At 67.4% G+C, this 55382-nt stretch carries 58 protein-coding genes and 2 tRNA genes (1 of these 60 cut by a window edge); 42 read left to right on the top strand and 18 right to left on the bottom strand.

All coding sequences use genetic code 11. From position 1 onward, the window contains the following. Positions 1–217, bottom strand: partial view of a thermonuclease family protein gene (locus ABID41_RS15685; RefSeq protein ID WP_354298009.1) — the beginning only. The gene continues 476 nt to the left of window position 1, outside the view; only the first 217 of its 693 coding nucleotides appear in the window; the start codon lies at positions 215–217; its stop codon lies off the left edge, out of view. A gap of 234 nt (positions 218–451) precedes the next feature. Next, complete coding sequence (locus ABID41_RS15680) at positions 452–1024, bottom strand: DUF2239 family protein (protein WP_354298008.1); 573 nt, start codon at positions 1022–1024, stop codon at positions 452–454. A gap of 208 nt (positions 1025–1232) precedes the next feature. Here ABID41_RS15680 and ABID41_RS15675 point away from each other — a divergent pair, with 208 nt between their 5' ends. After that, positions 1233–3080: a M1 family metallopeptidase gene (locus tag ABID41_RS15675; RefSeq protein ID WP_354298007.1), complete on the top strand. Its 1848-nt coding sequence runs from the start codon at positions 1233–1235 to the stop codon at positions 3078–3080. Positions 3081–3091: 11 nt separating this feature from the next. Then, positions 3092–3532, top strand: a complete 441-nt coding sequence (locus tag ABID41_RS15670; protein ID WP_331932694.1) for an FKBP-type peptidyl-prolyl cis-trans isomerase — start codon at positions 3092–3094, stop codon at positions 3530–3532. A gap of 44 nt (positions 3533–3576) precedes the next feature. On the opposite strand, the gene ABID41_RS15665 is transcribed toward ABID41_RS15670, so the two are convergent. Continuing rightward, complete coding sequence (locus tag ABID41_RS15665; RefSeq protein ID WP_354298006.1) at positions 3577–4047, bottom strand: Lrp/AsnC family transcriptional regulator; 471 nt, start codon at positions 4045–4047, stop codon at positions 3577–3579. A gap of 114 nt (positions 4048–4161) precedes the next feature. Between ABID41_RS15665 and ABID41_RS15660 the strand changes: the two genes are divergently transcribed. The 7 genes from ABID41_RS15660 to ABID41_RS15630 all read left to right on the top strand — a co-directional run bounded on the left by ABID41_RS15660 (position 4162) and on the right by ABID41_RS15630 (position 12074). Continuing rightward, positions 4162–5358, top strand: coding sequence for an amino acid aminotransferase (locus ABID41_RS15660; protein ID WP_354298005.1), 1197 nt, complete (start codon positions 4162–4164; stop codon positions 5356–5358). A 2-nt stretch (positions 5359–5360) separates the two neighbouring features. Then, positions 5361–6434, top strand: a complete 1074-nt coding sequence (hppD, locus tag ABID41_RS15655) for a 4-hydroxyphenylpyruvate dioxygenase (RefSeq protein ID WP_354298004.1) — start codon at positions 5361–5363, stop codon at positions 6432–6434. Positions 6435–6567: 133 nt separating this feature from the next. After that, on the top strand, positions 6568–7863 hold the full coding sequence (hmgA, locus tag ABID41_RS15650) for a homogentisate 1,2-dioxygenase (RefSeq protein WP_354298079.1): 1296 nt from the start codon (positions 6568–6570) through the stop codon (positions 7861–7863). Beyond that, positions 7860–9155 (top strand): fumarylacetoacetase, encoded by a 1296-nt coding sequence (gene fahA, locus ABID41_RS15645; protein WP_354298003.1) that lies wholly within the window; start codon positions 7860–7862, stop codon positions 9153–9155. The genes hmgA and fahA overlap by 4 nt, the downstream gene beginning before the upstream one ends. Further along, on the top strand, positions 9152–9529 hold the full coding sequence (locus ABID41_RS15640) for a Rieske (2Fe-2S) protein (protein ID WP_354298002.1): 378 nt from the start codon (positions 9152–9154) through the stop codon (positions 9527–9529). The genes fahA and ABID41_RS15640 overlap by 4 nt, the downstream gene beginning before the upstream one ends. Positions 9530–9604: 75 nt before the next feature. Beyond that, the gene (locus ABID41_RS15635) at positions 9605–10876 is read left to right on the top strand and encodes an O-acetylhomoserine aminocarboxypropyltransferase (RefSeq protein WP_354298001.1); all 1272 of its coding nucleotides are present in this window, start codon (positions 9605–9607) and stop codon (positions 10874–10876) included. A 127-nt stretch (positions 10877–11003) separates the two neighbouring features. After that, positions 11004–12074 (top strand): AAA family ATPase, encoded by a 1071-nt coding sequence (locus tag ABID41_RS15630; protein ID WP_331932701.1) that lies wholly within the window; start codon positions 11004–11006, stop codon positions 12072–12074. A 60-nt stretch (positions 12075–12134) separates the two neighbouring features. Here the strand turns inward: ABID41_RS15630 and minE are convergent, their stop codons facing one another. Genes minE through minC form a run of 3 tightly spaced genes read right to left on the bottom strand, consistent with a single transcriptional unit; the run spans position 12135 to position 14027 of the window. Beyond that, positions 12135–12404 (bottom strand): cell division topological specificity factor MinE, encoded by a 270-nt coding sequence (gene minE, locus ABID41_RS15625; protein WP_331932702.1) that lies wholly within the window; start codon positions 12402–12404, stop codon positions 12135–12137. Further along, complete coding sequence (gene minD / locus ABID41_RS15620; protein WP_331932703.1) at positions 12401–13222, bottom strand: septum site-determining protein MinD; 822 nt, start codon at positions 13220–13222, stop codon at positions 12401–12403. The genes minE and minD overlap by 4 nt, the downstream gene beginning before the upstream one ends. 43 nt (positions 13223–13265) lie before the next feature. Then, positions 13266–14027 (bottom strand): septum site-determining protein MinC, encoded by a 762-nt coding sequence (gene minC / locus ABID41_RS15615; protein ID WP_331932704.1) that lies wholly within the window; start codon positions 14025–14027, stop codon positions 13266–13268. Positions 14028–14344: 317 nt separating this feature from the next. Between minC and ABID41_RS15610 the strand changes: the two genes are divergently transcribed. The 6 genes from ABID41_RS15610 to moaA all read left to right on the top strand — a co-directional run bounded on the left by ABID41_RS15610 (position 14345) and on the right by moaA (position 18735). Further along, the gene (locus ABID41_RS15610; protein WP_331932705.1) at positions 14345–14521 is read left to right on the top strand and encodes a hypothetical protein; all 177 of its coding nucleotides are present in this window, start codon (positions 14345–14347) and stop codon (positions 14519–14521) included. A 329-nt stretch (positions 14522–14850) separates the two neighbouring features. Then, positions 14851–15582 (top strand): TetR/AcrR family transcriptional regulator, encoded by a 732-nt coding sequence (locus ABID41_RS15605; RefSeq protein ID WP_354298000.1) that lies wholly within the window; start codon positions 14851–14853, stop codon positions 15580–15582. Positions 15583–15646: 64 nt separating this feature from the next. Then, positions 15647–15931, top strand: coding sequence for a MoaD/ThiS family protein (locus tag ABID41_RS15600; RefSeq protein ID WP_354297999.1), 285 nt, complete (start codon positions 15647–15649; stop codon positions 15929–15931). A gap of 48 nt (positions 15932–15979) precedes the next feature. After that, positions 15980–16519 (top strand): molybdenum cofactor biosynthesis protein B, encoded by a 540-nt coding sequence (moaB, locus tag ABID41_RS15595; protein ID WP_331932708.1) that lies wholly within the window; start codon positions 15980–15982, stop codon positions 16517–16519. Next, the gene (locus tag ABID41_RS15590; RefSeq protein WP_354297998.1) at positions 16516–17694 is read left to right on the top strand and encodes a molybdopterin molybdotransferase MoeA; all 1179 of its coding nucleotides are present in this window, start codon (positions 16516–16518) and stop codon (positions 17692–17694) included. Before moaB ends, ABID41_RS15590 begins: the two co-directional genes overlap by 4 nt. Before the next feature lie 63 nt (positions 17695–17757). Continuing rightward, positions 17758–18735 (top strand): GTP 3',8-cyclase MoaA, encoded by a 978-nt coding sequence (gene moaA, locus ABID41_RS15585; RefSeq protein WP_354297997.1) that lies wholly within the window; start codon positions 17758–17760, stop codon positions 18733–18735. Positions 18736–18783: 48 nt separating this feature from the next. Here the strand turns inward: moaA and ftrB (ABID41_RS15580) are convergent, their stop codons facing one another. Next, positions 18784–19560 carry a transcriptional activator FtrB gene (gene ftrB / locus ABID41_RS15580; protein ID WP_331930678.1) on the bottom strand — a complete coding sequence of 259 codons (777 nt, stop codon included), beginning with the start codon at positions 19558–19560 and terminating at the stop codon, positions 18784–18786. 257 nt (positions 19561–19817) lie between these two features. Between ftrB (ABID41_RS15580) and ABID41_RS15575 the strand changes: the two genes are divergently transcribed. From ABID41_RS15575 to ABID41_RS15515, 13 genes are all read left to right on the top strand, one after another. After that, positions 19818–21179 (top strand): MFS transporter, encoded by a 1362-nt coding sequence (locus tag ABID41_RS15575; RefSeq protein WP_354297996.1) that lies wholly within the window; start codon positions 19818–19820, stop codon positions 21177–21179. 11 nt (positions 21180–21190) lie between these two features. Continuing rightward, entirely contained in the window at positions 21191–22603 is a 1413-nt protein-coding gene (locus tag ABID41_RS15570; RefSeq protein WP_331930675.1) for a NarK family nitrate/nitrite MFS transporter, read from the top strand. Beyond that, complete coding sequence (locus tag ABID41_RS15565; RefSeq protein ID WP_354297995.1) at positions 22600–26331, top strand: nitrate reductase subunit alpha; 3732 nt, start codon at positions 22600–22602, stop codon at positions 26329–26331. The genes ABID41_RS15570 and ABID41_RS15565 overlap by 4 nt, the downstream gene beginning before the upstream one ends. Continuing rightward, positions 26328–27851 carry a nitrate reductase subunit beta gene (narH, locus tag ABID41_RS15560; RefSeq protein WP_331930671.1) on the top strand — a complete coding sequence of 508 codons (1524 nt, stop codon included), beginning with the start codon at positions 26328–26330 and terminating at the stop codon, positions 27849–27851. The genes ABID41_RS15565 and narH overlap by 4 nt, the downstream gene beginning before the upstream one ends. 2 nt (positions 27852–27853) lie before the next feature. Then, positions 27854–28552, top strand: a complete 699-nt coding sequence (gene narJ / locus ABID41_RS15555; RefSeq protein ID WP_331930669.1) for a nitrate reductase molybdenum cofactor assembly chaperone — start codon at positions 27854–27856, stop codon at positions 28550–28552. A gap of 11 nt (positions 28553–28563) precedes the next feature. Beyond that, a complete protein-coding gene (gene narI, locus ABID41_RS15550; RefSeq protein ID WP_331930667.1) occupies positions 28564–29325 on the top strand; it encodes a respiratory nitrate reductase subunit gamma in 762 nt (253 codons plus the stop codon). Further along, on the top strand, positions 29322–30440 hold the full coding sequence (locus ABID41_RS15545; protein WP_354297994.1) for a peptidylprolyl isomerase: 1119 nt from the start codon (positions 29322–29324) through the stop codon (positions 30438–30440). The genes narI and ABID41_RS15545 overlap by 4 nt, the downstream gene beginning before the upstream one ends. Positions 30441–30474: 34 nt before the next feature. Then, positions 30475–31131, top strand: a complete 657-nt coding sequence (locus ABID41_RS15540; RefSeq protein WP_354297993.1) for a hemerythrin domain-containing protein — start codon at positions 30475–30477, stop codon at positions 31129–31131. Further along, the gene (gene mobA, locus ABID41_RS15535; RefSeq protein ID WP_354297992.1) at positions 31128–31748 is read left to right on the top strand and encodes a molybdenum cofactor guanylyltransferase; all 621 of its coding nucleotides are present in this window, start codon (positions 31128–31130) and stop codon (positions 31746–31748) included. The genes ABID41_RS15540 and mobA overlap by 4 nt, the downstream gene beginning before the upstream one ends. Then, a complete protein-coding gene (locus ABID41_RS15530) occupies positions 31745–33148 on the top strand; it encodes an FAD-binding oxidoreductase (RefSeq protein ID WP_354297991.1) in 1404 nt (467 codons plus the stop codon). Before mobA ends, ABID41_RS15530 begins: the two co-directional genes overlap by 4 nt. Next, a complete protein-coding gene (locus tag ABID41_RS15525; protein WP_354297990.1) occupies positions 33141–33554 on the top strand; it encodes a hypothetical protein in 414 nt (137 codons plus the stop codon). The genes ABID41_RS15530 and ABID41_RS15525 overlap by 8 nt, the downstream gene beginning before the upstream one ends. 103 nt (positions 33555–33657) lie before the next feature. Then, the gene (locus tag ABID41_RS15520; protein ID WP_354297989.1) at positions 33658–34026 is read left to right on the top strand and encodes a hypothetical protein; all 369 of its coding nucleotides are present in this window, start codon (positions 33658–33660) and stop codon (positions 34024–34026) included. A gap of 127 nt (positions 34027–34153) precedes the next feature. Further along, complete coding sequence (locus ABID41_RS15515) at positions 34154–35338, top strand: alginate export family protein (RefSeq protein WP_354297988.1); 1185 nt, start codon at positions 34154–34156, stop codon at positions 35336–35338. 106 nt (positions 35339–35444) lie between these two features. On the opposite strand, the gene ABID41_RS15510 is transcribed toward ABID41_RS15515, so the two are convergent. After that, entirely contained in the window at positions 35445–37694 is a 2250-nt protein-coding gene (locus ABID41_RS15510) for an adenosylcobalamin-dependent ribonucleoside-diphosphate reductase (protein ID WP_354297987.1), read from the bottom strand. A gap of 119 nt (positions 37695–37813) precedes the next feature. Between ABID41_RS15510 and ABID41_RS15505 the strand changes: the two genes are divergently transcribed. Further along, positions 37814–38344, top strand: coding sequence for a hemerythrin domain-containing protein (locus ABID41_RS15505; RefSeq protein WP_331930649.1), 531 nt, complete (start codon positions 37814–37816; stop codon positions 38342–38344). A 109-nt stretch (positions 38345–38453) separates the two neighbouring features. Continuing rightward, positions 38454–39632 (top strand): NnrS family protein, encoded by a 1179-nt coding sequence (locus tag ABID41_RS15500; protein ID WP_354297986.1) that lies wholly within the window; start codon positions 38454–38456, stop codon positions 39630–39632. 6 nt (positions 39633–39638) lie between these two features. Here the strand turns inward: ABID41_RS15500 and ABID41_RS15495 are convergent, their stop codons facing one another. The 9 genes from ABID41_RS15495 to ABID41_RS15455 form a co-directional block, all read right to left on the bottom strand. Further along, positions 39639–40328, bottom strand: a complete 690-nt coding sequence (locus ABID41_RS15495) for a DUF4336 domain-containing protein (RefSeq protein WP_354297985.1) — start codon at positions 40326–40328, stop codon at positions 39639–39641. 71 nt (positions 40329–40399) lie between these two features. After that, entirely contained in the window at positions 40400–41521 is a 1122-nt protein-coding gene (locus tag ABID41_RS15490) for an NAD(P)/FAD-dependent oxidoreductase (RefSeq protein ID WP_354297984.1), read from the bottom strand. Further along, on the bottom strand, positions 41518–42420 hold the full coding sequence (gene ubiV, locus ABID41_RS15485) for a ubiquinone anaerobic biosynthesis protein UbiV (RefSeq protein ID WP_354297983.1): 903 nt from the start codon (positions 42418–42420) through the stop codon (positions 41518–41520). Before ubiV ends, ABID41_RS15490 begins: the two co-directional genes overlap by 4 nt. Next, a complete protein-coding gene (ubiU, locus tag ABID41_RS15480; RefSeq protein WP_331927750.1) occupies positions 42417–43409 on the bottom strand; it encodes a ubiquinone anaerobic biosynthesis protein UbiU in 993 nt (330 codons plus the stop codon). Before ubiU ends, ubiV begins: the two co-directional genes overlap by 4 nt. After that, positions 43409–43933, bottom strand: a complete 525-nt coding sequence (gene ubiT / locus ABID41_RS15475) for a ubiquinone anaerobic biosynthesis accessory factor UbiT (RefSeq protein ID WP_354297982.1) — start codon at positions 43931–43933, stop codon at positions 43409–43411. The genes ubiU and ubiT overlap by 1 nt, the downstream gene beginning before the upstream one ends. Positions 43934–44011: 78 nt before the next feature. Beyond that, positions 44012–44527 carry a 6-pyruvoyl trahydropterin synthase family protein gene (locus tag ABID41_RS15470; RefSeq protein WP_354297981.1) on the bottom strand — a complete coding sequence of 172 codons (516 nt, stop codon included), beginning with the start codon at positions 44525–44527 and terminating at the stop codon, positions 44012–44014. Continuing rightward, positions 44524–45315, bottom strand: a complete 792-nt coding sequence (gene ftrB / locus ABID41_RS15465; protein ID WP_331927756.1) for a transcriptional activator FtrB — start codon at positions 45313–45315, stop codon at positions 44524–44526. Before ftrB (ABID41_RS15465) ends, ABID41_RS15470 begins: the two co-directional genes overlap by 4 nt. A 150-nt stretch (positions 45316–45465) precedes the next feature. Beyond that, positions 45466–46812: a sensor histidine kinase gene (locus ABID41_RS15460; RefSeq protein ID WP_354297980.1), complete on the bottom strand. Its 1347-nt coding sequence runs from the start codon at positions 46810–46812 to the stop codon at positions 45466–45468. A gap of 14 nt (positions 46813–46826) precedes the next feature. Further along, on the bottom strand, positions 46827–47090 hold the full coding sequence (locus ABID41_RS15455) for a DUF2249 domain-containing protein (protein WP_354297979.1): 264 nt from the start codon (positions 47088–47090) through the stop codon (positions 46827–46829). A gap of 203 nt (positions 47091–47293) precedes the next feature. Here ABID41_RS15455 and ABID41_RS15450 point away from each other — a divergent pair, with 203 nt between their 5' ends. Further along, complete coding sequence (locus ABID41_RS15450; RefSeq protein ID WP_331927762.1) at positions 47294–47671, top strand: hypothetical protein; 378 nt, start codon at positions 47294–47296, stop codon at positions 47669–47671. A 98-nt stretch (positions 47672–47769) separates the two neighbouring features. Here the strand turns inward: ABID41_RS15450 and ABID41_RS15445 are convergent. Continuing rightward, a tRNA-Thr gene (locus ABID41_RS15445) sits at positions 47770–47844 on the bottom strand. Between the two features lie 320 nt (positions 47845–48164). Between ABID41_RS15445 and murA the strand changes: the two genes are divergently transcribed. The 11 genes from murA (at position 48165) to ABID41_RS15390 (ending at position 55266) form a co-directional block, all read left to right on the top strand. Further along, entirely contained in the window at positions 48165–49454 is a 1290-nt protein-coding gene (gene murA / locus ABID41_RS15440; protein WP_354297978.1) for a UDP-N-acetylglucosamine 1-carboxyvinyltransferase, read from the top strand. Positions 49455–49456: 2 nt separating this feature from the next. Beyond that, a complete protein-coding gene (locus tag ABID41_RS15435; protein ID WP_354297977.1) occupies positions 49457–49882 on the top strand; it encodes a DUF2948 family protein in 426 nt (141 codons plus the stop codon). Positions 49883–49922: 40 nt separating this feature from the next. Then, the gene (hisD, locus tag ABID41_RS15430; RefSeq protein ID WP_354297976.1) at positions 49923–51206 is read left to right on the top strand and encodes a histidinol dehydrogenase; all 1284 of its coding nucleotides are present in this window, start codon (positions 49923–49925) and stop codon (positions 51204–51206) included. A gap of 103 nt (positions 51207–51309) precedes the next feature. After that, positions 51310–51954, top strand: coding sequence for an SH3 domain-containing protein (locus tag ABID41_RS15425; RefSeq protein WP_354297975.1), 645 nt, complete (start codon positions 51310–51312; stop codon positions 51952–51954). 109 nt (positions 51955–52063) lie between these two features. Continuing rightward, positions 52064–52543, top strand: coding sequence for a UPF0262 family protein (locus ABID41_RS15420; protein ID WP_331928586.1), 480 nt, complete (start codon positions 52064–52066; stop codon positions 52541–52543). A gap of 3 nt (positions 52544–52546) precedes the next feature. Further along, positions 52547–53008, top strand: a complete 462-nt coding sequence (locus ABID41_RS15415; RefSeq protein ID WP_331928584.1) for an arsenate-mycothiol transferase ArsC — start codon at positions 52547–52549, stop codon at positions 53006–53008. Between the two features lie 106 nt (positions 53009–53114). Further along, positions 53115–53333, top strand: coding sequence for a translation initiation factor IF-1 (infA, locus tag ABID41_RS15410; protein ID WP_111458197.1), 219 nt, complete (start codon positions 53115–53117; stop codon positions 53331–53333). 7 nt (positions 53334–53340) lie between these two features. Next, positions 53341–53931 (top strand): Maf family protein, encoded by a 591-nt coding sequence (locus tag ABID41_RS15405; RefSeq protein ID WP_354297974.1) that lies wholly within the window; start codon positions 53341–53343, stop codon positions 53929–53931. Beyond that, entirely contained in the window at positions 53928–54965 is a 1038-nt protein-coding gene (locus tag ABID41_RS15400) for a ribonuclease E/G (protein ID WP_354297973.1), read from the top strand. The genes ABID41_RS15405 and ABID41_RS15400 overlap by 4 nt, the downstream gene beginning before the upstream one ends. Then, on the top strand, positions 54962–55126 hold the full coding sequence (yacG, locus tag ABID41_RS15395) for a DNA gyrase inhibitor YacG (protein ID WP_354297972.1): 165 nt from the start codon (positions 54962–54964) through the stop codon (positions 55124–55126). Before ABID41_RS15400 ends, yacG begins: the two co-directional genes overlap by 4 nt. Before the next feature lie 64 nt (positions 55127–55190). Beyond that, positions 55191–55266, top strand: a tRNA-Phe gene (locus ABID41_RS15390). The last annotated feature ends 116 nt before the right edge of the window (positions 55267–55382 follow it).

Below are 55382 nucleotides of genomic sequence, written 5' to 3'. Positions count from 1 at the left end.
AGCACGCGGCCATCACGGCGACGACCGCGATGGGAAACATCCACGGCGCCTCTCGCGAATGTCTTTTGGCCGGCCGGCCAACCTTTCGAGGTCTTGCGAGAAGGAAGATAGCGGCCGCCCAAGCCAGGATCGTTGAGATCCAGTCGAGCGATCGACCGAGGCGAATCGCCAAGGAGCCGACGACGCCGAGCATCACCACCATGAGCAAGAATTGCACGACCCGATCCTGACCGAGCGCGCGAATGCGTGCGAAATAGCGACGTCTCATCAGAGGACAATGAGCCGATGCTTACGAAACCAGCGTTAATGCACGGCGCGGCGCAATCTCCGACCAGACTGATCCAAGCCTTCCCGTGGAAGATCAGGGAAGCCGATCTCTGCGGCGCTGGCGTTCTGGGCTGGAGCTTTGCAAGCGACGCGCGGGCCAAGTCATAGGTCGGATGGCTGTGCCTTAATCGTCGGCTGCACCTGCGGGCCTGGAGTGCGAGAGCGCGCGAAGCTGCTCGATGCTTCCCATCAGGTAGGCGCAGATGTCCTCGGGCCAGCCGCCGATTATCTGCCTGAGGGCGTCCAGGTCGCCAGAAAACAGCGCCCTGTTCGCCTCTTCGTAGCCGGCGTGATCACCTGCCAGCGCCAGCATGACGCGATACAGGCGATCGCGAACGGTCTCGATCTGGTTCGGCGCGGCGCGGCGCGCCTGATCGACCAGGCGTCGCAATGCGGCGGACGCGCCGCCCTGCTGCCTGGCAAGCCATTCCCAGTGGCTTGGGAGCAGCGTGACTTCACGAGCCGTGACGCCCAGCTTTGGTCGCCCCCGCGGCGCGGGAGATGAGCGGTGCGGCTCGGCAAGGGCGTCTCTCCCTTGCCGCAGATCAAGGTCGACGAGCTTGCCTGTGGCGTCGTCGAAGATCAGCAGGTGCGAGGCGCCAGCCAGGTAGTTCGCGGCCGCGGCGGCGGTTACTTCCGCAAGTGCGCCGTGGGCGATCTGTCGGGCGCCGGCGAATGCGGTGAAGCTGTTCTCCATGGAGCGTCTAATACACCAGATCTGACGGCTGATCGGCCATGTGTTGAATTGGAATGCCGAGGTCTGCGACGAAATCGACGTCACAAAGGCAAGACATGCCTCAAAGTGACGCTAGGATGCGTCTATGCCGCGTCCGGTGACGCGCGCCCACATTCGAGAACCTTGACGTATGCGCATGTCATTTCGGTCCGTCGTCCTGGCGACGGCCTTGTCGATTACGCCTTTCACCAGTGTAGCGATCGCGGCCCCCGGCGAAGTGGCGCCCATCCTCACGACCCCGGAAGCTCGGGACGTGAAGACCTACGCGCAACCGCAGGTCGCCCGCGTCACGCATGTGGACCTGGATCTCGCCGTCGATTTCGCCACCAAGACGATGCAGGGCGTTGCAGTGATGGATGTTCTGGCGGCCAAAGACGCCAAGGCGATCGTGCTCGACACACTCGACCTCAACATTATCAAGGTCACGGACGGCGAGGGGAAGGATCTCCCCTGGCGCCTGGGTTCGAACAACGAAGAACTCGGTGCGCCGCTGACAGTCGAGCTGAGGGGCGCGAACCGGATCATCGTCCATTATCGGACCGCGCCGGGAGCGCGTGCGCTGCAATGGCTCGAACCCTCGCTGACTGACGGCAAGCGCAAGCCGTATCTCTTCAGCCAAGGGCAGGACATCAACAACCGTAGCTGGATCCCCACCCAGGACAGTCCTGGCATTCGTCAGACCTGGGCGGCGCGTATCGTCGTGCCGAGCGATCTCGTGGCGGTGATGAGCGGCGAGAAGCTTACGCCGGAAGGGGAGCCTACTGCAGACGGTCGCAAGGCCTATCGGTTTCGGATGGATCACTCCGTTCCGCCGTACCTCATCGCGCTTGCGGTGGGTGACCTGGAGTTCAGGGCGCTCGGCCCGCGCACGGGCGTCTATACCGAGCCTTCCATGATGGATCGCGCCGCCAGCGAACTCGTGGACACCGAGAAGATGGTGACGACTGCAGAGGCTCTCTACGGCCCCTATCGGTGGGGCCGATATGACGTGCTGGTTCTCCCGCCGTCCTTTCCGTTTGGCGGAATGGAAAATCCGACCCTTACCTTCCTGACGCCGACTTTCATCACGGGCGATCGCGCCAATGTCGGCCTTGTCGCTCACGAACTGGCGCATAGCTGGTCGGGCAATCTCGTGACCAACGCGACTTGGCCGGATAGCTGGCTGAACGAAGGCTTCACCACCTATTTCGAGAACCGCATCATGGAGGCCCTCTATGGGCCGGCGCGTTCAAAGATGGAGGCGGACCTCGACTGGGACGGCATGCAGGCCGATATCAAGGCCGCCGGCGGTCCGAAGGCCGAACGGACGAAGCTGCATGGCGACGTCGGCGGGCAACTGGCCTACTTCAAGGGCGCGACCTTCCTGAGGACCATCGAGACGACGGTGGGGCGTGAGCGTTGGGACGCCTATCTGCGCTCCTATTTCGATCGCCATGCCTTCCAGCCCCAGACGACCGCCGGGTTCTTGGCGGACCTGCGAGCCAACCTGATCAAGGGCGACAAGGCGCTGGAGGCCCAACTCCAGCTCGACCGTTGGGCCTATGGCGCTGGCCTTCCTGAAAATGCGGTGCATCTGAAGTCGGAGGCTCTGGCGCGGGTCGACGAGCAGATTCAGAGCTTCGTGGGCGGGGCGCCGGCGAGTTCGGTGACGGCGAGCGCCTGGACCACCCACGAATGGCTGCGGTTCCTCAACGGCCTGCCGCGGCAGCTATCGAAGGCCCAGCTCGACGATCTCGATGCGACTTTCGGGCTTTCCGTGTCGACCAACAGCTATGTTCGGTCCGCCTGGCTGGAGCTTGCGATCGCCAACAGGTACGAGCCGGCGATCGCGTCGCTGGACGAGTTCCTGTCGAGCGTTGGCCGTGGGCTGTTCATCCGGCCGCTCTACGCCGGGCTGATGAAGGACCGGTCCTGGGGGCAACCGATCGCGCGGCGCATCTTCGAGAAGGCCAAGTCGACGTACCACCCAACCGTCGCTGCGGGGCTGCAGCGCATGATCAACGCCCCGGCCGCTTGAGGGGACCGCCCATGCGAATTCTTGTCGGTGTTCTCGGCGCCTTGGCCTTGGCCGGTCCGTGCCTGGCTCAGGACGCCAACGCGCAATTCCTTGCACAGAACGCTCGCGCGCCCGGGGTCAATACGATCCCGGGCATACAGTACAAGGTGCTGAAATCCGGGCCGTCGGACGGCGCCCATCCACAGAGATCCTCGACGATCAGGGTTCGCTACGAGGGCAAGTTCCTCGATGGCCGGATATTCGATTCATCCAAGAACGATCCGGAGGGCGCTGTCAGCTTTCCGCTGGAGAGGCTGATCCCGGGCTGGGTGACTGCGCTTCAACTGATGCGGCCCGGCGACGAGTGGATCGTCTATCTGCCGCCGGAATATGCCTATGGCGAAGCTGGCAAGGATGCGATCCCGCCCAACTCGATCCTCGAGTTCAGGATCGAGTTGTTGAGCGTGAACTAGCGCGCACAAGGGCGCGGCCCAGCGAGGTTCGATCCGAGCTGGACCTAAACCGGCATGGCCGTCGTGTACTTCACCTGGTTCAGGGCGAAGTGAGACGCGGCGTTGGCGACATTCGGATGGTTCAGGAGCGTGCCCATCAGGAAGCGCTCATAGCCAGTGACGTCGGCCACGACAACGCGCATCAGGTAGTCCCATTCGCCGGACATCGAATGGCATTCCATGATCTCCGGCCGACCGCGAAGGAAGGCCTCGAACTCCTGCCGCTGGGCTGTGGCGTGGGACTTCATGCGAAGCTGGCACATTACGTTGACCCCGCGCCCGACCTTCTCCGCATCGACCAGTCGGACGTTCTCCCTCAGCACCCCGGCCGCTTCCAGCGCCTTGATGCGCCGCCAGCAGGATGCGGGGGAGGCGCCTACCCTTTCCGCAAGGGCGGCGTGACTCTGAGAGGCGTCGTGCTGAAGCGCCCGCAGCAGCTTGCGATCGATTTCATCGAGGTGAAGGTCGTCTTTCATGAACTGGCGTCTTAGTGAAACGTTTCGCCATATGATCTGCAAATGCTCGCGTGATTGAAAGCCATTCATCGCGCCTGACGCGTAACTTTCTTCGTCTGGAAGAAGGAGGCGCACATGTCCGACGTCATAGCTCCCGCTCGCTCGCTGTTTGCGGGGCTGAAACCTCAGGCGCCGGATCCGTTGCTCTCGCTGATTGCGCTCTACAAGAACGATCCCAGGCCTCAGAAGATCGATCTCGGCGTCGGTGTCTATCGCAATGACGCCGGCGATACGCCGGTGTTCGCAGCTATCAAAGGCGCTGAGCGCGTTCTGCTCGAAACCCAGCCGACCAAGGCCTATCTGGGCCCCGAGGGCGACCTCGGCTTCCTTGAACTGATGACACCGGTGGTGTTCGGCGAGGGGAAGGGGGACGGCCTCATCGCCCTCCAGACTCCCGGCGGCACGGGGGCTTTGCGGCTCGCGGCCGAACTCGTCAACGCCAGCACGCCTGGCGCGCGCATCTGGATGGGCACGCCCTCCTGGCCGATCCATGCGCCGATCTTCCGAACGGCCGGCCTCGCGGTGGAGACGTTCGGCTATTTCGACGTGGCGACCCAGCGGGTCTGCTTCGATGAAATGATGGCGGCGCTTTCGGCCGTCGGGGCCGATGACGTCGTGCTGCTTCACGGCGCCTGCCACAACCCGACGGGCGCGGACCTCTCCATCCAGCAATGGCGCGAAGTCGCCGCGCTTCTCGCTGCCCGCGGCGCGGTTCCGCTCGTGGACCTGGCCTATCAGGGGCTGGGCGATGGCCTCGACGCCGACGCTGCGGGCCTCCGCACGGTGATGGATGCCTGCGACCGGGTGCTCGTGGCCTATTCCTGCGACAAGAACTTCGGGCTCTATCGTGAGCGCACCGGCGCGTTGTTCGTCCGCGCCCGTGGCGAAGAAGAGATTGTCCGCTCCAACATCCTCCAACTTGCCCGCTGCGCCTGGTCCATGCCGCCGGATCACGGCGCCGCTGCGGTCCGGGTGATCCTCGAGGACGCGGCGCTGTCGGCCCAGTGGCGCACTGAACTGGACACCATGCGCGAGCGTATCAACCAGGTGCGTCACGCCCTGGCCGACGCCGACCCTCGTCTGGAGCCGCTGCGGGACCAGCGCGGCCTCTTCTCGCTGTTGCCGCTTGCTCCGAGCCAGGTCGAGGCCATGCGCCGCGACCACGCGATCTACATGGCCGGTTCCGGCCGCATCAATCTCGCCGGCCTGACAACGGCGACTGTCGAACCATTCGTGCAGGCGCTTGCCGCCTGCCTGCAGGGAGACGCCTGACCATGACCGTGACCCCGGAAAACCCCATCGGCCTCGACGGTTTCGAATTCGTCGAGTTCACCAGCCCTGATCCGGCGGGCATGAAGGGGCTGATCGAACAGCTCGGCTTCACCGCCTACGCCAAGCACCCGACCAAGGACATCGTCCGCTACAAACAGGGCCGCACCAACCTGCTGGTCAATCAGGACAACTCTGGCCAGGCGGCCGACTTCCGCCGGGCGCACGGTCCGTCCGCCAATGGCATGGCCTTCCGCGTCGCGGACGCCAAGGCGGCCTACGAACTGGCGATCTCGCGGGGGGCTCAAGCCGCCGACGCGATGCAAAGCGCTTTCCCGGACGCCTATGTCCTCGAAGGCATCGGCGGCAGCCTGCTCTACCTGGTCGATCGCTACGGCGACAAAGGCACGATCTACGACGCCTGGGATCAGATTCCCGGCGCGGCCGAGGCCGAGGCCGCCAACAATATGGGTCTGGATCTCCTCGACCACCTGACCCACAACGTCCGCCGTGGCGAGATGCGGACCTGGTCGACCTTCTACAATCAGATCTTCGGTTTCGAGGAGCAGAAGTACTTCGACATCAAGGGCCAGGCGACCGGCCTGTTCAGCCAGGCGATGATCGCGCCCGACAAGGCCATCCGTATCCCGCTGAACGAGAGCCAGGACGACAAGTCCCAGATCGAAGAGTTCATCCGCGAGTACAACGGCGAGGGCATCCAGCATCTGGCCCTGACCACGGACAACATCTACGACACGGTCGAGCGCCTGCGCGCCCGGGGCGTGAAGCTCCAGGACACCATCGAGACCTATTACGAGCTGGTCGACAAGCGCGTCCCCGGCCACGGCGAGGATCTGGAAAGGCTGAAGAAGAACCGTATCCTCATCGACGGCAATGTCGGTGAAGAGGGGCTGCTGCTGCAGATCTTCACGGAGAACCTGTTCGGTCCGATCTTCTTCGAGATCATCCAGCGCAAGGGCAACGAGGGCTTCGGCAACGGCAACTTCCAGGCCCTCTTCGAGTCTATCGAACTCGACCAGATCCGCCGCGGCGTCATCAAGGTGGATGCGGCGGAGTAGAGGCCCGCGCCTCGGTCGGCCTTGTGGCTGACAGCTCCCCTGGCGGGGGAGCATCCTATGACTTTGGATCCTCCCCCTTCGGGGGGAGGGCGCGCAGGATGCGTGACGGAAGGGGACGGCCGTGGAGAAGACCATGCCGCTGAACTACATGTCTGGCTTCGGAAGCAGCTTCGAGACGGAAGCGGTTTCCGGCGCTTTGCCGACCGGCCAGAACTCGCCCCAACGGGCGCCTTTCGGCCTTTTCGCCGAGCAGCTTTCCGGCTCGGCCTTCACCGCGCCGCGTCACGAGAACCGGCGCTCGTGGCTCTATCGGCTGCGGCCGACCGCGAGCCATTCGCCGTTCCGACCCTACGCCGGCGCCAGCCTCGTCCGTTCTGGTCCCTTCAACGAGGTTCCGCCCACGCCTAACCGTCTGCGCTGGGACCCGCTGCCGATCCCGACGGAGGCCATCGACTTCATCGACGGTCTCGTCACCTACGCCGGCAATGGCAATGTGTCGACGCAGGCAGGGATCGCCATCCACCTCTATGCGGCGACCCGGTCGATGGAAAACCGCGTCTTCCTCGACGCCGACGGCGAACTGCTGATCATGCCGCAGGAAGGGGCGCTGCTGATCGCCTCCGAGCTTGGTCGCCTGGACGTTCGCCCCGGCGAAATCGCCGTCGTTCCGCGGGGCGTCCGCTTCTGCGTCGAGCTGATCGACATGGCCGCGCGCGGCTATGTCTGCGAGAACTATGGCGCGCCGTTCCGCCTGCCGGAACTCGGCCCGATCGGCGCTAACGGCTTGGCCAATGCTCGCGATTTTCAGTTCCCGGTCGCCTGGTTCGAGGATCGTGACGAGCCCACCGAGGTGGTGCAAAAATTCTGCGGCGGCCTCTGGACGACCACTCTCGACCACAGCCCGCTGGACGTCGTCGCCTGGCACGGCACGCTCGCGCCCTACAAGTACGACCTGGCGCGGTTCAATACGATCAACACTGTGTCCTACGACCATCCGGATCCGTCGATCTTCACCGTCCTCACCTCGCCGTCGGAGACCGCCGGCACCGCCAACTGCGACTTCGTGATCTTCCCGCCGCGCTGGATGGTGGCCGAACACACCTTCCGCCCGCCGTGGTTCCATCGCAACGTGATGAGCGAGTTCATGGGCCTCGTTCACGGGGCCTATGATGCGAAGGCCGGCGGGTTCGCGCCTGGCGGCGCTTCGCTGCACAACTGCATGAGCGGCCACGGTCCCGACCGGGAGAGCTATGAAAACGCGGTGGCCGTCGAGCTGGCGCCCCACAAGATCGACAACACCATGGCCTTCATGTTCGAGAGTCGCTGGGCGATCTTCCCGACGCGTTTCGCCACTGAAACTCCGCTGGCCCAGCTCGACTACGACGACTGCTGGTCCGGCTTCGCCAAGGCGCAAGTCCCAACCCGATGATCGATGAAACCCACGATTACGCCCGCACGTCCTGGGTCGAGTGCGCCAACGGCCACGGTGAGTTTCCGATCCAGAACCTGCCGTTCGGTGTCTTCTCGCCTGGCCAGGAACGCCCGCGCGGCGGTGTGGCCATCGGCGATCAGATCCTCGATCTCGCGAAGGCCGCCGCATCGGCGCTTTTGGCAGGCGAAGCCAAGATCGCCGCGGAGGCCGCCGCAGCCGCGACGTTGAACAGCTTCTTGGCGCTGCCCGCGGCGGCGCGTCGGGCGCTGCGGCGCCGGCTGTCCGACCTGCTGGCGGCCGGTGCTGCGGAAGCGGGTGAGGTCAAGACCTGGCTGTATTCGGCGCGGGACTGCACGATGCATCTTCCTGCCTCGATCGGCGACTACACGGACTTCTACGCGGGCATCCACCATGCCCTGAATGTCGGCAAACAGTTCCGGCCGGATAATCCGCTGCTGCCGAACTACAAGCACGTGCCGATCGGCTATCACGGCCGAGCCTCTTCGATCCGCGTCTCCGGCGCCGAAGTCCGCCGTCCGAACGGCCAGCGGAAGGCGCCGGACGCCGAGGCGCCGACCTTTGGTCCGTCGCAGCGCGTCGACCTCGAACTCGAGCTCGGCATCTGGGTGGGGCAGGGGAACGAGCTTGGCCAGCCGATCCCGATCGGCGAGGCGAGCGACCACATCGCCGGGCTTTGCTTGCTGAACGACTGGTCGGCCCGTGACCTGCAGGCCTGGGAATACCAGCCCCTAGGTCCGTTTCTGGCCAAGAATTTCCTGACCACCATCTCGCCCTGGATCGTGACGACTGAGGCTCTGGCCCCGTTCCGGATCGCCCAGGCTGCGCGTCCCGAGGGTGATCCGCGGCCCATGGACTACCTCTGGGACGAGACGGACCAGGCCTCCGGGGGCTTTGCGCTGGAGCTGGAGGTTTTCCTCTCGACGCGACAGATGCGTGAGCAAGGCCTCCCGGCAGTCCGCATCTCCCAGAGCGCGGCCTCGCATCTTTATTGGACTGCGGCCCAGATGGTCGCCCACCACACGGCCGGTGGTTGCGATCTGCGCCCCGGGGACCTGTTCGGCACCGGCACGATCTCCACGCCCGACGACAGGGGAGTGGGCAGCCTGCTCGAACTGACCCGCGGCGGCGCCCAGCCCATCACCTTGCCGACCGGCGAGACCCGCACCTTCCTCCAGGATGGGGATGAGCTCTCCCTGGCCGGCCACGCCCGCGCCGAGGGTCGTGTATCGATCGGCTTCGGGCCCTGCAGCGGAATCGTCCGGGGTTGAGCGACGAGGCGTCTCAGCTTCCCGCCCGGCTCTTTTCCACGCCCGCCGGCGTTCGGCTCGGTCCGCTGGAGCTGATCGCCGACGGGGCGGCGCGCAACTTCGTGTTGCAGATCGGTGAGGGGCGATTTCACGGCTTTGCGGTTCGCCAGGGCGGCCGGGTGCACGGCTACGTGGATCGTTGTCCCCACGCCGGACTGCCGCTAGCCCAGCGGCTCGACGACTATCTGACGCCGAGCGGCGATCTCATCGCCTGCTCCTGGCACGGCGCGCTGTTCGATATCGAAAGCGGCGCCTGCGTGGGCGGCCCGTGCGCCGGGCAGGCGCTTCGTCCCTGGCCGCTAACGGTCGAGGATAGGGTCATCAAGACCGCCTGACCGGTTTCGTAGTTCTCCTGTCTGGACCGGGCGTGAGTGCTCGGGCTAGGTCGTCAGGACAAGACGGAGAACATCATGAGCCACTTCGAGACCCGCGCCGTTCATGCGGGCGCTACGCCTGATCCGACGACCAAGGCGAGGGTCACGCCGATCTACCAGACCACCGCCTTTGTCTTCAATGACGCAGACCACGCTTCTGCGTTGTTCAATCTGGAAGCGCCCGGCAACATCTACAGCCGCCTGGGCAATCCGACTAACAGCGTCCTCGAAGCCCGTGTGGCCGACCTTGAAGGCGGCGTCGCGGCTCTCGCCGTCGGCAGCGGTCATGCCGCTCAGTTCCTCGCCTTTCATTCGCTGATGGAGCCCGGCTGCAACATCGTGGCTTCCCGTAAGCTCTATGGAGGGTCGATCAACCAGCTCGGCCAGTCCTTCAAGCGCATGGGCTGGGAAACGATCTTCATCGACAGCGACGATCCGGCCGCCTTCGCCGCGGCGATCAACGACAAGACGCGGGCGGTTTTCGTTGAGTCCATCGCCAATCCGGGCGGAGTGATCACCGATATCGCCGGGATTGCCGAGGCGGCTCATGCGGGCGGCGTGCCGCTGATCGTCGACAACACCCTGGCCACGCCCTACCTCTGCCGGCCGTTCGAGCACGGTGCGGACATCGTCGTGCATTCCCTGACGAAGTTCCTGGGCGGTCATGGCAATTCGATGGGCGGCGCTATCGTCGACGCCGGCCGGTTCGACTGGGCGGCCAGCGACAAGTTCGGCTATCTGTCGCGCCCCAATCCCAGCTACCACGGCAAGGTGTTCACCGAGGCCTTCGGCCCGGCGGCCTTCATCGTTGCTTGCCGGGCCCTGGGCCTGCGCGACCTTGGGCCGGCGCTCTCGCCCTTCAACGCCTTCATGATCCTTACAGGCATCGAGACGTTGCCGCTCCGGATGCAGCGTCACGCCGACAACGCCTTGGCGGTCGCCAAGTGGCTGGCCGCCAACCCGAAGGTCGCCTGGGTGTCCCACGCGGGTTTGCCGACCAGCCCCTATCATGAGCTTGCAAAGCGCTACACGCCGCGCGGTGCGGGCTCGGTGTTCACCTTCGGCCTGAAGGGCGGCTACGAGGCCGGCGTGAAGCTGGTGGAAGGCGTGAAGCTCTTCTCGCACCTGGCCAATCTGGGCGACACCCGCAGCCTGATCATCCACCCGGCCTCCACGACCCATCGCCAGCTCGAAGAGGCTGCTCAGATCGCGGCTGGCGCCGGCCCGGACGTGATCCGGCTGTCGGTCGGCATTGAGAACGCCGACGACATCATCGCCGATCTCGAACAGGCCTTCGCGGCGATCTAGGCCTTCGGAAGGAGAAGAGGGGCGTTGAGGCCCCTCTTCATAGCTCGGTGACGGGAGGGGCCTGTTGCTCAGAGTCCGCGAGTTCTCCGCGATCGGGTATCGATCATTGCGCAGAATCTCCTGCCCAGTGTCCGACTTGGACGTCTTCGTCGGCGCCAACGGGGTCGGCAAGACCAACCTCTATCGGGCGCTGGAGCTGATCCGCGCCGGGGCCACCAACACGCTCGGCCGGGAACTGGCGCAGGAAGGCATGGCCTCGGCCTTTTGGGCTGGCCAGCGACGCTCAGGGCCGGCGCGGATCGTGCTTGAGGTTTCGCTGGGCGAAGCGGTCGGCCGCGGGGCCTACCGCTATCACGTTGAGGTCGGCTTCCCGCCTCGCGAGGCCGCGCCAGCCTTCGAGCTGGAGCCGCAGGTCAAGGAGGAATGGCTCTCGTATGACGCCGGCGACCGGCAGGTGCGCTTGGTGGATCGCCGCGGCCCCTCTGTGATGGCTCGCGGGGAGGATGGCCGGCCCGGCGAGGTCGATATCGATCTGCTGGCCTCGGAGACTGTGCTGGGGCGGCTTGAGGAGCCAGGGCGCTATCCCGGCCTGGATCGTGTCCGCCGGACGCTTCTGGAGTGGCGTTTCTATCATGACCTGCGCACGGACGCCGGCTCTCCGCTGCGCCAGCCCTGTCCGGCCGTCGCGACGCCGACCTTGGCTTCGGACGGATCGAACTTGGCCGCAGTCTTTGCGACTCTGGCCCATATCCGTGGCGACACGCGCGATCTCGACCTGGCGGTGGCCGAAGCTTTCCCCGGCGGGCGGTTGGTGGTCCCAAGTCCTGGGCGCGTGGCTAGCTTCGGAATGACCTTCGCCGAATTTCCCCAGCGGGTCTTCGAGCCGGAGGAACTGTCGGACGGCACCCTGCGCTTCCTTGGCCTCGCGGGGGCGCTTCTGGCCTATCGCCTGCCGCCGTTCATCGCGCTCAACGAGCCGGAGGCGAGCCTGCACCCCGACCTGATGCGGCCCCTGGCGCGGTTGGTGGCGGCCGCGGCGTCGCGGTCGCAGATCTGGCTGGTCACCCACTCGCAGGCGCTTGCAGACGCCATTTCGGAGATGGGGGCGGGCGAGGTGCGGACGGTCCGGAAGGACAAGGGGGCGACGTTGGTGGAGGGCCTCAGTCTGCTTGGCCGCTTCGTCGACGAAGAGAATTAGGCCGCCACAGGAAGGCGCCGATCGGCAGGTTTTCTGCCGATCGGCGCATCAAGCCGCCAATCAGTCCTTGGCCAGAGCGGCCTCGGGCATCTCGATATCGATTTCGAGGGTGGAGATCTCATCTCCTCGGTCGAGCTTCACGATCACCCGATCCTGGTCGATCGGGATGTGCTTGGCGATGACTGCGAGGATTTCCTTCTGCAGCACAGCCGCCAGGTCCGTGCCGTTGCTGCTGGTCAGCGAGCGCTCGTGCGCCAGCAGAACCTGCAGCCGGTCCCGGGCGACGGGCGCCGAGCGCCGGTTTCCTTTGAGGAAATTCAGGAAGCTCATGCCACCGCGGCCTTTCTCCCGAAGAGGCGGCTCATGAAGCCCTGCTTCTCCTTTGGGATGCTCACGGCGATCGTGTCGCCCATCAGCCGCCGGGCCGCTTCGGCATAGGCGCGCGAGGCGGGCGAGGCCGGGTTATGCAGCGTCACCGGGCAGCCGAGGTTCGAGGCGGTAAGTACGTCGGGGCTTTCGGATACGACCCCGAGCAGCGGGATCGCCAAGATCTCCAGCACATCGTCGATGTTCATCATCTCACCGCGCGCGGCGCGGCCGGCGTCGAACCGGGTCAGGAGGAGTTGCTTCTCGACCCGCTCGCCGGCCTCGGCCCGCTGGGTCTTGGAATCCAGCATGCCGATGATCCGGTCGGAGTCGCGAACCGAGGAGACCTCGGGGTTGGTCACGACTACCGCCACGTCCGCGAACCGCATGGCCAGGGTCGCGCCCTTCTCAATGCCGGCGGGGCTGTCGCAGATGATCCAGTCGAAGCTCTCGCGCAGTTCCTCGATCACCCGACCGACGCCTTCTTCGGTCAGGGCGTCCTTGTCGCGGGTCTGGGAGGCAGGCAGCAGGGAAAGGTTTTCGAGCCGCTTGTCGCGGATCAGGGCGGTCGAGAGCTTGGCGTCGCCCTGCACGACGTTGACCAGGTCGAAAACCACCCGGCGCTCGGCGCCCATCACCAGGTCGAGGTTGCGCAGGCCGACGTCGAAATCGATGACCACGACCTTGTTCCCCGCCTGGGCGAGCGCCGCTCCGAGCGATGCGGAGGAGGTGGTCTTGCCGACCCCTCCCTTGCCTGACGTGACGACGACGACCTTGGACATCCCAGTAACCATTCCTTCCCCTCGCCAGGCGGCGAGCAATAATTCAGACCAGCGCGGCCAGACGCAGGGCGCCGCGATCACTGCGGATCTGGACGGCCTTGCCGTGGAGATCCGGACCCCAGTGCTCGGCGGTGCGATAGAGTTGGTCGACACCGACCATCTCGGCTTCCATGCGGCGGCAGAAAATCCGCGCGTTCTCGCCGAAGCGCAGGCCGGCGATCGCGCGCCCGCGCAACGGGCCGTAGACGTGGATCGAGCCGCCGGCGATGACCTCGGCGCCCGAAGCGACAGCGCCGATGATCGTCACGTCGCCCTCGTCGAAGATAATGGATTGGCCCGACCGGACCGGCCGGTCGATCAGCAGAGAGGGGGCGAGGGCGCGCGCCGGGGCCGCCGGCGGCTCGTCACCCCAAGGTTCGAGATCGCTGTCCCGCGCTTTTTCCCTCGCCTGAAGCTTGGTGGGAAGCTCTTCCCAACGGGTGCCCGAGAGCAGGGCCGGGCGCACGCCTTCGGCGCCGATCAGGCGCAGGCCACGCGCCGTCAGGCCCTCGAGGGCGACCGGCACGCCTTCCTGCCCCACGCCGGCGACCACCGGCTCCAGGTCCACGACCACCGGCCGGCCGGCGAAGAAGCCAGGCGCGCTGGACATCTGCTCGTCGAGAGCGGCGAACCATTCGGCGAAGGGCGGCTCGGGCGAGAGCACCAGAGCCATGAGACTGCGGCCGCGCACCCGGATCTTCGGTAACGAAAGCGTCTCGCCTGCTACGCCGTCCGCCTCACGCCGCTGAGAAAGATTAGCGGTCATGAGCACCCCCGACCGAATTGCTGTGAAGAGCGGAGGCCCGCCGGGCGCTCCACGAAGCTCCTGGCTCGGAGATTCGTGAGGCGATCTTACGGCAAATGGGCTGAGTCTTGCCGCAAAAACGCCGTTATGCGGTTAAGCTTGTCTGCAAATTCAACAAGCTTGAGTGTAGTTTACCCATTCTGCGTGTGCGGAGCATGACGCAACCATCAGGCGTCCGGCCTGCAAGCTGTCGCCTGTCATTCCTCAAGTCGGGATTTGACGGCATTCAAGGGTGATCGCCGCCGCCGGGCCTAGGCTTCCCGATGAAGGAGACAGCCATGTGGCCCGACGTGACGCTTATTCTTCGTGAGTTCGCTCGGCGACCGACGATCGACCGGCCGAACCTGATCGACCCCGGCGTGGAGTTCGCCAGAGCCTTTGCCCTGGCGCGACGTGCGCCGGAGCCGCGTGCGCGCAGAGCGCCGTCCGACGGCGTCGCCGCTCGCTATCGCTGACCTTCCTATCGAATTACGGTTCGCGGGCGCGGCCGGGTTACCCATGGATGGCCGGACGGCCAGGCATGACGAACTGGCGCGCCCACGCTCGCACCGCTTGATGAACGTCAAGTCGTGGCTTGGCCGGCGCCCGGCTGATCGAATGATCGGCGTCATGGCGGGAGGCTCAGGGGGACCATAGCCTCTTCTCATCCTTCTGGCGCCCGAACCTCCCCGGTGAGTCGCCAGGCGGAAGACGGCCGGCAAGCCCTGTCGGCCAGGGGCGTTGGAGCCCGTGCCTCCAACGCCCCCCATCATCACAGGGCCGCCGCAGGCGGCGGGAAAGCGCGATGCAGAACTCAGCACGCCTCATGGAGACGCCGCAGGAGCTGCCGGTCTCCCACCTCGAAACCTTGAACTGGAGCGCTTCCCACGCCCAGGAGCGACGCAAGCGCCTGAGGACGCGGGCGCGGCTGCTGGCGGCCTGCGCGAGAATCCTGGCTGCCAAGGGCTATGTGGGGCTGCGCGTGGCCGAGATCGCCACCGAGGCGCAGATGTCGCCGGGGGCCTTCTATGTGTACTTCATCGACCGCGAGGAAGCGGCGCGGGAGGTCCTCTGCGGCCTGATCCGCCGTCTCTACTTCTTCGATCCGCCGACGGCGCCCCGCGCCGGGGTCCAAAGCTTCGTCACCATGATCCGCTGGCATCTGGAGGCGCTGCAGAACGATGCGCCGCTGGTGCGCGCGCTCTGCGAAGGGGTGTTGTTCGACGAGGTGCTGAGCAACCTCCACGCCAGCGCGATGGGTATCTGGCGCGCCCGGCTGGGCGCCGCGCTGGTGGGCGGGGCGGAGGTCGATACGGCGATAGAGGCGGAGCCTGCGCCCGACGTGCTCGACTTCATCATCGAGGGCATGGCGCAGCGCGCCGGCGCGCCGTTGCTGACAAGCGCCGGCCTCTCGCGCATGGCCACCGAAGTAGCTCGCGCATGGCTCGCGACCCAGCCGAACCTTATGGACGGCGCGCGCGGCGCCAGGACGCAGGGCGTCCCGGTGCTCCGCGCCGTGGAGACCCGCCCGGCTTGATATCTGACAAGGGCGGGGGGCGTCGCCGGTCCTAAGAAGGATCATCAGGCAGGCGACGATGAACATGGCGCTCAGCAACGATGGGCTTGAAGACCGGGCCGAGGTCCGCGTCCTCTTCTGGGGGCGGCTGGCCGAGATCTTCGGCCGCGAACGTCGTCTCTCCCTGCCGGCCGAGGGATGTCCCCTTGGCGAGATACGTCGCCGCCTGGCCGCGTCCGGAGGTGAGCCTGACCCCGAACTGATGCGCGCCGACGTGCGCGGATCGGTCGATCAGGTGATCTGCCCCGACAGCGCCTGGGTGCGCGGCGGAAGCGAGGTCGCGTTCCTGCCTGTGTTCTCCGGGGGCTGAGCGGGCGGGCGACGTGATTGTGTCCTTCAGACAGGAGATGCGGGCCTCATGAAGTCCGGGATCGACGAGACGCTGCCTTTCTACCCCCTGAACATCGCCGTGCTGACGATTTCGGACACGCGCACCATGGCCACCGACACCTCCGGCCGGGCGCTCGAAGAACGGCTGGTCGAGGCCGGGCACCAGCTCTTCGAGCGGGTCATCGTCACCGATGAGATCGAGGCGATTCGCGGCAAGGTCCTGAGCTGGGCGGCCAATCCGGCGGTGGACGTCATCATCACCACCGGCGGCACCGGCTTTTCGCCCCGAGACGTGACGCCCGAAGCGGTGCGGCCGCTGCTGGACCGGGAGATGGATGGCTTTTCGGTGGTGTTCCATCAGGCCAGCCTCGGAACGGTCGGCGTCTCGACGCTTCAGTCGCGGGCGCTCGCGGGCCAGATCGGCGAGCGGTTCATCTTCTGCGTGCCGGGATCGACGGGCGCCTGCCGCGACGCCTGGGACCTGGTGCTGGCGCAGGAGCTCGACAGCCGCTTCCGGCCCTGTTCGCTGGTCGGGCAGATCCCCCGCTATCGGGGCGTATGCGCATGATCGCGTTCGACGAGGCGCTGCAGGCCGCTCTCGATCTGGGCCGGCCGCTCGGATCTGAGAGCGTGACCCTGGACGAGGCGTTCGACCGGGTCCTCGCCGCACCGGCCAAGGCGCAGCAAGGTTCGCCACTGACCGACGTGTCGGCGATGGACGGGTACGCGGTTCGTGACGCCGACCTTGGCGCGCACGAGGTGACGCTGCGCCTGGCGGGAGAATCGCGCGCCGGCCAAACCGCCGTTGATCGGCTGGAGCCAGGTTCGTGCCTGCGCATCTTCACTGGCGCGCCGGTTCCCGAAGGCGCCGACCGGGTGGTGATCCAGGAAGAGGTGGCGCGCCAGGGCGACGCCGTGGTCTTCCGGGGCCTCGATGGCGGCAAGACGCATATCCGCAAGGCTGGCTCGGACTTCCAGGCCGGGGACATTCTGGTGGACGCAGGCAGCGTGCTGGATGCGCCGCGCCTCGTCGCGCTGGCCGCGGCGGACCTTGGCGAGGTCGAGGTCTATCGCAGGCCCCGTGTCCGGCTGATCGCCACGGGTGACGAGATCCGCGAGCCGGGCGCCGGCGGGCGAGGCGTGCCCGACAGCGTCTCGTTCGGGGTCGCCGCGCTCGTAAGGGCCTGGGGCGGCGAGGTCGTCGGGCGCGAGCGGCATGGCGATGACTTGCCGACGCTGGAGCGCGCGGCCGCCGCGGCGCTGGACGATGCTGACGTGGTGGTGGTCACCGGCGGCGCCTCGGTGGGCGAGCGGGACCTCGCCCGGGCCATGTTCGCCCCCAGCGGCTTGTCGCTGCTGGTCGACAAGGTGGCGATGAAGCCCGGCAAGCCGGTCTGGATCGGTCGTTGCGGCGACCGCATCGTCGTCGGCCTGCCGGGAAATCCAACCTCGGCCATGGTGACCGCAAGGCTGCTGCTGGCGCCGCTGGTGGCGGGCATGGCCGGGCGGGACGCGCAAGGCGCGAACCAGTGGCGGACCGAGCCGTTGGCCGCCGACCTGCCATGTTGCGGCGATCGCGAGACCTTCGTCCGCGCCGCGCGCCTGGAGAAGGGAATCAATCCGCTGGTGGATCAGGATGCCGCCGCCCAGGCGCCGCTGGCCCACTGCGACGTCCTGCTGCGCCGCCTGCCAGGCGCCGCGGCCAAGGCCGCAGGCGAGCCAGTTCTCGCCCTCACATTCTAGCTACCGCCGATGCGCCACTATCCGACAACCGCACATCCAGGCTCGAATACGGAGAGCCGTCCGATGGACCGCCTGGTCGACGGCTTCGGTCGACGCTTCAACTACCTTCGGCTTTCGGTGACCGAGGTCTGCAACTTCCGTTGCACCTATTGCCTGCCGGACGGCTATCGGAAGTCCGGACCGGCGCAGTTCCTGAACGTCGAGGAAATCGGCTTCCTGACCGAGGCCTTCGCGAGGCTGGGCGTCCACAAGGTGCGGCTGACCGGCGGGGAACCGACGGTCCGGCGCGATATCGGCCAGATCATCGCGAAGGCGGCGCAGACCGCCGGGATCGACAAGGTCGCGATGACCACCAACGGCTGGAACCTGGCGCGGCGCATCGGCGATTGGCATGCCGCCGGTCTCACCCACCTGAACGTCAGCATCGATTCCCTGGACGGCGAGGCGTTCCATCGGATCACCGGTCACGACCGGCTGCGCAGCGTGGTCGAGGGTGTCGACCGTGCGCTTGGCCTTGGAATGGCCTCGGTCAAGGTGAACGCCGTCCTTCTGAAGGAGACCGCTGAGAGCGGGCTTGGCGGGTTCGCTGACTTCGTGCGCGAGCGTCCGGTGGCGGTTCGGTTCATCGAGCTGATGCGCACCAACGACAACGCCGACTATTTCGCCGCCCATCATGCCTCCGGCCAGGTCTTGCGTGACTGGCTGGAGCGCGAGGGATGGACGCCGCGTGCGCGCGGGGCGGACGACGGGCCGGCGGTCGAGTACGTCCATCCCGACTACGCCGGGCGCCTGGGACTCATCGCCCCGTATGCGGCCGGGTTCTGCGACGGCTGCAATCGGCTTCGGGTGACCTCGCGCGGCCTGCTGCGCCTTTGCCTGTTCGGCGAGGGCGGCGTCGACCTGCGCGAGCTGCTGACGGAGGGAAGGGGCGAGGAGCTGCAAGAGCGAATCGTGGCGTCGCTCATCGGCAAGCGGGCAGGGCACGCTCTGGCCGACGGCCTGTCGGGCGACACCCGGAACCTCGCCCAGCTCGGGGGCTAGGGAGCGCGTCGGGCGAAAGCGCGGGTGGTTTCGCCAGGAAAACGCGCCTTAGGCGTGGGCGCCCATGTGGCCCATCGAGGGCCAAAGCTCGCGCTCGGCCTTGCCGATCGCCCGCTCGCCTTGCGGCATGTGGTTGTCGATGAGGGGGGAGGGCTTGGCGAGGCGACGGATCACCGTCGGGCGCGACACAGTCACCGCCGGGCCGTTCACGATCACACCGTAGTCGGCAAGCGCTCCGAAGGCCCGCGAGAGGTTCTCCGGGGTCATGCCCAGCAAGGCCGCGAGCACGCGCTTTTCATGCGGCAGGGTGAAGGTTTCGTGTCCGCCCTGGCGGGCCTGCTGGGACAGCAGGTAGTTGGCCAGCCGCTCGGCGCCGCCACGGAGCTTCTGATTCTTGATGGCGCGAACGAGGCCGCGATAGCAGCCCGAAAGCTCGTCGGCGACGGCGCAGGCGAACTGCGCGTCGGTGCGCATGGCCCGCCGGAGCGCTTCGCCCGACAGCATCAGGATATCGGACGGCTCGATGGTTTCGGCGCTCATCAGCGCCTCGGCGTCGAGGACGACAGCCGCCAGGATGAAGGTCGACACCGGCCGAAGCACGGCCAGGGTGGTCTCCTTGTCGTTCCAGGTGCCGCCCAGCTCGACGATGCCGTCCAGCAGGACATAGAGGAAGTCGACCTTGTCGCCCTCGGTCAGCAGCGTCGCGCCAGCTCGAAACTTTTGCAGGAACGCCCCGAACGTGGCGATGGCGAAGGTCTCGTCGCTGACTTCGCTGAACAGCGGAAGCGCGCGCACACGTTCCAGATCGGCGGGTCTCAGTGGCATCGGAAATCTCCCAGCAGCTCAGTCAACCTTCCTGCTGAGCGTGGGCGCGCGCGTTGACAAAGATCAAGAATACGGTCGCGCTTTCGTCGCACTTCACCTGACAACGCAAGAGATTGGCCCGGAAGGGCAACCGATGGGCGTCTGGCCCACCCCGCCAATGCCTGGATTTCACTTGATGCAGGTCAAGTGGTCTTCAGGGCAGTCCAGCTAGCGTTCACCGGCGGCCACAAGCGGACCGCTTAGCTGATGGGGCCGACGTGGGCCGTTCTGCGACACAGGATATTCCAGGCGCCGGAAGGGCGCTCTGGGTAAGCACCTTCGGCTTCACCGCATGCTTTGCGGTGTGGACGATTTTCTCGATCATCGGGGTTCAGATCGGCCAGGACCTGGGACTCAGCGAGGCGCAGTTCGGACTGCTCGTCGGAACGCCCATCCTCGTCGGCTCGCTTACCCGGGTGTTTCTCGGCGTGTGGACCGACCAGTACGGCGGGCGGGTCGTCAACCTGGGGGTCATGCTGTCCGCCGCCGTGGCGACCTGGCTGCTCTCGTACGCGCAGACCTTTCCCCAGTTCCTGCTGGCCGGGATGGGGGTGGGTCTGGCCGGCGGTTCGTTCGCGGTCGGCGTGGCCTATGTCTCCAAGTTCTTCTCGAAAGAACGCCAGGGCACCGCGCTCGGCATCTTCGGGGCGGGCAATATCGGGGCTGCAGTCACCAAGTTCGCCGCTCCGTTCGTGATGCTAGCCTTCGGCTGGGAAGCCGTCGCCCGGTACTGGGCCCTGGCCCTGGCCGGCATCGCCATCGTCTCGTTCCTCGTCACGGTCGACGACCCCGAGCTGGTGCGCCGTCGCGCCACCGGGGAAAAGGCCGAGGCCACGTTCCTCCAGCTCTCGCCCCTGAAGAAGCTGCAGGTCTGGCGGTTCGCGCTCTACTACTTCTTCGTCTTCGGCGCCTTCGTCGCCCTGGCCCTGTGGCTGCCGCGCTATCTGGTCGGCGTCTATGGGCTCGACATCAAGACCGCCGGCATGGTCGCTGCGGCCTACTCGATCCCTGCCTCGCTGTTCCGCATCGTCGGCGGCTGGCTGTCGGACCGCATCGGCGCGCGGAAGGTGATGTACCTGACCTTCGGCGTCAGCCTCGTCTGCACGTTCCTGCTTTCCTATCCCCCGACCACCTACGTCATCGACGGGGTGCATGGCCCCATCCAGTTCCGTCTCGCCACCAACCTGACCACCTTCATGGTGATCGCCTTCGTCCTCGGCTTCTTCATGAGCCTGGGGAAGGCGGCGGTCTTCAAGCACATCCCGGTCTACTACCCCGACTATATCGGTTCGGTGGGCGGGCTGGTCGGGATGATCGGCGGCATTGGCGGCTTCATCCTGCCTATCGCCTTCGGTGTCCTGAACGACGCCACCGGGATCTGGACGAGCTGCTTCATGCTGCTCTTCGTCCTGGTCGGCGGCGCGATGATCTGGATGCACCTGGCGATCCGCCGGATGGAGCAGGAGCGTGAGCCGGGCCTGCGCGAGCTCCCCGAGCTGCCGGAAATGGTCAGCCTCCACAATCCCGCGCCCGCCAACGACCTGCCCCATGGCGGGGCGCGCGGACGGGCGCATCCCTGAGGTCCAAAATCATGTCAAAGCGATCCTCACCCTCGCACGTAATCCAGGATTGGAGGCCCGAAGAACCGGCCTTCTGGCAGGCCGGCGGCAAGCGGCTGGCGTCCCGCAACCTCTGGATCTCGATCCCCAACCTGCTGATCGCCTTCGCCATCTGGATGGTGTGGTCGATGGTCGTGGCCAAGCTGAAGCCGATCGGCTTCAAGTTCACGACCGACCAGCTCTTCTGGCTGGCGGCCCTGCCGGCGCTCTCGGGCGCCACGCTGCGCATCTTCTACAGCTTCATGGTGCCGATCTTCGGCGGGCGCCTGTGGACGGCGCTGTCGACCGCCTCGCTGCTGATCCCGGCGCTCGGGATCGGCTTTGCGGTGCAGGACGTGGAGACGCCCTATGTGGTCTTCGTCGCCCTGGCGCTGCTCTGCGGCCTGGGCGGGGGCAACTTCGCTTCGTCCATGGCCAACGTCTCCTTCTTCTTCCCGAAGAGCGAGAAGGGCAACGCCCTGGCCATGAACGCCGGGTTCGGCAACCTCGGGGTCAGCGTGATGCAGTTCCTGGTCCCGCTGGTCGTCACGGTGGCGGCCTTCGCCCCGATCGTCGGCGCGCCACAGAGCGGCCCTGATGGAAGCATCTGGCTGCAGAACGCCGGCTTCGTCTGGGTTCCGTTCATCGTCATCGGCACGTTGGCGGCCTGGTTCGGCATGAACGACATCGCTTCGGCCCGCGCCTCGTTCGTCGAGCAGGCCGTCGTCTTCAAGCGCAAGCACAACTGGATCATGTGCTGGCTCTATCTGGGCACGTTCGGTTCGTTCATCGGGTTCTCGGCAGCCTTCCCGCTGCTGATGAACACGCTCTTCCCGGAGGTGAACGCGCTGCAACTGGTCTTCCTCGGGCCGTTGGTCGGCGCCCTGTCGCGCGCCCTGACCGGATGGCTCGCCGACCGCTTCGGCGGCCAGCACGTGACCCACTATGTGTTCATCGCCCTGGCGGTGGGCGTCCTGGCGGTGCTCCACAGCGTCGGGGCGTTCGGGGCGGCGCGGTCCTTCCCGATCTTCTTCGCCGGCTTCATGTGGCTGTTCTTCTGGACCGGCGTCGGCAACGCTTCGACCTTCCAGATGATCCCGGCCATCGTGCGCTGCGACATGCCGCGCCTGATGCCGCAGGCCAGCGAAGCGGTCCGCCACAAGGCGGCGGAAATGGAGGCAGCGGCCATCGTCGGCTTCACCTCGGCCATCGGCGCCTACGGCGGGTTCTTCATCCCCAAGGCCTTCGGTGACTCCCTGAAGGCCACCGGCGGTCCGCAGACCGCTCTTTGGCTCTTCTTCGCCTTCTACCTGAGCTGCGTCGTGATGAACTGGGCCTTCTACAGCCGCAAGTCGTCGCTGCTGCACGCCCCCAAAGTTTCCATCGTCACGGATGCCGCAGTATGAGCAATACCTTAGATCGCCTTGCCTTCTTCACCCGCAAGACCGAGCTCTTCTCGGACGGTCACGGGGTGATGAACAACGACGACCGCAAGTGGGAAGAGGCCTACCGGTCCCGCTGGCGGCACGACAAGATCGTCCGCTCCACCCACGGGGTGAACTGCACGGGCTCCTGCTCGTGGAAGATCTACGTCAAGGGCGGGATCGTCACCTGGGAGACCCAGCAGACCGACTATCCCCGCACGCGGCCCGAGCTGCCGAACCACGAGCCGCGGGGCTGCGCCCGGGGCGCCAGCTATAGCTGGTACCTCTACTCGGCCAACCGGGTGAAGTACCCGCTGGTGCGCTCGCGCCTGCTCAAGCTCTGGCGCAAGGCGCGGGCGGCCCTGCCACCGGTCGCCGCCTGGGCCTCGATCCAGAACGACCCGGCCCAGCGCGCCAGCTACACCACGATGCGCGGCTCGGGCGGCTTCGTGCGCTCGACCTGGGACGAGGTGACCGAGATCGTGGCGGCGGCCAACGCCTATACGGTCAAGACCTACGGGCCCGACCGGGTCTTCGGCTTTTCACCGATCCCGGCCATGTCGATGGTCTCGTACGCGGCCGGCGCGCGGTATCTGCAGTTGCTCGGCGGGGTCTGCGGGTCCTTCTACGACTGGTATTGCGACCTGCCGCCGGCCTCGCCGCAGACCTGGGGCGAGCAGACCGACGTCGCCGAGAGCGCCGACTGGTACAATTCCAGCTTCCTGCTGCTCTGGGGCTCGAACGTGCCGCAGACCCGCACGCCGGACGCCCACTTCTACACCGAGGCCCGTTATCGCGGGGCCAAGTCGGTGGTCATCTGCCCAGACTACTCCGAAGCCTCCAAGTTCTCCGACCTGTGGCTGCCGGTGAAGCAGGGCACGGACGCGGCCCTCGCCATGGCGTTCGGGCATGTGATCCTCAAGGAGTACCATCTCGACCGCGAGGTCCCGTACTTCCGCGACTACCTGCGCCGCTACAGCGACATGCCGATGCTGGTGCGCCTGGTCGCCAAGGACGGCGGCTACGTCCCCGAACGCCTGATCCGCGCATCCGACTTCAAGGGCGCGCTCGATGAGACCAACAACCCCGACTGGAAGACCGTGGCGGTTGACGCCGAGAGCGGCGACGTCGTGGTCCCGAATGGCTCGATCGGCTTCCGCTGGGGCGAGGACGGCAAGTGGAACCTCGAGGAGCGTGACGGGCGAGGCAAGGATGTGTCGCTTCGTCTCGGCCTGAAGGGCGTGCATGACGACGTCGCCGCGGTCCGCTTCCCCTATTTCGCCAACTCGGCCTCCAACGGCTTCGCCACCACCGAGCATCCCGACGTGCTGGTGCGCAATGTGCCGGTCAAGCGCCTGAAGCTGGTCGAAGGGGAGACCCTGGTCGCCAGCGTCTACGATCTGTTCCTCGCCAACTACGGCGTCGACCAGGGCTTCGGCGGCGAGCACATGCCGGCCAGCTACGAGGACGTGGAGCCCTATTCCCCGGCCTGGGCCGAGGCGATCACCACGGTGCCCGCCGAGCAGATCATCGCCGTGGCGCGCGGCTTCGCCACCAACGCCGAAAAGACCAACGGCAAGTCCATGGTGATCATCGGCGCGGCGATGAACCACTGGTTCCACATGGACATGAACTATCGCGGCGTCATCAACATGCTGGTGATGTGCGGCTGCGTGGGTCAGTCAGGCGGCGGCTGGTCGCACTATGTGGGGCAGGAAAAGCTGCGCCCGCAGACCGGCTGGGCGCCTCTGGCCTTCGCCACCGACTGGGTCCGTCCGCCGCGCCAGCAGAACTCGACCTCGTTCTTCTATGCGCACACCGACCAGTGGCGCTACGAGACGGTGGGCGTGAAGGAGATCCTGTCGCCCACCGCGCCGGAAGGCCCGTGGGACGCGGCGATCATCGACCTCAATGCCCGGGCCGAGCGCATGGGGTGGCTGCCTTCGGCGCCCGCCCTGAAGAGTAACTCCCTGGATCTGGCCCGTGCGGCTGCGGCTGAGGGAATGGATCCCAAGGCCTACACGGTTCGCCAACTCCAGAACCGCGAACTCCAGATGTCGTGCATGGATCCGGACGATCCAGCCAACTGGCCGCGCAACATGTTCGTCTGGCGCTCGAACCTGCTCGGTTCGTCCGGGAAGGGGCACGAGTACTTCCTCAAGCACCTGCTGGGCGCCGCCCACGGCGTGCAAGGCAAGGACCTGGGCGAGAGCGGCGGGCAGGTCCCGCGGGAAGTCGCCTGGCATGAGCAGGCGCCCGAGGGAAAGCTCGACCTGCTGGTGACGCTGGACTTCCGGATGTCGACCACCGCGGTCTACTCCGACATCGTCCTGCCGACCGCCACCTGGTATGAGAAGAACGACCTCAACACCTCGGACATGCACCCGTTCATCCACCCGCTGTCGGCGGCCGTGGATCCAGCGTGGGAAGCCAAGTCCGACTGGGAGATATTCAAGGCGATCGCCAAGCGGTTCTCCGACGTCGCTCCCGAGGTCCTGGGTGTCGAGAAGGACGTGGTCTTGACGCCGATCCAGCACGACAGCGCCGCCGAACTGGCCCAGCCCTTCGACGTCAAGGACTGGTACCTAGGCGAATGCGAACCGGTGCCCGGCAAGACCATGCCGCAGATCACCGTCGTCGAGCGGGACTATCCCAACCTCTACAAGTGCTTCACGGCGCTCGGCCCGCTGATGTCGAACGTGGGCAACGGCGGCAAGGGCCTGGGTTGGGAGACCGGTCACGAGGTCGACCTGCTGCGTGAGCTCAACGGTCCGGTGCTTGAGCCGGGCGTGACCGAAGGCCTGCCGCGGATCGACAGCGATATCGACGCCTGCGAAACCATCCTGGCCCTCGCGCCCGAGACCAACGGCGAGGTGGCGGTGAAGGCCTGGGCGGCGCTCGAACGGCAAACCGGCCGCGACCACACACATCTGGCCGAGCCGAAGGAAGACGAGAAGATCCGCTACCGGGACCTGGTCGCCCAGCCCCGAAAGATCATCTCCTCGCCGATCTGGTCAGGCCTCGAGAGCGAGCATGTCTGCTACACGGCCGGCTACACTAACGTGCATGAGCTGATCCCCTGGCGGACCCTCACCGGGCGCCAGCAGCTCTATCAGGATCACCTGTGGATGCGCGCCTTCGGCGAGGCGCTGTGCGTCTACAAGCCGCCGGTCGACTTGAAGACAACGCACGTCAAGGGCCACAAGCCCAACGGCGAGCGCGAGATCACGCTCAACTTCATCACCCCGCACCAGAAATGGGGCATCCACTCCACCTATTCCGACAACCTGCTGATGCTGACCCTCAACCGGGGCGGTCCGGTGGTCTGGATATCGGAGGTCGACGCCAAGGCCGCGGGCATCGCCGACAACGACTGGATCGAGGTCTTCAACGCCAACGGGGCGCTGACGGCCCGCGCGGTCGTCTCCCAACGCATCCGCGAGGGGACGACTTTCATGTATCACGCGCAGGAGAAGATCGTGAATACGCCAGGTTCCGAGATCACGGGACGCCGCGGGGGGATCCATAATTCCTGTACCCGCACAGTATTGAAGCCGACACACATGATCGGGGGCTACGCGCAGCTCGCCTACGGCTTCAACTATTACGGCACAGTTGGTTCCAATCGCGACGAGTTCGTCGTCGTTCGCAAGATGCGAAAGGTCGATTGGCTCGAGGAACAACTCGGCGCCCAGGAGATCGGTCAATGAAGGTCCGCGCTCAAATCGGCATGGTCCTGAACCTGGACAAGTGCATTGGCTGCCACACTTGTTCGGTGACCTGCAAGAACGTCTGGACCAACCGAAAAGGTGTCGAATACGCTTGGTTCAACAATGTCGAAACCAAGCCCGGCGTCGGTTTCCCCAAGGATTGGGAGAACCAGAAGCGTTGGAACGGCGGCTGGGTGCGCAAGCCCAACGGCAAGATCGAGCCTCGCATGGGTCCCAAGTGGCGGATCCTGGCCAAGATCTTCGCCAACCCGGACCTGCCCGAAATCGACGACTATTACGAGCCGTTCGACTTCGATTACGCCCACCTGCAGACCGCGCCGGAAATGAAGCATTTCCCCACCGCGCGCCCGCGCTCGGTGATCAGCGGCCAGCGGATGGAGAAGATCGAGTGGGGCCCCAACTGGGAGGAGATCCTGGGGGGCGAGTTCGCCAAGCGGTCGAAGGACTACAACTTCGAGGGCGTCGAACGGGACATCTACGGCCAGTTCGAAAACACCTTCATGATGTACCTGCCGAGGCTTTGCGAGCACTGCCTCAATCCGGCGTGCGTGGCGGCCTGCCCCTCGGGCGCGATCTACAAGCGCGAGGAAGACGGCATCGTCCTGATCGACCAGGACAAGTGCCGCGGCTGGCGGATGTGCGTCTCGGCCTGCCCGTACAAGAAGATCTATTACAACTGGGAATCCGGTAAGTCGGAGAAGTGCACCTTCTGCTTCCCGCGGATCGAGGTCGGCCAGCCCACCGTCTGTTCGGAAACCTGCGTCGGCCGTATCCGGTACCTTGGGGTGCTGCTCTACGACGCCGACCAGATCGAGAAGGCCGCGTCCACCCCGGACGAGAAGGACCTCTACCAGGCGCAGCTCGACGTCTTCCTCGATCCCTATGATCCGAAGGTGATCGCCCAGGCCAGGGCCGACGGCGTGCCTGAGGCATGGCTGGAAGCGGCGCGGCGCAGCCCGGTCTACAAGATGGCGATCGACTGGAAGGTCGCGTTCCCGCTGCACCCCGAATACCGAACCCTGCCGATGGTCTGGTACGTGCCGCCGCTTTCGCCGATCCAGTCGGCCGCCTCGGCGGGCGCGCTGGAGATGGATGGCGAGATGCCGGACGTGCGCAGCCTGCGCATCCCGGTCGGCTACCTCGCCAACCTGCTGACCGCAGGCAAGGAAGAGCCGGTGGTGCAGGCTCTGGAACGGATGCTGGCCATGCGCGGCTACATGCGGGCCAGGACGGTCGAGGGCGTCATCGATCACAAGCTCGCCGAGCGGGTCGGCCTGACCGCGGCGCAGGTCGAGGAGATGTACCGCTACATGGCGATCGCCAACTACGAGGATCGCTTCGTCATCCCGACGACGCACCGCGAGAGCGCCGAAGACGCCTACGACATGCGCGGGTCCTGCGGCTTCACCTTCGGCAACGGCTGCTCGGGCGGCCATACCGAACTCGGCCTCTTCGGACCGACCAAGCGTTCGCGGGCCCGTAGCGTGATGGAGGCTTAGGGATGTCGCTCACCTTCCGGGCCCTTGCGGCGCTGATCGCCTATCCCACCGAGCAGACGCGCGAACTGCTTCCCGAGGTGACGCAGGTGCTGGAGCAGGATCTGCGGATCCCGGCTCCCATTCGCGGCGCCCTCAAGAAGCTCGCCGGCGAGATCGGGGCGGGGGATCTGTTCGACGCGCAGGAAGCCTACGTCTGGCTGTTCGACCGGACCCGCTCGCTCTCGCTCAACCTCTATGAGCACGTCCACGGCGAGAGCCGCGACCGCGGCCAGGCCATGGTCGACCTGCTGGAGCTTTATCGCACCCACGGCCTGGAGCTCTCGGCCAACGAGCTGCCGGATCACCTGCCGGTGTTCCTGGAGTTCCTGTCGACGCTTTCCGACGAAGAGGAGGCGCTTTCGCTTCTGGGCGAAGCCGGCCACGTGCTCCACGTCCTGGGCGAGCGGCTGCACCGCCGCTCCAGCAGCTATCGCGCGGTGTTCGGCGCCCTGGCCGCCCTGGCGGCCGCGGAAGCCGACAGCGCCATTCTGGCGGCCATGCTGGCCGAACCGGACGACGACCCCAACGACCTCGTCACCATGGACCGGCTGTGGGCGGAAAATCCCGTCAACTTCGGCCCCGGCGACAGCGGATGCCCCGAAGTCTCGGGTCTGGATCGCGGCCGGGCCGCCATCCAGGCGCCGAGCGGCGCGGCGGCGTGAAGGAAACCAGTATGGACCTCAATCAGATCCTCTTCGGCGTCTACCCCTATATCGCCCTCTCGGTGCTGGTCATCGGGTCGATAATCCGGTTTGACCGTGAGCCATACACTTGGCGAACCGGCTCCTCGCAGCTTCTGCGCCGCAAGCAGCTCATGCTCGGCTCGGTGCTGTTCCATCTTGGCGTCCTCGCCATCTTCGGCGGCCACTTCGTCGGGCTCCTGACGCCCGTGGTGGTTTGGGACACGCTTGGGGTCAGCCATGGCGCCAAGCAGATGCTGGCGATCGTCGCGGGCGGCGTGGCCGGGGCCATGGCGATGGTCGGCGGTTTGCTGCTGCTGCATCGCCGTCTGCTGGACCCGCGGGTCCAGGCCAATTCGAGCTTCGGCGACACCGCGATCCTGATCCTGCTGATGATGCAACTCACCCTGGGGCTCGCGACAATCCCGATCTCGCTGGGCCATCGTGACGGCTCGGAGATGCTGAAGTTCATGAACTGGGCGCAGGGGGTCTTCACCCTTCGGCCGGGCATCGCGGCCTACGTCGCGGACGTTCACTGGATCTTCAAGGCGCACCTCACCCTCGGCCTCACGATCCTGCTGGTGTTTCCGTTCACCCGCCTGGTGCACATGCTCTCGGCGCCGATCTGGTATCTCAATCGGCGCGGCTGGCAGCTCGTTCGGACCCGCCGCGTCCTGCCGCGCCGGATCGAGCCGGCCGCTCCTGTCTATCTGAACACCGCGGCCCAACGCGCCAGGGTGGATCACCGGTCATGAGCACGCAGCGCACCGTCGCGGTCGAGGGGGTCGAGATCCCCGAGGCCATGATCGCCCTGGAGGCCCAGAACCATCCGAGCCTGTCGGCCGGAGAGGCCTGGGAGACCTCCGCCAAGGCGCTGGCGCTGCGGGCGCTGCTGCTCGCCCGCGCCTGTGAGATCGGATTGGAGGCCGCCCCCCAGCTCGACGAGACCGGACGCGAGGAGACCGAGGAGGAGGCCCTGATCCGGACCCTCCTCGACCAGGAGGTGGAGGTTCCGCCATCGACCCTGGCCGAGCGCCGGCGGGTGTATGACGCCCATGCCGACCGCTTCTTGTCGCCGCTGCTGTTCGAAGCCTCCCACATCCTGTTCGAGCCCCAGACCGATGGCGCGACGGGGATGGACGAGGCGCGGGGGAAGGCCGAACGCGCGATCGCGGCGCTTGAGGCAGGCGCCAGCTTCGCCGAACTGGCGCGGGCGCTCTCGGACTGCCCGTCAGGCGCCGAGGACGGAAGGCTGGGGCAACTTAGCCCCGGCGACCTGGCCCCCGAGGTCGAGCGGGCGCTGCTGGAACTCACGGAAGGCGCGACCACGTCCCGGCCGGTGCGGTCCCGGTTCGGCTGGCATGTGCTGCGCCTGGATCGTCGCGCCGAACCGCGCAGGCTTCCGTTCGAGGAGGTCGAGGATCGGATCGCCCTGCATCTGGAGAGCCGGGCCTGGGCCGCCGTGGCGGCTCGCTACGCCGCTGGACTGGCCGAAAAGGCTCGCCTCAAGGGGCTGAGCCTCAAGCTCACGCCTGACGGCGGCTTCTCGTCGGAGGGCCTGGCGCTCGGGGATCTGCTGGAGGAAGGAGGTCCCGCGGCGCGCACCGAGGCCTGGCTGGAAGCGGTCGATCCGGCCCTGGGGCGGCGGGTCCGAGCCGCCGCGGAGGCGGCCGGAGAAGGCGTGCAGGACTACATTCGTCAATGCGTCTCCAGCTTCGTGGCGGAAGCTTCGGACGAGCGCTGGACGCAGTTGCTCTCGGCCGCTCAGGGCGCGGAGGATCCGGCGCTGACCGCGATCGGGCAGATTCTGCGTTCCAAGCTCGAGCCGGTGGCCCAGACCTTCACCCTGATCCGCAGGCGTGGCGAGTAGGGGGCAGGCGGCGCGACCACGGAGGGAGACCACGATGACCATCGATGAGACCGTCCAGATCGAAGACATGCCGCTGGAGCTCCTGAACACGCCCCTCGACTGGTTCTTCTTCGAGCACCTCCGGCATCGGCAGCTCTGCCGGTTGATCGACATGGTCGCCGCGTCCGACACCCCCGATCCGAAGAACGCCATTCGGATCGTCCGCTTCCTGCGCTTCGAGCGACCGCTGCACATCCTCGACGAGGAGGAGGACCTGTTCCCGCTGGTGCAGCAGCGGAGCCTCCCGGAGGATGGACTGGAACACGTGCTCGAGGTGCTGCTCGCCGACCACAAGGCCGCCGCCGAACAGGTGCGTGCGGTGCGCGCGGTCCTCGAGGGGGCGCTCGCCGATGAGGTCCCTGTGACGGCGCTGGGCGGTCAGGCTCGCCAGATCCTTCTCGGTTTCGCCAGTTGTGAACGCGCGCACCTGGCGCTGGAAAACGCAGTGGTGCTGCCGATAGCCCGCCTGCGACTGACGGCGAACGACCTGAGCTACCTGACGCAGCAACTCGCCGCCCGCCGAGGCCTGACCAACGAGGTGCAGGACCTTCCCTCGGGCGGCGCTGTGCGAAGCCGGGGGCTGCGGCGTCCTCACGGGCCCGCACCGCGCCGGCGTCGGAATCACCCGCCGCTCAGGCTCGCCGGCCCATGAGCGGAAGCTTCGTCACCGTGGTGCTGGCTGGCGGGGAGGGGCGGCGGATGGGCGGGGCCAAGCCCTTGCGCCTGCTGGCGGGCCGAACGCTGCTGGATCGCGCCGTGGAGATCGCGCAGGCCCAGGGGGGCGAGGCGGTCGCCGTCTCCGTCCGTTCGCCGGATCAGGTCGGCGAGCGCGGCGACCTGCGGCTGATCCTGGATGCTCCCGACTGCCCTGGGCCGCTGGCGGGCCTGCAGGCGGCCCTGGCCTTTGGGTTGTCGCGCGACGTCGCGGGCGTCCTGACGCTTCCTTGCGACGCGCCCGGCCTGACCGATGATTTCGGGCGTGTCCTCCGCGAAGGGCTCGGCGCGAACGACGAGGTCGCGATCGCCGTCAGCAATGGCCGCCTGCACCCGACCTGCGCCTTCTGGCGGGTGTCGGCGCTGCCGCACCTGGAGGCCTACAGGCTGGGAGGCGGAAGCTCGCTCAAGGGGCTCGCCGGCAAGGCCGGCATGGCGCTCGTCGACTGGGGCGCGACGAGCCCGGATCCTTTTTCCAACCTGAATACGCTGGACGACCTCGCCGCTGCGGAGCGGCAGGGCGGGGGGCCCGCATATCGAGAGGCCCCGCCATGAGCGCTTCCCCGCCGATCGAGGTCGCCTTCCCCGAACATGCAAGGCTGCTGGAGGCCCTGACCGAGGCGCTGGGGCCGGGCGCGGTGGTGGATGGGCGCGAGCGGGTCAATTCCCCGGATGACGCGCCGATCGCCGTCCTGCGGCCCTCCGACACCGCCGAGGTCGCGTTGATCCTGCGGACGGCCGATGAAGCGGGCGCCAAGGTCGTGCCCTGGGGAGGCCGGACGGGCCTGGTGCGGGGAACCATGGCGCGTGGAGCGCTGGCGCTCAGCATGGAGCGCATGAACCGCATCGAGGAGATCGACGTGCTGGGCCAGACCATGACGGTCCAGGCCGGCTGTGTGCTGGAGACCGCCACCGAGGCGGCGGAGGCTGCGGGGCTGATCCTGCCTCTGGATCTTGGCTCCAGAGGGTCGGCGACGATCGGCGGAGCGATCTCCACCAATGCCGGCGGCAATCGCGTCATCCGCTACGGCATGACCCGCAACATGGTGCTCGGCCTCGAAGCCGTGCTCGCCGACGGCACGGTGGTCACTTCGCTGAACCGGCTGATCAAGAACAATACCGGCTATGACCTGAAGCAGCTCTTCATCGGATCGGAGGGCACGCTCGGCGTGGTCACCCGGGCGGTCCTGCACCTGAGGCCGGGCGCTGGAGGCGGCGTGACGACGGCGCTTGTCGCGGTCCCGACCCTTATGGACGTGACGACCCTGCTTCGGCGCGTCGAGGGAACGCTCAGCGGCCACCTGTCGGCCTTCGAGGTGATGTGGGACGACTACTTCCAGCTCGTCACCACCGAACCGGCCCGTGGCCGGTCGCCATGGGACCAGTCCCACGCCTACCATGTGCTGATCGAAGCGATGAGCAGCGACGGGGCGCAGGACGCCGAGCGGCTCGAGAACCTGCTGGGCGATGCGATGGAATCTCGCGAAATCGCCGACGCGGTCATCGCCAAGTCGCAGGTCGAACGGGACGCCTTCTGGGCGATGCGCGACGACGTGCGCCAGGTGGCCCGCTTCGGTCCGATAATGTCCTTCGATGTCAGCCTGCCGATCTCGGAGATGGAAGGGTTCGTCGCCGAGGTGCGCAAGGCGCTCGCCGCCTGCTGGTCGCAGACCAAGCCCATCATCTTCGGGCACCTGGGCGACGGCAATCTGCACGTCATCGTGGCGCCTGTTCCCGCCGAGCCGAGGGCGAGGGCGCGGATCGAGGACATCGTCTACAGCGCGGTGCGCGAGCGGGACGGTTCGATCTCGGCCGAGCATGGGATCGGGCTGGAGAAGAAGGCGTACCTTTCCTGGTCGCGCTCGCCCGAGGAGGTCGCGCTGATGCGACGCCTGAAGGTCGCGCTCGACCCGCGCAACACCCTCAATCCGGGCAAGGTGATCCCCGATGCTTGAGCAGCCTGCGACCCTTCGTAGGGCGAGGAGCGCCCGGCCTGCGCCGGCGAGGCTCAAGCGGATCGTCCTGCAGGCGGCCCCGGCCCGGCGTTCGCCAGATGACGGAGAGCCGGACCGCTACACGCTCACCGCGCCGCTGGATTCCGAGGGCCATATCGATCCGCAGGCATGGGCCGATCAGGCTGCCGACTGCCGGGTGGTTCGCGAAACCGCCGACGGCCGCCGCCAGGAGGGGCTCCTCTGGCACGGCGAACGGGCCGGCTGGTTCTTCCTTTATCCAGGCGACCAGGGCCTGGAGGCCGCCTACGAATTCCATCTGTCGGTGTTCATCCCCGGGCAGAAGGTCTCGCTGCGGCGGCTGGGGCGGGAATACGTCCTTACGATCCTGGGGATCGGCCCGGCCTGATCTCGCCGCGCAAGACCCTGCAATCATCAAGTCACGGTTTGATGCGAGCCAATGGCGATCAGTGGAGGTGGTCCTAGCCTCATGGCGAACAAGGAACACTCTCATGACCCAGACGAGAACTCCTCTTCGCCGGCCTCGCAGCGCGGTCGCGCCCCTGGCCATCGCGGCCGCTCTCCTCTCCATGGGCGGCCTCGCCCAAGCGCAGGAAGTGGACTCGGTCAGCGTCAGCAGCGCGCGTCCGACCACCCTGAAGGTGCGGATCGCCGGCCTCGACTATGGCGAGGTCCGGCAGGCGGTGCGCACCACCGCCCGCACGGTTTGCCGGAACGCCGTCACAAACCACGAGCTCGAATTCTTCGATATCGGTTCGTGCGCCCACAAGGCTGGCGCTCGGGCCCTGCGCGCCTACGACTCGGCCCAGCCGGACCGTCGACTGGCGCTGAACATCTCGACCGAAGGCCTGGCCCGCTAGACGGACCGCCGAAGCCGCGGAATGGGACGGCAGGCCGCGCACGCGCGACCTGTCGCGAGCCTGACTTGGTCAGGACCAGGGGGCGGAACCGTGGCCCGCCCTCACCATCATCACAGGTAAGTTCCAGATGCCGAAAGTTAGCCCGGTGCTCTGCCTTCTGGCAGCGCTTGCACCGGCTCCTGCGCTCGCCGCCGAATCCGGGCAGGGCGCACGTCTCCTCCTCGACAGCCGGACCCGGCTCGAAAGCCTCGAACAGGATGGACCTGACGCCCTCGCGCTGACGACGCGCCTGAGGCTGGGCGTGCAGACGCCGACCTACGCAGGCCTGACCGGGCTCATCGAAGCCGAGGGCGTCGGGGTGCTGATCGACAACTATGCCGACGGCGTGCGGCCACGGCCCCGTTACGCGACCATACCGGACGCCGAGATCCTGGAGCTCAATCGCGCCCAGGTGACCTGGGCGCCCGGGCCGGCGGGCGAGGCGACGATCGGCCGCCAGCGCCTAGCGTTCGACAATCAGAGGTTCATCGGGGCCGTCGGCTGGCGGCAGAACGAGCAGACGTTCGACGCCGTGAAATTGCTCGCCAGGCCCGTTGCGGGCGTGACGGTGAACTATGGCTACGCCTGGCGCGTCAACCGCAGCTTCGGCCGTGACCATCCGCAGGGCGTCTGGCGTGGCGACATCCATATGCTGAACGCCGAGAAGGCGTGGAGGACCGGGAAGCTGACCGGCTACGCCTATCTGCTGGACATCGACGAGGCGCCCGCGCAGTCGTCGGCGACGGTCGGCGTCCGATTGGTCGGATCACGCCCGATGGCCAGCGGCTATTCGGCGACCTGGGAACTGGAGTATGCGCGCCAGTCGGACTGGGGAAACGCCCCGGCCGACTACTCGCTGGACTATATCCTGGCCTCGGTCGGCATGAAGACGCAGACCTCCAACCTCGATCTGGTGCTCGAACGCTTCGAGGGTAACGGCCGGCAGGCCTTCCAGACCCCGCTCGGCACCACGCACGGCTTCCAGGGCTGGTCCGACGTGATCGGCGCGACTCCGGCCGAAGGATTGAGCGACCTCTATCTTCGCGGCAGCAAGCGCTTCGACCTTGGACGGCCGGTGAAGCTGACTGGTGAGGTCCACGAATTCCGGGACGACAGCGGCGACGACGAGTTCGGCCGCGAGCTGGACCTTTCGCTCGGCGCGCCGATCGCCAAAGGGACGAACGTCGAAGTCGGGCTCGGCTATTTCGACAGCGCCACGCCGGTTTATCCCGACGCGACGCGGACCTGGCTTTCGCTGGAATACCGCTACTAGAGCGTGACAGCATCACGCTCTAGTCTTTTGAAGATAGACCCTTTTTATCCGGTTCAGGTGACTCCGCCTGAACCGGAAGGGGCCTAGGTCTCACGCCGGCGCGCGGCTACCCACATTTGGAGTAGCCGCAGTCGGTGCAGGTGTCGCAGCCCTCGCGGCGGACCAGCTCGACCGAACCACAGTGAGGACAGGTCCTGCTCGGCACGGTCTTGAACCGGACCGGGGCGGGCGGAGCATCGGCGTGCGCATGCTCCACGGCGTGCTCACCTTCGGCCTTGTCGCGCGCGAGGTGGCGCTCGATCACCCCGCCGATGGCCGCCAGCAGCGAGGGAACGTACCGCCCGCCGAGCCAGGCCCCGCCGCGAGGATCGAACACCGCCTTCAGTTCTTCAGGAACGAAGGAGACGTCGCCGCCCCTTCGGAAGACCGCCGAGATCATCCGCGTGAGCCCCAGCGTCCAGGCGTAGTGCTCCATGTTCTTGGAGTTGATGAAGATCTCCATCGGCCGCCGCACGCCGTCGAACTCGGCGTCGTTGATCGTCACGTAGACGGCATGGGCGCTTTCGGGCCACTTCAGCTTGTAGGTGGCGCCCTCGAGCAGCTCGGGACGGGGCGTGAGGAGGGGGGGCGCTTCGGCGGCTTCGGCCGCCGGCGGGGCTTCGGGGGCGAGTGACAGCACCGAGCCGGTGATCGCGTTCGGCCGGTAGGTCGTCAGGCCCTTGCAGCCCATCTTCCAGCCTTCGAGATAGATGTCGGCGAAGTCGTCGAAGGTGATTTCCTCGGGACAGTTGACGGTCTTGGAGATCGAACTGTCGATCATCTCCTGGGCGGCGGCCTGCATGCGCAGGTGGTGGGCCGGCGTAAGGGTCTGGGCCGTCACGAAGATGTCCTGCGGCGGCGGAGCTTCACCGTGCAGCCGCTTCCAGGCCGAAAGGGCGTAGTCCTCCACTGCCTCCTCGCGGGAGCCGCCGTCGGGCTGGCGGACCTTGCGGGTGTAGGCGAAGGCGAAGACCGGCTCGACGCCCGACGAGACGTTGCCGGCCAGCAGCGAGGTGGTGCCGGTCGGCGCGATCGAGGTCAGGCAACCGTTGCGCAGGCCGTTGCGGGAGATCAGCTCGCGGGTCTCTTCGTCCAGGGACGCCAGGTTCGGCCGATCGAGGATCTGGGGATCATAGCAGGGGAAGGCGCCCTTCTCGCCCGCCAGTTCGGCGGAGGCGCGATAGGCCTCCTGCTTTATGAGGCCGAGCCAGCGGCGGGTGAGGTCGACGCCGTCCTGTTGACCGTATCGCGCGCCGCAGAAGATCAGGGCGTCGGCCAGGCCGGTGACGCCGAGCCCGATGCGGCGCTTGGCCTTGGCTTCCTGCTCCTGGGCGTCCAGCGGATAGCGGGAGATGTCGATGACGTTGTCGAGGAAGCGGACGGCCGTTCGGGTCAGCTCCGCCAGCCGCGCCTCATCGAGCCGGGCGTCCGGTTCGAAGGGCGAGGGGACCAGACGGGCCAGGTTGATCGAGCCGAGCAGGCAAGCCCCGTAGGGCGGCAGCATCTGTTCGCCGCAGGGGTTGGAGGCGATAATCGTCTCGCAATAGGCGAGGTTGTTGGCGGCGTTGACCCGGTCGATGAAGATCACCCCGGGCTCGGCGCTGTCGTAGGTCGCCTGCATCAGCCGCCGCCAAAGATCGGCGGCGCGGACCATGCGATAGGTGACGCCCTCGAACACCAGCGGCCACTCGTCGTCGCGCGCCAAGGCTTCGAGGAAGGCGTCGCTCACGAGCACCGAAAGGTTGAAGTTGCGCAGCCGGGCGCCGTCCCGCTTGGCGTCGATGAAGGCCTCGATGTCGGGGTGGTCGATGCGCAGGCAGCCCATCATCGCCCCGCGCCTTTGCCCGGCGGAGAGGATGGTGCGGCACATGGCGTCCCAGACGTCCATGAAGCTGAGCGGGCCGGACGCATCGGCGCCCACGCCCCGGACCAGGGCGCCGGAGGGGCGGATGGTCGAAAAGTCCATACCGACGCCGCCGCCCTGCTGCAGGGTGCGCGCGGCTTCCTGGAGCTGGCCGAAGATCGCCGAGAGATCGTCCGGGATCTGGCCCATGACGAAGCAGTTGAAGAGCGTGACCGAACGGGCGGTCCCGGCGCCGGCGATGATCCGCCCGGCGGGCAGGAACTGGAAGTCCTGCAGGATGTCGAGGAAGCGCTCGCGCCAATGCTTGCGGAGCTTGGCAGGCTCTGCTTCGGCGACGGCCGTGGCCACGCGCGACCAGGTCTCCTCGATCGCCTGGTCGCCGCTCTGGTCGGCCTGCGAGAACCGATACTTGCTGGCCCAGATCTCCGCGGCCAGAGGATTGTCGAACGCCATGCTTGTTCTCCCTGCGGGGAAAGCAAGGCTCACCGATTCCCATCCGAGCGAGGTTGTCGGCCGACAAGGAAGCGGCTGACGAATGCGGTTTAGGTGAGTCTCAAAGAGGAGATTTCGCCATGACCAGCCCCAACCCGTTTCAGGACGCGGTGGCCTTGGATGAGGGGCGCGGCGCGATCGCACCGGAGGCCGACGCGGCCCTGATCGCCCGCATCGTCGAGGACTTTCACGTGCCGCACCTGAAGGACCTGCTGGAGGCCATCGACCTGGCGCGCAAGGTCGAGGAGCGGCACGCCGACCACGCCAACGCGCCGCTTGGCCTGGCCGAGCTGCTGACCGGCTTCTTCGACCATCTCTCCATGCATCAGGCCAAGGAGGAGGCGGTGCTGTTCCCGATGATGCTGAGAGGCGTTCCCGATCTTACCGGGCCCCTCACGGTGATGCACAGCGAGCACGACGACGTGCGCGACGACTTGGCCAGGATCGGCGAAATCACCCATCAATTCACCGCTCCGGAGGAAGCCTGCCGATCGTGGCGATCGCTCTACGATCTCTGCAGCAAGTTCGACAGGGAGCTGCGCGAACACATCCGCCTGGAGGAGACGATCCTGTTTCCCCGCTTCTTGCCGGCGGGTGGACCGCACGCGTGAACCAGACGAGCGAGCATATGTACGATCTGACGGCATCGGTTTCGGCGCCTTGGGAACGTCCGTCCAGTCCGGGAACTCCCTTGCCCGAGAGCGGCCAGGGAGCGCGGGCATGACGACGACAGCTCAGGCCATGCGGGCCTATCGCGGGCCGGCCGTGCTTTCCGGAGGTTTTCGGCCGTTCTTCCTACTCGCTACGTCGTGGGGCGCGGTCGTGGTGCCGATCTGGGTCGCGTGCCTACATCTCAACGGCGGCCTTGTCGGCGGGGTGGACGGGCGGACCTGGCATATCCACGAGATGCTGTTCGGGTTCCTGGCGGGGATCATCGCCGGCTTCCTGCTCACCGCCATCCCGAACTGGACCGGCCGCCTGCCGGTGACAGGGGCGCGGCTGGGCTGGCTGGTGGCGTTGTGGATCGCCGGCCGGGTCGCGAGCTTCGCGCCGCCGTCGGTGCTGGCGTCGGTCGTCGATTCGAGCTTCCTGATCGTCTTCGCCGCCGTGGTGTGGCGGGAGGTCCTGGCCGGCCGCAATTTCAGGAACCTGCCCGTCTGCATGATGCTCAGCCTGCTGGCTCTGGCCAACATTCTCTATCACTTGGCCGGCCTCGCCCCCGGCGCGGAGGTGATCGCCCAGCGCCTGGCCATGGCGATGGGGGTCGGCCTGATCTCGCTGATCGGCGGGCGTATCATCCCGAGCTTCACCCAGAACTGGTTCTCGTCACAGGCGATCGGGCCGGGACCGATCTCGTACAATCGCTTCGACCGCGCGGTCCTGTTCGGAACCGGGATCTCGCTCGCCCTGTGGGTCGTCTGGCCCTATGCGGCGGTGGCCGGCGTCCTGCTGCTGGCCTGCGGCGTGGCGCACCTCGTGCGGCTGAGCCGCTGGCGGGGATGGAAGGCCTGGCGCGAGCCGCTCGTCTGGATCCTTCACGTCGGCTATCTGTGGCTAGCGGTGGGACTGGGCCTGCTGGGCGCGTCGGTGATGGCGCCGGCGGCCGTGACGTCGAGCGCGGGAGTCCACGCGGTGACCGCCGGAGCGGTGGGCGTCATGACGCTGGCGGTGATGACCCGCGCAAGCCTTGGACACACCGGCCGGGCGCGGGAAGCCGACCTTCCGACCCTGCTGATCTATCTGGCGGTGCTGGGCGCGGCCGTGGTGCGGGTCGCATCGCCCTTCGCTCAAGGTTTCTCGACGCCGCTCCTGGTCCTCTCCGCGGTGCTCTGGAGCCTCGCCTTCGGAGGCTTCGCGGTCGCCTACGGCCCGATGCTGACGCGGCCCCGGGGGCGGTGAAACCGATCAGACCGCGAGCCATTTGAAGGCCCGCCGCAGGAACGCCTGGCCGTCGCTGACGACGGGCATTCCGTGCGCCATCAGCACCTTTCCTGCCGACCACGACAGGATCCGGCTGATAGATGCGCGTGCGGCCCGGCGGTTTGTGAAAGCCACGCGGAACTTTCGGGGGACCGAAGGTTCCGGGCCGACCATGAGATCCAGCTTCGCCACGATCGCGCGCCAGCCCGAAAACCAACCGGCGGGAAACTGCTGGATCAGGTCGGTGAAGATCACCGCGCCGCTCCTGCGGTGAAAGAACACGACTTCGGTGGTTATCGCGGTCTCCACCACGACGAACTCGAGCTCGTCGGACCACTCTGAAGCTTGGCGTTCGTCCAGCACCTCGTCGAAGGTGATGTCCTTGCGGACTTCCGGCAGGCGGGGCGCGGCGTAAAGCCGAGCATCCGGATAGGCGTGCTTCCAGTCGGCGATGAACACGTGGTGCAGCGAATTCGGCGCGACCAGGTGGCGGACGGCGCCGAGCGCGTCGACCTGCGCCTTGAGGCCGTCGGTCAGGGCGATCGGCGACCAGACGAAAAGCTCATCGCCCGGCAGCCTGATGACGGCCATGCGGGTCGGATAGCGGAACCCCAGGCCGGCCACGACCTCGGAGCCCTCGGCGGTCCATATCTCGTGACCGAACTGCGCCAGCATGGACCCGACCCCGTCGCTAACCCACCGGGCGTGAGGATGGCGCAGCGTCGCATTGGATGTAAATGGCGCGACTAAGCCGCGTTGGCGAGGCGTTCCGGGCTCAGGGTCTCGGCCTGCAAGCCGGCGTCGATGAGCTCGGTCGGCGTCTGCTCGTCCAGCAGCATCGCGGCGGCGAGCCGGCTGGCCGCCGGCGAGGTCTGGATGCCGATCCCGCCGAGCGCAGCGTGCCAGAAGAAGCCTGGGACCTCGGGGGACCAGCCGACGAGCGGGGCGCGGTCCGGGGCGAAGGTCCGCAGGCCGGCCCACTTGTGCCGGATGGTCCGCACCGGATGATCGGCGACGGCGTCGAACCGCGTCATGGCGCAGGCGATATCCAGCGGGTCGGGCCGGGCGTCGCAAGGCGGACTGGGAGCTTCGTCGGCAGGCGTAATCAGAAGATGTTGCGATAAGGGGCGGAAATAAAAGCGTTCTTCGACGTCCTTTACGATCGGCCAGTCGCCAAAGTCAGGATGCTCTGGCGGGTCGACCAGCACCACGGTGCGCTGGCGCGGCTCCAGGCCGAAGGGGCGTAACCCCGCGGCGGCCGCCACCACGTCGGCCCATGCGCCGGCCGCGTTGACGATGACCGGCGCCCGCAGGGTCCAGGCCTCGCCCTGGAGCCACCAGAGCCCGTTACGCCGCTCGATGCGATAATCGCCGGTGCCGAGGCGGAGTTCGGCTCCGAGCTCCTTGGCCTGGCGTAGCCATCCGCCATGCAGGCGAGCGACGTCGATGTCGGCGGCGTCGGCTTCGAGCAAGCCGCCGGCCGCTATGCCAGGGCGCAGGATCGGCACGAGCTGGTGGGCCATCGCCGCCGTCACGCCCATGCCCTTAGCACGGCGGCAAAGTTTCTCCAGGGCCTGCATCTGCCCTTCGCGCGCCAGGTGCAGGACGGGGCGGGGTCGCAACAGGGAGCCGTCAAACCCCGCCGGCGGCGCCTCGAAGAAGGCCCGGCTGGCCCTGGTCAGAGGGGCCGTCGCGGGCGACCCGTAAGAGGGGATGTACATCGCCGCCGAGCGGCCGGTGGTGTGATAGCCGGCCAGGTCTTCGCGCTCGACGATGACGACGCGGCGGCGACCGGCGAGGCGCGCGGCAAGGCTCGCGCCCGCGATGCCGGCGCCGAGCACGATGATGTCGGCGCTGGAGTTGGTCACCCGGCGAGCGCCATGCCCGCGACGCCGGCCAGGTAGCCGCTGACCATCGGGCCGGGCAGGCTGCCGGCCGGCAGTTCGGCGCGCAGTTCCTCGGCGTCGATCACGCCGTCGGCGTATCGGCGGTAGGCGGCGATGACCTCGAGCATGTCGCCGGTATGGGGCGACAGACGCAGCGCTCCCACGCCAGCGGCTCTCAGTTTGGATAGCGGCGTGTCGATGATCTGGACGCCTTGGGACATGGTCATCACGCCGTTGAGGGCCAGGAAGCCGCGTCCTTCCAGGGTGGCGACCTCAAGGCCGTCGGGATCGCGGTCGCAGACGAACTGGCAGCCGTCGCGCTGCAGGCCGTGGAGGTGGGCGTGATGGCAGCGGCCCGATAGCGCGAGCGGCAGGCGGCCGAAGGCGAAGAGTTCGATCTCGATCTCGGGGCAGGCGGCGTGAATGGCGCCGATGGCGGCGAGCGAGAGCTCGACGTTGGGGCAGAGCCGGCTGCATCCCAGCCGCATGAGTTCGGCCGCGGCGGCTTCGTTGTAGATGTTGAGGAAGGGGCCGGCGACGAACTCCGCTCCGCGCGGCAGGCTGGAGAGGCCGGAAATGTCATTCAGCTCGACGAGGCCGCCGGTCATGATCAACTCGCGCGCGCTGTTGCTCTCGCGCTTGGTGATCGGGAGCGAGGGGGCCGACCACACCACCTGCTTGCCGCCGCGTTCGAGAATGTCGGCGGCCTCGACCAGCGCAGCCTCCGCCAGCGGCGCGCGCTTGCCGCAGACGACCTCGCCCAGATAGACGCGGTCGACGGGGGCCGCGTCGGCCATCCGCCGATAGAAGTCGAGCAATGCGGTCGGCGACCAGTTGAAGAGCAAGGGGCCGAGGGTGAGGGAGACGGGAGCGTCGTTCATCGCCAGACCTTCTTGTAGGCGCCGACAGTCTCGCGGCCGCCTTCAGCCAGATCGCTGAGCAGTTGTTCGAAGCGCTCGGTGTCCTGGCCCTTGTCCAGGGCGTCGATGGCGCCGCGGAAGGCGGCGGCGACGCGGGCGACATAGGCCTTGCCGCGCTGCCGGCCCTCGATCTTCACCGCCTTGACGCCGGCGGTCCGCAGCGACTTGAGAAGCCCGATGGCGTTGAGGCTGACCGGGGATTCGAAGAGATAGCCGGAGCCCTCCGCCGTCGAAAAACGGCCCTTGCAGAGGGTGGGATAGCCGGTGGTCTCCTCCGCGTCGAACTGGTCGACGGCCAGGCCGGAAAGGCGCGGCGTCATGCGTTCGCCGGATCGGTCGAAGCTGACCGCCTCCGGAGGAGAGCAGACGCCGGACAGGTTCGGCGAGCGCCCGGTGACATAGGAGGAGAGGGCGCAGCGGCCCTCGGCCATGACGCAGAGGCCGCCGAAGACGAAGGCTTCGATCTCCACCGCGGTCTCGCCCACGACGGCGGCGACCTCCGGGGCCGACAGCACGCGCGGCAGGACCACCCGCTTGACCCCGTAGGTCTCGGCGTAGAACGCGATCGCCTCTGGCGTGTTGGCGGCCGCCTGCACCGACAGATGCAGGCGCATGTCCGGATGCTGAGCCTTGGCGTAGGCGAGCACCGCCAGGTCGGCGGCGATCAGCGCGTCGGCGCTTGCGGCGACGGCGGTGTCGACCGCCCGACGCCAAGCCTCCGTAGCGCCGGCATGGGCGAAAGTGTTGACGGCGACCAGCACCTTGGCGCCCCGGCCGTGGGCGAACTTGACGCTCTCCTCCAGCTCGGCCGGCGAGAAGTTGAGGCCGGGGAAGTTGCGGGCGTTGGTTTCGTCGCGCAGGCCGCAATAGACGCTGTCGGCGCCCGCCTCGATAGCGGCGCGCAGCATCGCCGGCGACCCGCCAGGGCAGACCAGTTCGATGGAGCCCATCAGGCGGCCTCGCTACGCATGCGCCGGGCCACGCGCCTGGCGGTTCGGGAGGCGTGGTTGATCAGCGCGCCGCCGACCGGAGCGCCGACCAGATCGGCGACGGAAAGCTCGGCGGCCTCAAGCGCGTTGTGCAGGGCCAGGACCGCCCCGGTGTCGCCCTCGACCTGGATCGTGCGGCTGAAGAAGGCGGAATCGGCGTCGAGGGTGCCATCGAACAGATCCAGCAGATCCTCGATACGGCCCTCGATACGAGCGGTGAACTTGCCCGGGGAACGGGTGCGCACGACCCTGACGTCGCCATCGGCGCGCGCGGTCAGGGCGAAGGCGACGGGCCAGTTCGCCGGTACGATCAGAAAGGTCGACTGGTCGTGCTCGGCAAGGCGCTCGAACGGGTTGGGCCGGCGACGGGCAAGGCGCCGCAGGGCGCGTTTCAATACCTGTTCGACCGGCGCGCGCATGACCATCATCGGCTCGGCGAGCCAGTCGGCGGAAGGCGGGGACGCATGTCGCGTGGCGCGGATCATGTCGTCATAGCTAGGCTTCCGGCGGGGCGCCCCGAACGGCATGGGTCAAGTCACGCCTTGACGATCGGCAAGGCTGCGTCAGGCGTTCTCTTCGCTGAGGGCCTTGCGCAGGGCTTCGCTGGCCATCTGTCGATGCAGGCTTTGCGGATCGTGGCAGGTGGCGCTGTTGGCGCCGTGCTCCATGCAGGTGACCGACACGACCCAGCAGCGGCCCTTGGTCCGCGCCTCGATGATCTCCCGGGCCTTCGTCAGGGCCAAGGCGGCGAGCCCCTCGCAACTGGTCGTCGAAACGAAACGCAACTCGGCCAGACCGTGATCGGCCAGCGTCTTGAAGATCTCGCGGTCGGGGTCATCCTCCGCCACCAGCAGGGTGTGGTCGAACATCTCGTGCAGCCAGTCGCGGATGGCGCCGAATCCCCCGCGGCCGAAGTCCACCACCCAGCCGCGCCGGTCGAGCTGCTCGGCGGCGAACTCGAAGCGGAAGCCGAGGGAATAGCCATGCAGCAAGGCGCACTGACTCTCGGCCGCCCACTGCCGATAGGCGCAGCTCAGGCCGCGCTCGGCGCCGTAGGTCTTGGTCGAGGTGAAGATCATACCGTGCCGGAAAGCGGCGCGGCCCGGTGCGCGCCAAGTTGCAGATTGCGCTCCCGATCGGCCTTGCTGATCAGGATGGCGTCAGTGGGCAGGTGCTTGTCGATGAGCGGGTCGGGCTTGGCCAGGCGCTCGAGCACCGCCGGCCGGGTGATGGTCACCTGCGGGCCGTCAACGATGACGCCGTAATCCTGAAGGCTGGAGAAGGCGCGCGAAAGGTTCTCCGGGCTCATGCCGAGCAGGGAGGCGACGAAGCGCTTTTCGTAGGGGAGGGTCAGGGTGGGGCCGCCGCCCTGACGGCTCTGTTGCGCCAGAAGGTAGTTCGCCAGCCGCTCGAGACCGCCGCGAAGCTTCTGGTTCTTGATGGCGCGTACGAGCCCCTGGTAGCAGCCCGACAGCTCCAGGGCGACGGCGCTGGAGAAGCGCACGTCCTCTTCGATGGCGGCGCGCAGGGCGGCGCCGGGGATCATCAGGATATCCGACCAGCCGATCGTCCTGGCGTTCATCGTGGCCGGCGCGTCCAGGATCACCGCCGCCAGGATGAAGGTGGAGACCGGTCCCAGCACGGCCAGGGTGGTCTCCTTGTCGTTCCAGGTCCCGGAAAGCTCGATGGAGCCATCCAGAAGGATGTAGAGGAAGTCCACCGGGTCGCCCTCGGTCAGGAGATCGGCGCCTGCCGGGAACTTCTGCAGGAAGGCGGTGGCGGTGAGCCGGCGGAAGGTTTCTTCGTCAACGGGAGCAAAGAGCGGCAGTCGTCGCACGCGCTCCAAGTCGCTGTTGCGGATCGACATCGCAGTCTGGCCCTCGTCTAAATCCGCCTCGTGGCGGCCGCTGCATGCACGCTAGCTTTTGAAATGCGGCGTGGAGGCGCGCCGAACCTTGCCCGTCGAGCCGCCAAGAAGCAGCTTGGCGCAATGCGTCGCTCGCCGCCTTGATCTGGATCAAGCAAGCGATGCAGGCCCGATAGGTCGGCGGATGCGCCAACCTCCGAGTTCATGGCCGGTTGGTCGGTCCTCGGCCCGCATGGCCTCCAGATCGGCACTTGGCCGCTCTTGATGGCTGCTAAGCGGATCGTGGCGCGGCAGCGGCAGGACCAGGGTGAAGACCGAGCCTGCGCCGGGAGCGCTGGCCGCCTCGATGGAGCCCCCCATCCGCGTGGCGAGGGCGCGGGCGATCATCAGTCCAAGGCCAGCGCCGCCGTGGCGACGCGTGGCGGACGGATCGCCCTGTTCGAACCGTTCGAAGATGCGCCGGGCGTCGGCTTCATCAAAGCCGACGCCGGTGTCGATCACCGCGAACGAGACCTGCTGCTCTCGGCGCGTAATCGAGATCGAGATCTCTCCGCGATCGGTGAACTTCACGGCGTTGGACAGGAGGGCGGCGAGAATCTGCTTCAGCCGCCTCTCGTCGCCGAAGACCGCGCCGTCGCATTCGCGGCCAAAGCGCAGGGTCGCGGCCAGGCGCTTGTCACGGGCCTGGGGGGCGAAGAGGTCGAAGATCGCCGTGACGCCGGAGCGGAGATCGAAAGGCGCCGGGGCCACGTCCAGCCGTTCAGCGTCCAGGCTCACCACGTCGAGCAGATCGCCGACCAGACGGTTGAGCCCTTCCCCGGAAGAGTGGATGACGCCGACCAGGTCGGCCTGGCCTTCCGGCAGGGGATGGCTCCGTAGCAACTCGGAAGCCACGAGGATGCCGTTGAGCGGTGTCCGGAACTCATGGCTCATGATCGCCAGGAATTCGTCCTTGGCGCGGCTGGCCACGTCTGCGGCGGCCCTTGCGGCGGCGAGTTCCTCGGCCTGGCGGCGGTGGGCGGTGATGTCGGACACCGCCGTGACCAGCACGCCGTCGGACAGTCGCTGGTTGGCCACCCGCATGATGCGCCCGTCGCTGAGCACCTGCTCCCGCTGGCTGGAATCGCCAGGCTGGAGGTTGAGCTGTTCGGCCACCCACTCTTTCTCGCGATCGCCCGCCGACGGGAACATGCCGCTGGCCGCGAGCCGGCCGAGGATGGCCTCGTAGGACATGCCCTGCGAGAGCGGCGCGCCGATGGCGTCGAAGGCCTGCGTGTAGCTGGCGTTGGCCGCGATCAACCGATGATCCGGATCGTAGATCGCCACGCCCTGCGGCAAGGTGTCGAGGACCCCGTAGAGCAGCCCTCGCGTGCGGTCGAGGCGATCGAGCGCAAGAATGAGGCCTGTGAGCGCGCCGCCGAGCGCGCCCAAGGCCTGGACCGCAAGCTGGGCCGGGGCCGGCTCCAAGTCGGCCGACGGGGCGAGAAGCTCCGACACGGGCGTGGCTCAGCTCATGCGAGTCGGGTGAAGTCGATGACGACGCCCGCCGGCTGGCGCTCCCGATAGGTGATGGAGACGGTGTCGCCGAAACGCTCGGCCATCTGGCGCAGCAGGGGCAGGGGGTCGTGATCGTTCACGAAGCGCATCGCCTCGCCCGGCGCCAGGGCGTCCAGTGCGCCGAATATGGCGGCATGGCGAAAACGCTTGGCGACGCCGCGGGCGTCGAACGGGTAAATGGCGATGTTACTGGGTGTCGCCTGGTCGTCTGTGGACATGTCAATCACTCCTTTGAGCGATTGTTGCTGCAGCCTCGCCGCGAACCGATTGATCTGCGGCAAGCCGTCGTTTGACGGAGGTTCGTGCGGAGCGGGGCTCCAGGCGGGCGATGCAATGTAGAGCCCGGCCATGGTGAAGCTCGCCTCTTTCGGTGCGCGAAGAATCGCTGCGCAATTCCCCGTGACGTTGAGTGGGGGCATTCATGGGAAAGCTCGAACTGGACTTCACGCACCTGTCGGCGGCCGAACTCGATGATCAGGCCCTGGCGGAGATCTCGGCGCTGCTGGCGACGTCGCCTGGCGGCAGGCGCCTGTCGGCCGGTGGATTGATTCGCCTGGCCGCAGCCGGAGCTCTGCTGGTCGCCAGGCGCCCCTGCGGCTCATATCCGGAGATTGTCGGCGTCGTCGCCGAGACGCCCGCGGGCGATCATCGCGAGGTGATCGTCGCCGTCGATGAGACCAATGCGCGGGGCCTGGGCAAGATCCTCGGGCGACGGCGGCGGACAAGGCCCTCGTTCGCCTCGCTCTTCCGGCGACGCGATCGCGCGCCGCTGGGATTCGCCGGAATGGCGCGGGGCTGAATCACGCCAAGGCGTTCGCCTGTTCGCGTTCACGCGTCTGGAAATTTGGACTGTGAGGATGTGGTCAACCCCCAGTCCTTTGCTGGACTGGGGGTTGGTGGTGCCGCCGGGCAGGATTGAACTGCCGACCTCAGCCTTACCAAGGATGCGCTCTACCACTGAGCTACGGCGGCGACGAGGCGCGGGCTATAGCCAAACCCGTGGCCGGAGTGAAGCGCTAATTTTCGCAAACCGCACTTGACCCGACGCTCGTCCCGCCGCACCCCCGATTTCCATGGAAAAACGCGACAAACCGCCGGCCGACGACAAGGAGGCCAAGCTTGCAGCCGCCCTTCGGGCGAATCTCAGGCGGCGAAAGGCGGGGGCGCGGCCCGCTCCGCAGAAGGACGATTCGGACAAGCGGTCGTGATGGGCGCTTGCTTCCTCATGCCGCGGCCACACGCTAGATAGCGGCCCGAAGGCCGGGCGAGCGCCCACCTCAAGAGGGACGAGATTGGATCGCATCGCCATCACCGGCGGCGCACGGCTGCATGGCGAGATCCCCATCAGCGGCGCCAAGAACTCCGCCATCAAGCTCATGGCGGCCAGCCTGCTTACCGACGAGCCCCTGCGGCTCACCAACATGCCCCGCCTGGCCGATACGCGGTTGCTGGCGCGGCTGCTGCAGCGGCTTGGCACCGAGGTGGTCGAGCGTGATGGGGAGGAGGGTGCCGAGACCGTCCTGCATACCCGCGAGATCATCAGCGCCCTGGCCCCCTATGACCTGGTCCGGCAGATGCGGGCCTCGTTCAACGTGCTCGGGCCGTTGATCGCCCGCACCGGCCACGCCAAGGTCTCGTTGCCGGGCGGCTGCACGATCGGGGCCCGGCCGGTCGACTTGCACCTGGAAGCGCTGCGCGCCCTGGGGGCCTCGATCGATCTGCATGAGGGTTATGTCTACGCCCAGGCGCCGCGCGGGCTCACCGGCGGGCGGATCGAATTTCCGTTCGCCTCGGTCGGAGCCACCGAGCACGCCATGCTCTCGGCGGTGCTAGCGAAGGGCGAGACGGTCATCTGTAACGCGGCCTGCGAGCCGGAACTGGGCGACCTGGCCGATTGCCTGAACAAGATGGGCGCGAGGGTCGAAGGCGCATGCTCGCCGACCATCTACATTCAGGGCGTCGACCGGCTGCATGGGGTCACGCACACGGTGATTCCCGATCGGATCGAGACGGGCAGCTTCGCGCTGGCTGCGGCCATGGCCGGGGGCGAGGTCCGCCTGACCCGCACCCGTAGCGACTTCATCGACGCGCTTCTGGACAAGATGGTCGAGGCCGGGGTCGAGGTGACCCGCCACGACGACGGCATGACGATCAAGCGTAACGGCGCGCGGTTGCAGGCGGTCGAGATCGAGACCGATCCCTATCCGGGCTTCGCCACCGACCTTCAGGCGCAGTTCATGGCCCTGATGACCCTGGCGCAGGGTGAGAGCGTCATCAAGGAGACCATCTTCGAGAACCGCTTCATGCATGCGCCGGAACTGGCTCGGCTGGGAGCGGACATTTCGGTCTCCGGCGGCGAGGCGAGGGTGCGGGGCGTCGCGAGCCTGGACGCGGCCCCGGTGATGGCCACCGACCTGCGCGCTTCGGTCAGCCTGGTGATCGCGGCGCTGGCGGCCAAGGGAGAAACAACCGTGAGCCGCGTTTATCATCTGGACCGAGGCTTCGAACGCCTGGAAGAAAAGCTCAGCGCCTGCGGGGCCGATGTCCGGCGCATCGTGGGCGACGGCGAGTCCGAGGACTAGAGATGACGCAACCCGCCCGTCTGCGCCTGTTGGCCGAGGACGCAGACGACCTGAACGTGATCGCCGCGGCGCTGCAGGACGCGGTCGGCAAGATCGGCGACATATCCTATGAGCCCACCGCGCGGCGCCTGACCTTGGCGCTCAACCGCTATCGCTGGGAGGCCAAGCGCGGCGAACGGGTGCGAGCGGCCCTGCAACTCGGATCGGTGCTGAAAGTGCAGGCCCGCAAGCTGCGGCGTGGGGCGAAGGATGCGGTCATCGAACTGCTGAGCGTCAGCTTCGAGCCCGGCGAGGCGCCGGGCGGCGTGGTCACTTTCACCTTCGCGGGTGGAGGCGACCTGCGCGCCGAGGTCGAATGCTTGGACGTGGTGCTGGCTGACGTCAGCGCGCCATGGTCGACGTCGCGCCGGCCGCAGCACGAAGCCTAGAAGCCTAGCCCTCGGAGGGCGCGACGGCTAAAGAGCCGGCATGCGCCGTTTCTCATTCTCCGATCCTGGTTTCGAAGCCGCCTTCGCCGCCTTTGTCGACGAGCGGCGCGATACGCCCGAGGAGGTGGACGCCGCCGTTCGCGACGTGCTCGCGGCCGTGCGCGCCGAGGGGTTGGACGCGCTGCTGCGGTTCGCTCGCCAGTTCGACCGCGTCGAGCTCAATGAGAGCAATCTGAGGGTTTCGGCCGAGGAGATCGAGGCGGGCGCGGCCCAGTGCCCGGCGCAGGTTCGCGAGGCGATCGCTTTCGCCGCGGCGCGGATCGCCGCCTATCATGCCCGCCAACGTCCCGCGGACGCCGCTTTCACCGACGAGGCCGGCGTCGAGCTCGGCTGGCGCTGGACGCCGCTGGAGGCGGTCGGGATCTATGTGCCCGGCGGCCGCGCGGCCTATCCGTCCACCGTGCTGATGAACGCGGTTCCGGCCAAGGTGGCCGGGGTCGAGCGGATCGCCATGGTCACGCCTCCCGGCAAGCTGCAGCCGGCGGTGCTGGCGGCGGCCAAGGAGGCCGGGGTCACCGAGATCTGGCGCGTCGGCGGCGCCCAGGCGGTGGCCGCGCTGGCCTATGGCGCTGGCCCCATCCGACCGGTGGATAAGATCGTCGGGCCGGGCAACGCCTATGTCACCGCGGCCAAGCGGAGGGTCTACGGGACAGTGGGGATCGACGCCCTGGCCGGACCTTCGGAGATCGTGGTCGTGGCCGACGGCGCGAACCGCCCGGACTGGATCGCCGCCGACCTGCTGTCCCAGGCCGAGCACGACCCGGCCGCTCAGTCGATCCTGATCACCGACGACGAAGCTTTCGCCGCCGCGGTCGAAGCCGCCGTGCAGGAGCAACTCGCCACCCTGAGCACCGGCCAGGACGCCGCCGCCTCCTGGCGCGACCATGGCGCGGTGGTGATCGCGCCGCTGGACGAGGCCCCGCGCCTGGTCGACCTGATCGCGCCCGAGCACGTGGAGTTCGCCCTGGATCAGCCCGAGCGCCTGGCCGACCGTGTCCGCCACGCTGGAGCGATCTTCCTGGGCCGGGTCACGCCGGAAGCCATCGGGGACTATGTCGCCGGCTCGAACCACGTGCTGCCCACCAGCCGCGCGGCGCGGTTCTCGTCGGGGCTGTCGCTGTATGACTTCATCAAGCGGACCTCGATCGTGAAGTGCGATCCGAAGTCGTTCGCCGTGCTGGGGCCGCATACGGTCGCCCTGGCCGATGCGGAGGGACTGCCGGCCCACTCGCGGTCGGCGGCGATCCGCCTGGGCCAAAGCTGAACAGTTCCTGTCAGCGGCGCGCCGAGGGCCGTTCAGGAAGACTTCCCTAGTGTCTCCGTCATCGGGGCCGAGCGGCCTTGCAATAGGGATGACGGAGACTGCAATGCGCGTTCTGAAGACCTCGAAGATGATGCGCGGCGCGACGGTGGCTGCGCTGGCCGGCGTCATGGTCGCGGGCGCGGCCGGGAGCGCCAGCGCCCAGTATCGGACGCCGACGGGCGGCGGCCTGGGCTCGGTCGTGAGCTGCGACGCTCAAGGCAACAAGCAGGCGGGCGGCGCGATCATCGGCGGCCTGCTGGGCGCGGTGGCCGGTTCCAACCTGGCCAAGAACGACCGTGGCACGGGCACGGCGATCGGCGCTCTGGCCGGCGCAGCCACCGGCTCCTGGGTCGGCTGCAAGATGCAGCGGGACGAGGCGAGCCGCGCCGGATACGCCTATGGCCAGCCGAGCTACCGGCCGGCGACCTATGTTCAGAACGGCTACCGCCTGAACGGCGACCTGTCCCCGGCCAACCTGGTGCGCGACGGCGGGACCTTCGTGGCGACTTCCAGCCTGAACCTGCGGGCCGCGCCCAGCACCGGTTCGGCGAGGGTCGGTTCGCTGCGCCCCGGCGAGCCTTTCCAGGCCCTGGCCCGGGTCCGCGGCACCGAATGGATCCTGGTCGGCCAGGGCGGGGTCGGCGTCGGCTATGTCCACGGCGCCTATGTCCAGCCGGCGGGCTATCAGCAGGCCGCCTATCGCTACTGATGCGTCGATTGCGCCCGGTGCGACACGCCGGGCGCTTTTCCTCACGAGGCAGGATGACGTCAGGGGGTGGTTTGCAATAAAGCTCGGGCAAGCCTCTACCGCAGCGCCCATGGCCGACGAAGACCGCAACAAGCATCGCCTGCAGTCCGTTGAGATCGACGAGGATTCCCTCGCCGCGGTTTCGCGCGACCAAGAGCAGGAACGGCAGATCGCGATCTTCGACCTGCTGGAGGAGAACTATTTCGTTCCCGAAGGGGCGCAGAGCGGGCCCTATGACCTGCGCATGGGGCTGATGGAGAACCGGCTGGTCCTCGACGTCCGAGGTCCGAACTACGAGAAGCGCCACATCCTGTCGCTGTCGCCCTTCCGGGGCCTGATCAAGGACTACTTCCTCATCTGCGAAAGCTATTACCAGGCGATCCGGAATTCCTCGCCCCAGCAGATCGAGGCCTTGGACATGGGCCGGCGCGGCCTGCACAACGAGGCTTCGGAACTCCTCCGGGTCCGGCTGCAGGGCAAGGTCGAGACCGATCTCGACACCGCCCGCAGGCTCTTCACCCTTATCTGCGCGCTGCACTGGCGAGGCTGATCCGTGCGTGCCGATACGTCCCGTCCGCGCCTGCCTGGCGCGGTGCTCTTCGCCTGCAATTTCAATCGCGTCCGCTCGCCCATGGCCGAGGCGCTTCTCAAGCGTGCGCTCGGCGATCGCGTCTATGTCGATAGCTGCGGGCTCAAGCGCGAGACCGGGGAGCACGCGGAGGGCGCCGATCCCTTCGTGCGGGCGGTCATGGCCGAGGTGGCGGTGGATCTCGAAACCCACGAGCCCAAGACCTTCGAGGACCTCGAGGACTCGTCCTTCGACCTGGTGATCTCGCTGACGCCCGAGGCGCAGCACCGCGCGGTCGAGCTGACGCGCGGGCGTGCCGCGGAGATCGAGTATTGGCCGACCTTCGATCCGACCCTGTCGGAAGGCTCGCGCGAGGCGCGCCTGGCGGCCTATCGCGAGGTGCGTGATCAGCTAGCTCAAAGAATCGCCGAACGTTTCCGCCGCTAGCTATTGAGGCGCTGAGCGCGTAAAGCGCTGTGCGTTATAATGATGGACCACGGCTCGCGCCGCTGCGCGAGCCGTTGACGATTCGAAACACCAACTGGGAGCCTGCATGGCAAAAGAAGAGCTATTGGAGTTTCCGGGCACGGTCAGCGAAGTCCTGCCCAACGCGACTTTCCGCGTGAAGCTCGAGAACGACCACGAAATCATCGCGCACACGGCCGGCAAGATGCGCAAGAACCGCATCCGCGTGTCGGCGGGCGACAAGGTCCTGGTCGAGATGACGCCGTACGACCTGACCAAGGGTCGCATCACCTTCCGCGTCCGATAAGAGCCGCTTGGCCAAGACGCCGCCTCAGCGCCTGGTGCTGGCTTCAGCAAGTCCCAGGCGGTTGGATCTCCTGCGCCAGATTGCGCTAGCGCCCGACGAGATCGTCGCCGGGGAGATCGACGAGACCCCCCTAAAGAGCGAGACTCCGCGCCAGACGGCGCTGCGCCTCGCGGTCGCCAAGGCCGCGGAGGTCGCCAGGGCGCGGCCGGACGACTTCGTCCTCGCCGCCGACACGGTGGTCGCCGTGGGGACCCGCATCCTTCCCAAGGTGGAGACCGAAGCCGAAGGCCGCCGGTGCCTGGAGCTGCTTTCCGGCCGCGCCCATCGGGTGCTGACCGGCGTGGCCGCCTGCGGCCCCGACGGCCGCGCGTCCAGCCGGCTGGTCGAGAGCCGCCTGCGCTTCAAGCGGCTCAGTCATGCCGAGGTCGAGGGATACCTTGCCAGCGGGGAGGGCGTGGGCAAGGCCGGCGGGTACGCCATCCAGGGCCAGGCCGGCGCCTTCGTGGTGTCCCTGCAGGGCTCCTATCCGGCGGTGGTCGGCCTGCCGCTTTATGAAACGGTGAACCTCCTGCGCGGCCTGGGCTTTGTGCGCATATGAGCGAGCGGACGCTATTCCTCGACCAGGGCATCGGCGAAAGCCGCGGGGTCGTCATGCTGGACGGCCTGCCCGAACGGCTGCTGATCGAGCGCGACGGCGAGGCCGCCGCGACCCGGCTGGGCGCGCGCCACGTGGGGCGTGTCCGCAAGGTGGAGCCGGCCTTCGCCTCGGCCTTCGTCGACCTGGGCGGGGTGGAGGCGCTGCTGTCCTTCAAGCCGGATGCGCGCCCGGTCGAGGGCCAGTCGCTGGAAGTCGAGATTCGCAGCGAGCCTCGCCGGGACAAGCTGGCCACGGTTCGCGCGGTCGGCCCGGCGGACGGCGCGCCGCGCCTTCTGGAGGCCGCGCCGTCCTTGCGCGAGCGGCTGCAGGGATTCGCGCGCGGCGCAGAGATCGTCGAGGGCAGGGAAGCGCGCCAGGCCGCCGACGAGGCCGAGGCCGACGCGCTCCAGATCGTCCATCGCCTGCCGGGGGGCGGCGACATCGCCATCGAGCCCACGCGGGCCCTGACCGCCATCGACGTCGATCTGGGCGAGCGGAAGGGCAATGACGCCAAGCGCGTGACGCGCCAGGCCAATCTGGCGGCGCTGGCCACCGGCGCCAGGCTGCTGCGCCTGAAGGGGCTGGGCGGCATCGTGATCTTCGACCTGGTCGGCCGTGGTCACGACGGCAATGCGCTGCTCACCGCCGCGCGCGCGGCCTTCGCGCCGGACAATCCCGGCGTTGCGATCGGCCCGGTCGGACGTTTCGGTACGATGGAGTTGACCGTCCCGCGCCGGACCCCGCCGCTCTCGGACGTGCTCTGCGACAGCACTGGCGCGCTCTCGGAACAGACCGTCGCCCTGCGCCTGATCCGCGCGATCGAGAACGAGGGCGCCGCCTATCCGGGCGCGCGGCTGTCGGCCTCCTGCGCCGCCGGGATCGCGACTGCCGCCGCGCCGCTGGCCGAGCGACTCGCGGACAAGATCGGCGCCCGGTTCGCCATCGAGCCCGCGCCCGGATTCCAGCGGGAACGATTCGAGGTGAAGGCCCTATGAGCGCGCCGTGCCCGATATGCGGGAAACCGGCCGATCCCAAGTACCGGCCATTCTGCTCCAAGCGCTGCGCCGACGTGGATCTGCAGCGCTGGCTCACCGGCGGCTATGCGATCCCAGCCGCCGAGGAAGACGATCCTGACGAGGGAAATCAGGAAGACTGAATCGCCCGCTGGACAGGGCGCGAAGCCTCCCCTATAGACGCGGCTCCCGCGCAGACGGGACAGCGCCTGGGTAGCTCAGTTGGTAGAGCAGCGGATTGAAAATCCGCGTGTCGGTGGTTCGAATCCGCCCCCAGGCACCATTTTTCCGAGACAATTGGATGTGGACGGTTCGCGGGAAGCTGACGGCCGGCGGCGTTCTGGCGCCTAAGCGCCAGGCGCCTCGCGGGCGCGCCTATAGAGGCTGCGGCCATTTCGC

It is taken from the genome of Phenylobacterium koreense (assembly GCF_040545335.1).
GTDB classification, from domain to species: domain Bacteria; phylum Pseudomonadota; class Alphaproteobacteria; order Caulobacterales; family Caulobacteraceae; genus Phenylobacterium; species Phenylobacterium koreense.
The sequence above is the reverse complement of the archived record's forward strand: the minus strand, read 5'-3'. Positions and strand labels throughout refer to the sequence as shown.

Coding starts and splice junctions, on each gene's coding strand:
- ABID41_RS15470 (WP_354297981.1), bottom strand. CDS start 44,527: ATGATCTTCACCTCGACCAAGACCTACGGCGCCGAGCGCGGCCTGAGC.
- ABID41_RS15515 (WP_354297988.1), top strand. CDS start 34,154: ATGCCGAAAGTTAGCCCGGTGCTCTGCCTTCTGGCAGCGCTTGCACCG.
- ABID41_RS15425 (WP_354297975.1), top strand. CDS start 51,310: ATGCGCGTTCTGAAGACCTCGAAGATGATGCGCGGCGCGACGGTGGCT.
- ABID41_RS15400 (WP_354297973.1), top strand. CDS start 53,928: ATGAGCGAGCGGACGCTATTCCTCGACCAGGGCATCGGCGAAAGCCGC.
- ABID41_RS15510 (WP_354297987.1), bottom strand. CDS start 37,694: ATGGCGTTCGACAATCCTCTGGCCGCGGAGATCTGGGCCAGCAAGTAT.
- minE (WP_331932702.1), bottom strand. CDS start 12,404: ATGAGCTTCCTGAATTTCCTCAAAGGAAACCGGCGCTCGGCGCCCGTC.
- ABID41_RS15610 (WP_331932705.1), top strand. CDS start 14,345: ATGTGGCCCGACGTGACGCTTATTCTTCGTGAGTTCGCTCGGCGACCG.
- ABID41_RS15545 (WP_354297994.1), top strand. CDS start 29,322: ATGAGCACGCAGCGCACCGTCGCGGTCGAGGGGGTCGAGATCCCCGAG.
- ABID41_RS15680 (WP_354298008.1), bottom strand. CDS start 1,024: ATGGAGAACAGCTTCACCGCATTCGCCGGCGCCCGACAGATCGCCCAC.
- fahA (WP_354298003.1), top strand. CDS start 7,860: ATGATCGATGAAACCCACGATTACGCCCGCACGTCCTGGGTCGAGTGC.
- minC (WP_331932704.1), bottom strand. CDS start 14,027: ATGACCGCTAATCTTTCTCAGCGGCGTGAGGCGGACGGCGTAGCAGGC.
- ABID41_RS15660 (WP_354298005.1), top strand. CDS start 4,162: ATGTCCGACGTCATAGCTCCCGCTCGCTCGCTGTTTGCGGGGCTGAAA.
- moaA (WP_354297997.1), top strand. CDS start 17,758: ATGGACCGCCTGGTCGACGGCTTCGGTCGACGCTTCAACTACCTTCGG.
- ABID41_RS15665 (WP_354298006.1), bottom strand. CDS start 4,047: ATGAAAGACGACCTTCACCTCGATGAAATCGATCGCAAGCTGCTGCGG.
- ftrB (WP_331930678.1), bottom strand. CDS start 19,560: ATGCCACTGAGACCCGCCGATCTGGAACGTGTGCGCGCGCTTCCGCTG.
- hppD (WP_354298004.1), top strand. CDS start 5,361: ATGACCGTGACCCCGGAAAACCCCATCGGCCTCGACGGTTTCGAATTC.
- infA (WP_111458197.1), top strand. CDS start 53,115: ATGGCAAAAGAAGAGCTATTGGAGTTTCCGGGCACGGTCAGCGAAGTC.
- ABID41_RS15590 (WP_354297998.1), top strand. CDS start 16,516: ATGATCGCGTTCGACGAGGCGCTGCAGGCCGCTCTCGATCTGGGCCGG.
- yacG (WP_354297972.1), top strand. CDS start 54,962: ATGAGCGCGCCGTGCCCGATATGCGGGAAACCGGCCGATCCCAAGTAC.
- ubiU (WP_331927750.1), bottom strand. CDS start 43,409: ATGGGCTCCATCGAACTGGTCTGCCCTGGCGGGTCGCCGGCGATGCTG.
- narI (WP_331930667.1), top strand. CDS start 28,564: ATGGACCTCAATCAGATCCTCTTCGGCGTCTACCCCTATATCGCCCTC.
- narJ (WP_331930669.1), top strand. CDS start 27,854: ATGTCGCTCACCTTCCGGGCCCTTGCGGCGCTGATCGCCTATCCCACC.
- hmgA (WP_354298079.1), top strand. CDS start 6,568: ATGCCGCTGAACTACATGTCTGGCTTCGGAAGCAGCTTCGAGACGGAA.
- mobA (WP_354297992.1), top strand. CDS start 31,128: ATGAGCGGAAGCTTCGTCACCGTGGTGCTGGCTGGCGGGGAGGGGCGG.
- ABID41_RS15505 (WP_331930649.1), top strand. CDS start 37,814: ATGACCAGCCCCAACCCGTTTCAGGACGCGGTGGCCTTGGATGAGGGG.
- ABID41_RS15605 (WP_354298000.1), top strand. CDS start 14,851: ATGCAGAACTCAGCACGCCTCATGGAGACGCCGCAGGAGCTGCCGGTC.
- ABID41_RS15600 (WP_354297999.1), top strand. CDS start 15,647: ATGGCGCTCAGCAACGATGGGCTTGAAGACCGGGCCGAGGTCCGCGTC.
- ABID41_RS15525 (WP_354297990.1), top strand. CDS start 33,141: ATGCTTGAGCAGCCTGCGACCCTTCGTAGGGCGAGGAGCGCCCGGCCT.
- ABID41_RS15420 (WP_331928586.1), top strand. CDS start 52,064: ATGGCCGACGAAGACCGCAACAAGCATCGCCTGCAGTCCGTTGAGATC.
- ABID41_RS15530 (WP_354297991.1), top strand. CDS start 31,745: ATGAGCGCTTCCCCGCCGATCGAGGTCGCCTTCCCCGAACATGCAAGG.
- minD (WP_331932703.1), bottom strand. CDS start 13,222: ATGTCCAAGGTCGTCGTCGTCACGTCAGGCAAGGGAGGGGTCGGCAAG.
- hisD (WP_354297976.1), top strand. CDS start 49,923: ATGCGCCGTTTCTCATTCTCCGATCCTGGTTTCGAAGCCGCCTTCGCC.
- ABID41_RS15540 (WP_354297993.1), top strand. CDS start 30,475: ATGACCATCGATGAGACCGTCCAGATCGAAGACATGCCGCTGGAGCTC.
- ABID41_RS15670 (WP_331932694.1), top strand. CDS start 3,092: ATGCGAATTCTTGTCGGTGTTCTCGGCGCCTTGGCCTTGGCCGGTCCG.
- ABID41_RS15520 (WP_354297989.1), top strand. CDS start 33,658: ATGACCCAGACGAGAACTCCTCTTCGCCGGCCTCGCAGCGCGGTCGCG.
- ABID41_RS15450 (WP_331927762.1), top strand. CDS start 47,294: ATGGGAAAGCTCGAACTGGACTTCACGCACCTGTCGGCGGCCGAACTC.
- ftrB (WP_331927756.1), bottom strand. CDS start 45,315: ATGTCGATCCGCAACAGCGACTTGGAGCGCGTGCGACGACTGCCGCTC.
- ABID41_RS15495 (WP_354297985.1), bottom strand. CDS start 40,328: ATGCTGGCGCAGTTCGGTCACGAGATATGGACCGCCGAGGGCTCCGAG.
- ABID41_RS15565 (WP_354297995.1), top strand. CDS start 22,600: ATGAGCAATACCTTAGATCGCCTTGCCTTCTTCACCCGCAAGACCGAG.
- ubiV (WP_354297983.1), bottom strand. CDS start 42,420: ATGAACGACGCTCCCGTCTCCCTCACCCTCGGCCCCTTGCTCTTCAAC.
- ABID41_RS15435 (WP_354297977.1), top strand. CDS start 49,457: ATGACGCAACCCGCCCGTCTGCGCCTGTTGGCCGAGGACGCAGACGAC.
- ABID41_RS15500 (WP_354297986.1), top strand. CDS start 38,454: ATGACGACGACAGCTCAGGCCATGCGGGCCTATCGCGGGCCGGCCGTG.
- ABID41_RS15635 (WP_354298001.1), top strand. CDS start 9,605: ATGAGCCACTTCGAGACCCGCGCCGTTCATGCGGGCGCTACGCCTGAT.
- ABID41_RS15455 (WP_354297979.1), bottom strand. CDS start 47,090: ATGTCCACAGACGACCAGGCGACACCCAGTAACATCGCCATTTACCCG.
- narH (WP_331930671.1), top strand. CDS start 26,328: ATGAAGGTCCGCGCTCAAATCGGCATGGTCCTGAACCTGGACAAGTGC.
- ABID41_RS15570 (WP_331930675.1), top strand. CDS start 21,191: ATGTCAAAGCGATCCTCACCCTCGCACGTAATCCAGGATTGGAGGCCC.
- moaB (WP_331932708.1), top strand. CDS start 15,980: ATGAAGTCCGGGATCGACGAGACGCTGCCTTTCTACCCCCTGAACATC.
- ubiT (WP_354297982.1), bottom strand. CDS start 43,933: ATGATCCGCGCCACGCGACATGCGTCCCCGCCTTCCGCCGACTGGCTC.